At 63.6% G+C, this 53,097-nt stretch carries 44 protein-coding genes, 4 tRNA genes and 1 pseudogene (1 of these 49 only partly in view); 28 read left to right on the forward strand and 21 right to left on the reverse strand.

The window, feature by feature from the left end; all coding sequences use genetic code 11:
• Positions 1 to 218, reverse strand: the 5' portion of a protein-coding gene (locus CAG00_RS22055) for a hypothetical protein (RefSeq protein ID WP_085665338.1). Its footprint begins 160 nt before the window's first position; only the first 218 of its 378 coding nucleotides appear in the window; its start codon is at positions 216 to 218; the stop codon falls past the left edge of the window.
• Positions 219 to 408: 190 nt separating this feature from the next.
• On the opposite strand from CAG00_RS22055, the gene CAG00_RS22060 reads away from it, so the two are divergent.
• Together CAG00_RS22060 and CAG00_RS22065 are read left to right on the forward strand one after the other, a co-directional pair.
• Complete coding sequence (locus CAG00_RS22060; RefSeq protein ID WP_025338072.1) at positions 409 to 1,707, forward strand: serine/threonine protein kinase; 1,299 nt, start codon at positions 409 to 411, stop codon at positions 1,705 to 1,707.
• The gene (locus CAG00_RS22065) at positions 1,700 to 2,524 is read left to right on the forward strand and encodes a VacJ family lipoprotein (protein ID WP_080958529.1); all 825 of its coding nucleotides are present in this window, start codon (positions 1,700 to 1,702) and stop codon (positions 2,522 to 2,524) included. The genes CAG00_RS22060 and CAG00_RS22065 overlap by 8 nt, the downstream gene beginning before the upstream one ends.
• Before the next feature lie 97 nt (positions 2,525 to 2,621).
• On the opposite strand, the gene CAG00_RS22070 is transcribed toward CAG00_RS22065, so the two are convergent.
• Together CAG00_RS22070 and CAG00_RS22075 are read right to left on the reverse strand one after the other, a co-directional pair.
• Positions 2,622 to 3,770, reverse strand: a complete 1,149-nt coding sequence (locus CAG00_RS22070; RefSeq protein WP_085665339.1) for a patatin-like phospholipase family protein — start codon at positions 3,768 to 3,770, stop codon at positions 2,622 to 2,624.
• A gap of 149 nt (positions 3,771 to 3,919) precedes the next feature.
• Positions 3,920 to 4,855 (reverse strand): lipid A biosynthesis lauroyl acyltransferase, encoded by a 936-nt coding sequence (locus CAG00_RS22075; RefSeq protein WP_085665340.1) that lies wholly within the window; start codon positions 4,853 to 4,855, stop codon positions 3,920 to 3,922.
• Between the two features lie 111 nt (positions 4,856 to 4,966).
• Between CAG00_RS22075 and minC the strand changes: the two genes are divergently transcribed.
• The 7 genes from minC (at position 4,967) to CAG00_RS22105 (ending at position 11,682) form a co-directional block, all read left to right on the forward strand.
• Positions 4,967 to 5,725 (forward strand): septum site-determining protein MinC, encoded by a 759-nt coding sequence (gene minC / locus CAG00_RS22080; RefSeq protein ID WP_023660587.1) that lies wholly within the window; start codon positions 4,967 to 4,969, stop codon positions 5,723 to 5,725.
• 101 nt (positions 5,726 to 5,826) lie between these two features.
• On the forward strand, positions 5,827 to 6,639 hold the full coding sequence (gene minD, locus CAG00_RS22085; RefSeq protein ID WP_013971423.1) for a septum site-determining protein MinD: 813 nt from the start codon (positions 5,827 to 5,829) through the stop codon (positions 6,637 to 6,639).
• A 3-nt stretch (positions 6,640 to 6,642) separates the two neighbouring features.
• Positions 6,643 to 6,897: a cell division topological specificity factor MinE gene (minE, locus tag CAG00_RS22090; protein ID WP_025338068.1), complete on the forward strand. Its 255-nt coding sequence runs from the start codon at positions 6,643 to 6,645 to the stop codon at positions 6,895 to 6,897.
• Between the two features lie 160 nt (positions 6,898 to 7,057).
• A complete protein-coding gene (locus CAG00_RS22095) occupies positions 7,058 to 7,693 on the forward strand; it encodes an RluA family pseudouridine synthase (RefSeq protein WP_011532730.1) in 636 nt (211 codons plus the stop codon).
• Positions 7,694 to 7,862: 169 nt separating this feature from the next.
• Positions 7,863 to 9,152, forward strand: coding sequence for a M18 family aminopeptidase (locus tag CAG00_RS22100; protein ID WP_025338066.1), 1,290 nt, complete (start codon positions 7,863 to 7,865; stop codon positions 9,150 to 9,152).
• Positions 9,153 to 9,340: 188 nt separating this feature from the next.
• Positions 9,341 to 9,508 (forward strand): hypothetical protein, encoded by a 168-nt coding sequence (locus tag CAG00_RS28890; protein ID WP_170929313.1) that lies wholly within the window; start codon positions 9,341 to 9,343, stop codon positions 9,506 to 9,508.
• Positions 9,509 to 9,552: 44 nt separating this feature from the next.
• The gene (locus CAG00_RS22105) at positions 9,553 to 11,682 is read left to right on the forward strand and encodes a mechanosensitive ion channel family protein (protein WP_085665341.1); all 2,130 of its coding nucleotides are present in this window, start codon (positions 9,553 to 9,555) and stop codon (positions 11,680 to 11,682) included.
• A gap of 100 nt (positions 11,683 to 11,782) precedes the next feature.
• On the opposite strand, the gene phnR is transcribed toward CAG00_RS22105, so the two are convergent.
• Positions 11,783 to 12,496, reverse strand: a complete 714-nt coding sequence (phnR, locus tag CAG00_RS22110) for a phosphonate utilization transcriptional regulator PhnR (protein WP_085665342.1) — start codon at positions 12,494 to 12,496, stop codon at positions 11,783 to 11,785.
• A 317-nt stretch (positions 12,497 to 12,813) separates the two neighbouring features.
• Between phnR and CAG00_RS22115 the strand changes: the two genes are divergently transcribed.
• The 6 genes from CAG00_RS22115 (at position 12,814) to CAG00_RS22140 (ending at position 18,123) form a co-directional block, all read left to right on the forward strand.
• A complete protein-coding gene (locus CAG00_RS22115) occupies positions 12,814 to 13,878 on the forward strand; it encodes an ABC transporter substrate-binding protein (RefSeq protein ID WP_085665343.1) in 1,065 nt (354 codons plus the stop codon).
• A 147-nt stretch (positions 13,879 to 14,025) separates the two neighbouring features.
• Entirely contained in the window at positions 14,026 to 14,832 is an 807-nt protein-coding gene (locus CAG00_RS22120; protein ID WP_025338062.1) for an alkaline phosphatase family protein, read from the forward strand.
• On the forward strand, positions 14,829 to 15,680 hold the full coding sequence (locus tag CAG00_RS22125) for an ABC transporter permease subunit (RefSeq protein ID WP_085665344.1): 852 nt from the start codon (positions 14,829 to 14,831) through the stop codon (positions 15,678 to 15,680). Before CAG00_RS22120 ends, CAG00_RS22125 begins: the two co-directional genes overlap by 4 nt.
• Entirely contained in the window at positions 15,670 to 16,464 is a 795-nt protein-coding gene (locus CAG00_RS22130) for an ABC transporter permease (protein WP_013971414.1), read from the forward strand. Before CAG00_RS22125 ends, CAG00_RS22130 begins: the two co-directional genes overlap by 11 nt.
• Before the next feature lies 1 nt (position 16,465).
• The gene (locus CAG00_RS22135; protein WP_085665345.1) at positions 16,466 to 17,455 is read left to right on the forward strand and encodes an ABC transporter ATP-binding protein; all 990 of its coding nucleotides are present in this window, start codon (positions 16,466 to 16,468) and stop codon (positions 17,453 to 17,455) included.
• 14 nt (positions 17,456 to 17,469) lie between these two features.
• Positions 17,470 to 18,123 carry an HAD family phosphatase gene (locus CAG00_RS22140; RefSeq protein ID WP_085617654.1) on the forward strand — a complete coding sequence of 218 codons (654 nt, stop codon included), beginning with the start codon at positions 17,470 to 17,472 and terminating at the stop codon, positions 18,121 to 18,123.
• 123 nt (positions 18,124 to 18,246) lie between these two features.
• Here the strand turns inward: CAG00_RS22140 and CAG00_RS22145 are convergent, their stop codons facing one another.
• Positions 18,247 to 19,209, reverse strand: a complete 963-nt coding sequence (locus CAG00_RS22145) for an NAD(P)H-quinone oxidoreductase (RefSeq protein WP_085665346.1) — start codon at positions 19,207 to 19,209, stop codon at positions 18,247 to 18,249.
• 144 nt (positions 19,210 to 19,353) lie between these two features.
• Between CAG00_RS22145 and CAG00_RS22150 the strand changes: the two genes are divergently transcribed.
• Complete coding sequence (locus CAG00_RS22150; RefSeq protein ID WP_162276774.1) at positions 19,354 to 21,435, forward strand: carboxy terminal-processing peptidase; 2,082 nt, start codon at positions 19,354 to 19,356, stop codon at positions 21,433 to 21,435.
• 118 nt (positions 21,436 to 21,553) lie between these two features.
• Positions 21,554 to 22,522 carry an EAL domain-containing protein gene (locus CAG00_RS22155; RefSeq protein ID WP_085665347.1) on the forward strand — a complete coding sequence of 323 codons (969 nt, stop codon included), beginning with the start codon at positions 21,554 to 21,556 and terminating at the stop codon, positions 22,520 to 22,522.
• 60 nt (positions 22,523 to 22,582) lie between these two features.
• Here the strand turns inward: CAG00_RS22155 and CAG00_RS22160 are convergent, their stop codons facing one another.
• The 4 genes from CAG00_RS22160 to CAG00_RS22175 form a co-directional block, all read right to left on the reverse strand.
• Positions 22,583 to 22,951 carry a hypothetical protein gene (locus tag CAG00_RS22160; protein ID WP_013971408.1) on the reverse strand — a complete coding sequence of 123 codons (369 nt, stop codon included), beginning with the start codon at positions 22,949 to 22,951 and terminating at the stop codon, positions 22,583 to 22,585.
• Complete coding sequence (locus CAG00_RS22165) at positions 22,948 to 23,286, reverse strand: helix-turn-helix transcriptional regulator (RefSeq protein ID WP_085665348.1); 339 nt, start codon at positions 23,284 to 23,286, stop codon at positions 22,948 to 22,950. Before CAG00_RS22165 ends, CAG00_RS22160 begins: the two co-directional genes overlap by 4 nt.
• 111 nt (positions 23,287 to 23,397) lie before the next feature.
• Positions 23,398 to 23,838, reverse strand: a complete 441-nt coding sequence (locus CAG00_RS22170; protein ID WP_015269270.1) for a YkvA family protein — start codon at positions 23,836 to 23,838, stop codon at positions 23,398 to 23,400.
• A 293-nt stretch (positions 23,839 to 24,131) separates the two neighbouring features.
• On the reverse strand, positions 24,132 to 24,896 hold the full coding sequence (locus CAG00_RS22175; RefSeq protein WP_003257347.1) for an FKBP-type peptidyl-prolyl cis-trans isomerase: 765 nt from the start codon (positions 24,894 to 24,896) through the stop codon (positions 24,132 to 24,134).
• Positions 24,897 to 25,208: 312 nt separating this feature from the next.
• On the opposite strand from CAG00_RS22175, the gene CAG00_RS22180 reads away from it, so the two are divergent.
• On the forward strand, positions 25,209 to 26,516 hold the full coding sequence (locus CAG00_RS22180; protein ID WP_176240911.1) for a hypothetical protein: 1,308 nt from the start codon (positions 25,209 to 25,211) through the stop codon (positions 26,514 to 26,516).
• Here the strand turns inward: CAG00_RS22180 and pcaQ are convergent.
• The 4 genes from pcaQ to CAG00_RS22200 all read right to left on the reverse strand — a co-directional run bounded on the left by pcaQ (position 26,507) and on the right by CAG00_RS22200 (position 34,836).
• Positions 26,507 to 27,439, reverse strand: coding sequence for a pca operon transcription factor PcaQ (pcaQ, locus tag CAG00_RS22185; RefSeq protein ID WP_085665350.1), 933 nt, complete (start codon positions 27,437 to 27,439; stop codon positions 26,507 to 26,509). The genes CAG00_RS22180 and pcaQ overlap by 10 nt on opposite strands.
• A 151-nt stretch (positions 27,440 to 27,590) precedes the next feature.
• A complete protein-coding gene (nirD, locus tag CAG00_RS22190; protein ID WP_075044032.1) occupies positions 27,591 to 27,953 on the reverse strand; it encodes a nitrite reductase small subunit NirD in 363 nt (120 codons plus the stop codon).
• Positions 27,953 to 30,505 carry a nitrite reductase large subunit NirB gene (gene nirB / locus CAG00_RS22195; RefSeq protein ID WP_025338051.1) on the reverse strand — a complete coding sequence of 851 codons (2,553 nt, stop codon included), beginning with the start codon at positions 30,503 to 30,505 and terminating at the stop codon, positions 27,953 to 27,955. The genes nirD and nirB overlap by 1 nt, the downstream gene beginning before the upstream one ends.
• A 305-nt stretch (positions 30,506 to 30,810) precedes the next feature.
• Positions 30,811 to 34,836 carry a bifunctional nitrate reductase/sulfite reductase flavoprotein subunit alpha gene (locus CAG00_RS22200; protein WP_085665351.1) on the reverse strand — a complete coding sequence of 1,342 codons (4,026 nt, stop codon included), beginning with the start codon at positions 34,834 to 34,836 and terminating at the stop codon, positions 30,811 to 30,813.
• Positions 34,837 to 35,174: 338 nt separating this feature from the next.
• Here CAG00_RS22200 and map point away from each other — a divergent pair, with 338 nt between their 5' ends.
• On the forward strand, positions 35,175 to 35,951 hold the full coding sequence (gene map, locus CAG00_RS22205) for a type I methionyl aminopeptidase (RefSeq protein WP_371915773.1): 777 nt from the start codon (positions 35,175 to 35,177) through the stop codon (positions 35,949 to 35,951).
• A gap of 237 nt (positions 35,952 to 36,188) precedes the next feature.
• Here map and CAG00_RS22210 read toward each other — a convergent pair.
• The 4 genes from CAG00_RS22210 to CAG00_RS22225 form a co-directional block, all read right to left on the reverse strand.
• A tRNA-Asp gene (locus tag CAG00_RS22210) sits at positions 36,189 to 36,265 on the reverse strand.
• Positions 36,266 to 36,278: 13 nt separating this feature from the next.
• Positions 36,279 to 36,354: transfer RNA gene (locus CAG00_RS22215), tRNA-Val, on the reverse strand.
• Between the two features lie 170 nt (positions 36,355 to 36,524).
• Positions 36,525 to 36,601 (reverse strand) — tRNA-Asp (locus CAG00_RS22220).
• Positions 36,602 to 36,614: 13 nt separating this feature from the next.
• Positions 36,615 to 36,690 (reverse strand) — tRNA-Val (locus CAG00_RS22225).
• 217 nt (positions 36,691 to 36,907) lie between these two features.
• Here CAG00_RS22225 and rdgC point away from each other — a divergent pair.
• From rdgC to sugE, 3 genes are all read left to right on the forward strand, one after another.
• On the forward strand, positions 36,908 to 37,828 hold the full coding sequence (gene rdgC, locus CAG00_RS22230; RefSeq protein ID WP_013971401.1) for a recombination-associated protein RdgC: 921 nt from the start codon (positions 36,908 to 36,910) through the stop codon (positions 37,826 to 37,828).
• 199 nt (positions 37,829 to 38,027) lie between these two features.
• Positions 38,028 to 38,993, forward strand: coding sequence for a bile acid:sodium symporter family protein (locus CAG00_RS22235; RefSeq protein WP_013971400.1), 966 nt, complete (start codon positions 38,028 to 38,030; stop codon positions 38,991 to 38,993).
• 230 nt (positions 38,994 to 39,223) lie between these two features.
• Positions 39,224 to 39,541, forward strand: coding sequence for a quaternary ammonium compound efflux SMR transporter SugE (gene sugE, locus CAG00_RS22240; protein WP_009686221.1), 318 nt, complete (start codon positions 39,224 to 39,226; stop codon positions 39,539 to 39,541).
• A 9-nt stretch (positions 39,542 to 39,550) separates the two neighbouring features.
• Here the strand turns inward: sugE and CAG00_RS22245 are convergent, their stop codons facing one another.
• The gene (locus CAG00_RS22245) at positions 39,551 to 41,428 is read right to left on the reverse strand and encodes an MFS transporter (protein WP_015269262.1); all 1,878 of its coding nucleotides are present in this window, start codon (positions 41,426 to 41,428) and stop codon (positions 39,551 to 39,553) included.
• Between the two features lie 207 nt (positions 41,429 to 41,635).
• On the opposite strand from CAG00_RS22245, the gene CAG00_RS22250 reads away from it, so the two are divergent.
• A complete protein-coding gene (locus CAG00_RS22250) occupies positions 41,636 to 42,814 on the forward strand; it encodes an MFS transporter (protein WP_085665353.1) in 1,179 nt (392 codons plus the stop codon).
• A 231-nt stretch (positions 42,815 to 43,045) separates the two neighbouring features.
• Positions 43,046 to 46,522 carry a hybrid sensor histidine kinase/response regulator gene (locus CAG00_RS22255; RefSeq protein WP_085665354.1) on the forward strand — a complete coding sequence of 1,159 codons (3,477 nt, stop codon included), beginning with the start codon at positions 43,046 to 43,048 and terminating at the stop codon, positions 46,520 to 46,522.
• Here the strand turns inward: CAG00_RS22255 and rmuC are convergent.
• Both rmuC and CAG00_RS22265 read right to left on the reverse strand, forming a co-directional pair.
• A complete protein-coding gene (rmuC, locus tag CAG00_RS22260) occupies positions 46,494 to 47,867 on the reverse strand; it encodes a DNA recombination protein RmuC (protein WP_162276782.1) in 1,374 nt (457 codons plus the stop codon). The genes CAG00_RS22255 and rmuC overlap by 29 nt on opposite strands.
• Before the next feature lie 292 nt (positions 47,868 to 48,159).
• The gene (locus tag CAG00_RS22265; protein WP_085665361.1) at positions 48,160 to 48,579 is read right to left on the reverse strand and encodes a tetratricopeptide repeat protein; all 420 of its coding nucleotides are present in this window, start codon (positions 48,577 to 48,579) and stop codon (positions 48,160 to 48,162) included.
• Positions 48,580 to 49,530: 951 nt separating this feature from the next.
• Here CAG00_RS22265 and CAG00_RS22270 point away from each other — a divergent pair.
• The 3 genes from CAG00_RS22270 (at position 49,531) to CAG00_RS22280 (ending at position 51,915) form a co-directional block, all read left to right on the forward strand.
• Positions 49,531 to 49,755, forward strand: a complete 225-nt coding sequence (locus CAG00_RS22270; protein WP_003257337.1) for a hypothetical protein — start codon at positions 49,531 to 49,533, stop codon at positions 49,753 to 49,755.
• A gap of 249 nt (positions 49,756 to 50,004) precedes the next feature.
• A complete protein-coding gene (locus CAG00_RS22275; RefSeq protein WP_025338041.1) occupies positions 50,005 to 50,487 on the forward strand; it encodes a hypothetical protein in 483 nt (160 codons plus the stop codon).
• A gap of 147 nt (positions 50,488 to 50,634) precedes the next feature.
• Entirely contained in the window at positions 50,635 to 51,915 is a 1,281-nt protein-coding gene (locus tag CAG00_RS22280) for an OmpP1/FadL family transporter (RefSeq protein WP_085589888.1), read from the forward strand.
• Positions 51,916 to 52,065: 150 nt separating this feature from the next.
• Here CAG00_RS22280 and CAG00_RS22285 read toward each other — a convergent pair.
• Positions 52,066 to 52,488: pseudogene (locus CAG00_RS22285) on the reverse strand (LysR substrate-binding domain-containing protein); the annotation flags it as partial.
• Between the two features lie 56 nt (positions 52,489 to 52,544).
• Here CAG00_RS22285 and CAG00_RS22290 point away from each other — a divergent pair.
• Complete coding sequence (locus CAG00_RS22290) at positions 52,545 to 52,805, forward strand: DUF2798 domain-containing protein (RefSeq protein ID WP_085665356.1); 261 nt, start codon at positions 52,545 to 52,547, stop codon at positions 52,803 to 52,805.
• Positions 52,806 to 53,097 lie beyond the last annotated feature (292 nt).

Here is a 53,097-nt window from a genome sequence, read left to right on the forward strand (position 1 = left end):
GCCAGCAGCGCCAGCCCCAGCCCACCCCAGGCCATCACCTGATGATGAATGCCCAGCCCCAGCAACGACCGTACCTCACACTGCCAGTACCCCGCCGGCGCCGTGCACAGTCCCACCCACTGCCCGTCCTCCATCAGCCCGTAGCGCACGCCATAACTGGCAGCAAGCCAAAGCCCCAGAAACAGCACAAGCAGCGCAGCCGGCAGCGAACGAGACATCCAGTTCTCCAATAGCGGAAATCGAAAGCATCCATGATCGCTTATGCCCAGTTGTAAGGCAAAATCACATCCCTGCAGCTATGTTGCAGATAACAAGCACACCAAAGACCACCGCGCCTGGCAACTTTGCCCGCCCCGTTGTGGTCCTAGCCTGCACACTGCTCGACCTTGCGTTCTTTTGGGGGATTACATGCTTCGATCTTTGCGCCTCGCTGCCTTGCTCGGCGGCCTGCTCATGGCTGTGGCCGCTTCGGCGCGGGATATCGACGCCGCAAGCTATGGCTACCCCTTGACCAACCCGTTCGAGGCAACCATCGCCACCACGCCGCCGGACCAGCGCCCCACCCTGCCCGGCGACGACGAAATCAGCCAGTCCGACTACAGCCTCAACCTGCGCCCGGACCGTGAGTTCACCCTGCCCGACAACTTCTGGGCAGTGAAGAAGCTCAAGTACCGCCTGGCCCGGCAGGACCACGAGGCGCCGCTGATCTTCATCATCGCCGGCACCGGTGCGCCCTACACCAGCAGCATCAACGAATACCTGAAAAAGCTGTTCTACCAGGCCGGCTTCCACGTGGTGCAGCTGTCCTCGCCCACCAGCTACGACTTCATGAGCGCAGCCTCGCGCTTCGCCACCCCAGGCGTCAGCCAGGATGATGCCGAAGACATGTACCGGGTGATGCAGGCCGTGCGCGCCCAGCACCCGCGCCTGCCGATCAGCGAGTTCTACCTCACCGGCTACAGCCTGGGCGCACTCGACGCTGCCTTTGTCAGCCACCTGGACGAAACCCGCCGCAGCTTCAACTTCAAGCGCGTGCTGCTGCTGAACCCGCCGGTCAACCTGTACACCTCGATCAACAACCTGGACAAGCTGGTGCAGACCCAGGTCAAGGGCATCGACCGCAGCACCACCTTCTACGAGCTGATGCTGGCCAAGCTGACCCGTTACTTCCAGGAAAAGGGCTATATCGACCTCAATGAAGCCCTGCTGTACGACTTCCAGCAGTCGCGCCAGCACCTGTCCAACGAGCAGATGGCCATGCTGATCGGCACCTCGTTCCGCTTCTCGGCAGCCGACATTGCCTTCACCTCCGACCTGATCAACCGCCGCGGCCTGATCATTCCGCCGAAGTTCCCGATCACCGAGGGCAGCAGCCTCACGCCGTTTTTCAAGCGTGCCCTGCAGTGCGACTTCGACTGCTACATGACCGAGCAGGTCATCCCCATGTGGCGGGCCCGCACCGACGGCAACAGCATCCTGCAACTGGTCAACCAGGTCAGCCTGTATGCGCTGGAAGACTACCTGAGCAGCAGCGACAAGATCGCCGTGATGCACAACGCCGACGACGTCATCCTCGGCCCTGGTGACATCGGCTTCCTGCGCAAGGTGTTCGGTGAGCGCCTGACCCTGTACCCCCATGGCGGCCATTGCGGCAACCTCAATTACCGCGTCAACAGTGACGCCATGCTGGAGTTCTTCCGTGGTTAACAAACTCCTCTTCGCCACTGCCCTGTTCGCCGCCGGCCAGGCCCTGGCCGCCGAAACCGCCCCCCGCGCCAGCGTGATCGAGGCCGACCCGCAAGTCACCGAAGCACCACTGGCGCCCGAGGCCGATGGTTTCGTCGACCCGCTGCGCGAGCTGAAATTCAACCCGGGGCTGGACCAGCGCGAGTTCGAGCGCTCCACCCTGCAAGCGCTGAACGTGTACGACCCGCTGGAGTCGATCAACCGGCGCGTCTATCACTTCAACTACCGCCTGGACCAATGGGTGCTGCTGCCGATGGTAAGCGGCTACCAGTACGTCACCCCACGCTTCGTGCGCACCGGGGTGACCAACTTCTTCAACAACCTGGGCGACGTGCCGAACCTGTTCAACAGCGTGTTGCAGTTGAAGGCCAAGCGCTCGGCGGAGATCACCGCGCGGCTGATGTTCAACACCATCATCGGCGTGGGTGGGCTGTGGGACCCGGCGACCAAGATGGGCCTGCCGCGGCAAAGTGAAGACTTTGGCCAGACCTTGGGCTTCTATGGCGTACCGGACGGGCCGTACCTGATGCTGCCGGTGCTGGGGCCGTCGAACCTGCGCGATACCACTGGGCTGGTGGTGGACTATGCAGGCGAACAGGCGATCAACTACCTGAACGTGGCCGAAGCCAGCAGCGACCACCCGGAAATCTCCGTGCTGCGCGTGGTGGACAAGCGCTACAGCACCAAATTCCGCTATGGCCAGCTCAACTCGCCGTTCGAGTACGAGAAGGTGCGGTATGTGTATACCCAGGCGCGCAAGTTGCAGATAGCCGAGTAGGCAGGCCAGGCCTTTTCGCGGGTAAACCCGCTCCCACAGGTATCGTGCGATCCCTGTGGGAGCGGGTTTACCCGCGAAGAGGCCGGCACAGGCAACATCAAATCCCCAGGAACTGGCAAAGCTCCCGCTTCTTGGCCAAGGCATCCTTTCGCCCCAGCTCTATCAGCTCGCTGCAGTAACTGGCCTCGAACAGCAAATAGCTCAACACCCCCGCCCCGCTGGTACGCGTCGCCCCCGGCCCGCGCAGGAACATGCGCAAGGCCGCCGGCAACTCGCGCCGATGCCGCGCGGCAATTTCGTCCAGCGGCTGGCTGGGCGCCACCACCAGCACGTCGATTGGCGCCAGGCCCAGGCGCCGGGCGCCCAGGTGCGCCGGCAACAGGTGGCTCAGGTGGTTGAGGCGCTGCAGCAGCTCGATGTCGTCTTCCAGGCTGTCAATGAACGTGCTGTTGAGCATGTGCCCGCCGATCTGCGCCAGGCTCGGCTGCTGGCCGCTGAACACCCGCTGGGTCGGCAATGGTGGCGCCGGCCGCTGCGGGTTGCCGCTGACCCCGACTACCAGTACCCGGCTGGCGCCCAGGTGCAGGGCCGGGCTGATCGGTGCCGACTGGCGTACCGCGCCATCACCGAAATATTCATCGCCCAACCGCACCGGGGCGAACAGTAGCGGGATGGCCGCGCTGGCCAGCAGGTGGTCGATGGTCAACGGCGTGGGCATGCCGATGCGGCGGTGGCGCAACCAGGCTTCGATGGTGCCGCGGCCCTGGTAGAAGGTCACCGCCTGGCCGGACTCGTAGCCAAAGGCGGTCACCGCGACGGCGCGCAGTTGCTCGGCGGCCAGGGAGTGGGCGATACCGTCCAGGTTCAGGTGCGCCTGCAGCAACCCACGCAATGGGCTGCTGTCCAGTAGTGCCACTGGCGCCGGGCCACCCACGCCCAGCAGGTTGTGGGCGACGAAGCGGCTGGCCTGGCGGACCACACCAGGCCAGTCGCTGCGGATGACCAGGTGGCTGCGGAAGTTCTGCCAGAAGGCGGTGAGCCGTTGTACGGCGTCGCTGAAATGGGTAGCGCCGCTGGCCAGGGTGACGGCGTTGATGGCGCCGGCGGAGGTGCCGACGATGACCGGGAACGGGTTGTGCGCGCCAGCGGGCAGCAGTTCGGCGATGCCGGCCAGCACGCCGACCTGGTAGGCAGCGCGGGCGCCGCCGCCAGAAAGGATAAGACCGGTTACCGGGGGTGGGGCCATAGGAGTCCTTCCTGGGGTTGGTGTGCTGTCAGTGCCGGCCTATTCGCGGGTAAACCCGCTCCCACAGGTATTGCACAGCCTTCAAGGCCTGTGGAGAACCTGTGGGAGCGGGTTCACCCGCGAATAGGCCGGCACAGGCAAAAGAAAATTCAGCGCTTCTTCTTGTCATACAGCCGCGGCTCCCCTTCGGGCCGCGACTTGAACCGGCGGTGCGCCCACAGGTACTGCTCGGGGCATTCGCGCAACACGCTTTCCACCCACTGGTTGATGCGCAGGCAGTCAGCCTCTTCGCTCTCCCCGGGGAAGTCCGCCAGCGGCGGGTGGATCACCAGGCGATAGCCGCTGCCATCCTCCAGGCGCTTCTGGGTGAACGGAATCACCTGTGCCTTGCCCAACCGGGCAAACTTGGTGGTGGCGGTTACCGTCGCCGCCGGGATGCCGAACAGTGGCACGAACAGGCTCTGCTTGGCGCCGTAGTCCTGATCCGGTGCGTACCAGATCGCCCGGCCCGAACGCAGCAGTTTGAGCATGCCGCGCACGTCCTCGCGCTCCACCGCCAGCGAGTCGAGGTTATGCCGCTCGCGGCCGCTGCGCTGGATGAAGTCGAACAGCGGGTTGCCGTGCTCGCGGTACATGCCGTCGATAGTGTGCTGCTGGCCCAGCAGCGCGGCGCCGATTTCCAGGGTGGTGAAGTGCACCGCCATCAGGATGGCCCCCTGCCCCGCCTGCTGGGCGGCCTGCAGGTGCTCCAGCCCCTCGACATGGGCCAGGCGCGCCAGCCGGGCCTTGGGCCACCACCAGCTCATGGCCATTTCGAAGAAGGCGATACCGGTGGAGGCGAAGTTGGCCTTGAGCAGGCGCCGCCGTTCGTCGACCGACAGCTCCGGGAAGCACAGCTCCAGGTTGCGCGCGGCAATGCGCCGCCGCTCACCGGCAAAGCGGTACATCACCGCTCCCAGCACGGCACCGACTTTCAACAGTACCCGGTACGGCAACTGGACCACCAGCCACAGCAGGCCCAGGCCCAGCCACAGACCCCAGAAACGTGGGTGAAGGAAATAGGGACGAAAACGCGGGCGTTCCATTGAAGCTTCCGGAAAGACAAAGGCCGCGCATTCTACAACGGATCAGCGCATGTTGCGGGCAACCGGTCTTATCGTTATAAGTCAGGGCACTTTTTTCGCAACAAGCCGTCTATGCAGACCATGAGCCCAAACCACACACCCGACACCGCCTCCGTGTTCCAGCTCAAGGGCAGCATGCTCGCCATTACAGTGCTGGAGCTGGCGCGCAATGACCTTGAAGCCCTCGACCGCCAACTGGCGGCCAAAGTCGCCCAGGCACCGAACTTCTTCAGCAACACGCCGCTGGTGCTGGCGCTGGACAAGCTGCCGGCCGACGAGGGGGCAATCGACCTGCCCGGCTTGATGCGGATCTGCCGCCACCACGGCCTGCGTACCCTGGCCATCCGTGCCAACCGCATCGAGGACATCGCCGCCGCCATTGCCATCGACCTGCCGGTGCTGCCGCCATCCGGCGCGCGCGAGCGGCCGCTGGAGCCCGAACCCGAGGTGAAGAAGCCAGAGCCAGCCCCTGTCCCGCCACCAATCCTCGAACCCGAGGTGCGCCCGACCCGCATCATCACTGCGCCAGTACGTGGCGGCCAGCAGATCTACGCCCAGGGCGGCGACCTGGTGGTGACCGCTTCGGTCAGCCCGGGGGCGGAACTTCTGGCCGATGGCAACATCCATGTGTACGGCGCCATGCGCGGCCGCGCCCTGGCCGGCATCAAAGGCAATACCAAGGCACGTATCTTCTGTCAGCAGATGACCGCCGAAATGGTCTCCATCGCCGGCCAGTACAAGGTCTGCGAGGACCTGCGCCGCGACCCGCTGTGGGGCACAGGCGTGCAAGTCAGCCTGTCTGGCGACGTGTTGAACATCACCCGTCTTTAACGGATACTTGCCAGCATTTTTAGTGCAACTTTTCTTACCGTTGCCATTTATTTGTATTTTTGCAGGGACGTGTGTCCCGATTATTTTAGGGGTGAAACACCTTGGCCAAGATTATCGTGGTTACTTCCGGCAAGGGGGGTGTGGGCAAGACCACCACCAGCGCCGCCATTGGTACCGGCCTCGCACTGCGTGGCCACAAGACCGTCATCGTCGACTTCGACGTGGGCCTGCGTAACCTCGACCTGATCATGGGCTGCGAACGCCGCGTGGTGTACGACTTCGTCAACGTGGTCAACGGCGAAGCCAACCTGCAACAGGCCCTGATCAAGGACAAGCGCCTCGAGAACCTGTACGTGCTGGCCGCCAGCCAGACCCGTGACAAGGACGCGCTGACCCAGGAAGGCGTGGAAAAGGTCCTGATGGAGCTGAAGAAAGACTTCGACTTCGTCATCTGCGACTCGCCGGCCGGTATCGAGAAAGGCGCACACCTGGCCATGTACTTTGCCGACGAAGCCGTCGTGGTCACCAACCCCGAGGTGTCCTCGGTACGTGACTCCGACCGCATGCTGGGCATCCTGTCGAGCAAGTCGCGCCGCTCCGAGAACGGCGAAGAGCCGATCAAGGAACACCTGCTGATCACCCGCTACCACCCGGAGCGCGTGGAAAAGGGCGAAATGCTGAGCATTGCCGACGTCGAAGAGATCCTGGCGATCAAGCTCAAGGGTGTGATCCCCGAGAGCCAGGCAGTGCTCAAGGCTTCCAACCAGGGTATCCCGGTCATCCTCGACGACCAGAGCGATGCCGGCCAGGCCTATAGCGATACCGTCGACCGTCTGCTGGGCAAAGAAAAGCCCCTGCGGTTCATCGAAGTGCCGAAGCAAGGATTCTTCGCGCGCCTGTTTGGAGGCAAGTAAACCATGAACCTTTTTGACTTCTTTCGTGGCAGACAGAAAACTACCAGCGCGTCGGTAGCGAAAGAGCGTCTACAGATCATCGTGGCGCACGAGCGCGGCCAACGCAGCGAACCGGACTACCTGCCAGCGCTGCAGAAAGAACTGCTGGAAGTGATCCGCAAATATGTGAACATCGGCAACGATGATGTGCATATCGAGCTGGAAAACCAGGGTAGCTGCTCGATTCTGGAACTGAACATCACCTTGCCGGATCGCTGATTTCGCGACCAGGCTTTGAGCATTGGGGCTGCTTTGCAGCCCATCGCGACACAAGGCCGCTCCTACAGGGGAATTGCATAACCCTTGTAGGAGCGGCCTTGTGTCGCGATGGGCCGCAAAGCGGCCCCAGTGTTTTCCCCGATATAACCGAGACCAAGCAATGCCGCTGTCCAACATCCAGATCCTGCACGAAGACGCCGCCATCCTGGTGATCAACAAACCGACCCTGCTGCTGTCGGTACCCGGCCGCGCCGAGGACAACAAGGACTGCCTGATCACTCGCCTGCAGGAAAACGGCTACCCCGACGCGCTGATCGTGCACCGCCTGGACTGGGAAACTTCCGGCATCATCCTGCTGGCCCGGGATGCCGACAGCCACCGTGAGCTGTCGCGCCAGTTCCACGACCGCGAAACCGAAAAGGCCTACACCGCGCTGTGCTGGGGCCAGCCGGCGCTGGACAGCGGCAGCATCGACCTGCCGTTGCGCTATGACCCGCCGACCAAGCCACGGCATGTGGTGGACCACGAACAGGGCAAGCATGCGCTGACCTTCTGGCGCATCGTCGAGCGCTGCGGTGATTACTGCCGGGTAGAGCTGACACCGATTACCGGGCGTTCGCACCAGTTGCGCGTGCACATGCTGTCGATCGGGCACCCGCTGCTGGGCGACCGGCTGTATGCCAACCCCGAGGCACTGGCTGCCCACGAGCGGCTGTGCCTGCATGCCTCGATGCTGAGCTTTACCCACCCGGTGTCCGGGGAGCGGTTGAAGTTCGAGTGCCCTGCGCCCTTCTGATTGTGTACAGCCTGTACTGGCCTCTTCGCGGCTAAAGCCGCTCCCACAGGGACCGCACCACTTTCGACGGTTGTGCAGTACCTGTGGGAGCGGCTTCAGCCGCGAAGAGGCAGACACAATTTGTCGACCTAATACGCTAAACTCGCGCCACTGCTGTCTGGAGTGAGCTATGCGCGACGTACTGAATTCTGGCCTTATCGACTTCCTCAAGGCCTCCCCCACGCCCTTCCACGCCACCGCCAGCCTGGCCCAGCGCCTGGAAGCTGCCGGCTACCAGCGCCTGGACGAGCGCGACAGCTGGGCCACAGTGCCTGGCGGCCGCTACTACGTCACCCGTAACGACTCGTCGATCATCGCCATCAAGCTGGGCAAGCAGGCACCGTTGCTGAACGGTATCCGCATGGTCGGCGCCCACACCGACAGCCCGTGCCTGCGGGTCAAGCCGCAGCCCGAGCTGCAGCGCCAGGGCTTCCTGCAACTGGGCGTCGAAGTGTATGGCGGCGCCCTGCTGGCGCCATGGTTCGACCGCGACCTGTCGCTGGCCGGCCGGGTCACCTACCGCCGTGACGGCAAGGTCGAAAGCCAGCTGATCGACTTCAAGCTGCCGATCGCGGTCATCCCCAACCTGGCAATCCATCTCAACCGCACCGCCAACGAAGGCTGGGCGATCAACCCGCAGAACGAGCTGCCGCCGATCCTGGCCCAGGTGGCGGGTGACGAACGCATCGACTTCCGCGCCCTGCTCACCGAGCAACTGGCTCGCGAGCACGAACTGATCGCCGATGTGGTGCTGGATTACGAGCTGAGCTTCTACGACACCCAGGACGCCGCGCTGGTCGGCCTGAACGGCGACTTCATCGCCGGTGCGCGCCTGGACAACCTGTTGTCGTGCTACGCCGGCCTGCAGGCCCTGCTGGCCGCCGACAGCGACGAAACCTGCGTACTGGTGTGCAACGACCATGAAGAAGTCGGCAGCTGCTCGGCCTGTGGCGCCGACGGGCCGATGCTGGAGCAGACCCTGCAGCGCCTGCTGCCGGATGGCGACGCCTACGTGCGCACCATCCAGCGCTCGCTGATGGTGTCGGCCGACAACGCCCACGGCGTGCACCCCAACTACGCCGACAAGCACGACGGCAACCATGGGCCCAAGCTCAACGCCGGGCCGGTAATCAAGGTGAACAACAACCAGCGCTACGCTACCAACAGCGAAACCGCCGGGTTCTTCCGCCACCTGTGCATGGCCGAGGAAGTGCCGGTGCAGAGCTTCGTGGTACGCAGCGACATGGGCTGTGGTTCGACCATCGGGCCGATTGCCGCCAGCCACCTGGGCGTGCGTACGGTGGATATCGGCTTGCCGACCTTTGCCATGCATTCGATTCGCGAGCTGTGCGGCAGCCATGACCTGGCGCACCTGGTGAAGGTGCTGAGTGCCTTCTACCGTTGCCGCGAGTTGCCCTGATGCCTTGATGCAAGCAGGCCTGGCCTCTTCGCGGGTGAACCCGCTCCCACAGGTACCGCACAGTTCCTGTGGGAGCGGGTTCACCCGCGAAGAGGCCAGGCCTGCTTGCACCTGCTCAAGGTCAATCCCGCTTCGCCCGCTACCCGCTATGCTTGTTACATGGCCCCACTGCAAAAGGATTGCTGTCCATGTCCCCGTTCCTGTCCCTGTTCGTGCCGGTATTTCTGTTCCTGATGCTGCTGACCATCGGTTTCAGCCTGCGCGAGCGCAACATCGGCGTGCTGATGATGTGGATCGGCACCCTGGGCATCTTCGGCCTCACCTGCTGGAAGATCCTCGAGAAACTGCCGTCATAAACCTCTACACTCGGTCAATCGTTTGACCTGAGGTAGTTTTGCCAGTGCCTGCCCTCCTGCGTTGCCTGTTCCTGCTGCTGTTCCTGTTTGTCACCCCGTTACAGGCTGCGGGCCTGCCAGGCCTGCTGGGTGGCAGCGCGCCCGCGCAGCCAGAGGCCAGCGAACCGCTGGGCAAGTCGCTGGACGAGGTGATCAAGAACCTGGAAAACGACCAGCAGCGGGCCAAACTCCTGGCCGACCTGAAAAAGCTGCGCGACGCCACCAGGCAATCGCAACCCACCGTCGAACAAGGCGTGCTCGGCCTGATCGGCGGCGCCCTGCATGACTTCGAAAAGCAGTTCAGCGGCGATGCCAGCCCGTTCCATCGCTGGGCCGCGGAAATCGAACAGGCCCAGGCCGAACTGACCGAGTTGATGGTGCCGGTGCACCAGTGGCCGGCCATCCTGTTCGGCTTTGCCGCCGTCATTGCCGTCTGGAGCGTGCTGGCCTACGCCTTCAACTGGGTCGGGCATCGGGTACGCCTGCGTTTTGGCCTGAGCGAGGAACTGCCGCAGCACCCGCGCACCTGGGACCTGGTGCGCTTTGCCCTGCGCAAGCTGGGCCCATGGCTGGTGGCGCTGGTGTTCACCGTGTACCTGAGCTTCGTGCTGCCGCCGTCGCTGGGCAAGTCGCTGGCCATGGTGCTGGCCTACGCACTGGTGGTCGGCACCTGTTTCTCGGCCATCTGCGTGATTGCCTTCTCGCTGCTCGACGGCCCCCACCGCCACCGCGCCCTTTACATCCTGCGCCACCAGGCCTTCCGCCCGCTGTGGCTGATCGGCAGTTTCGCCGCGTTTGGCGAAGCGATGAGCGACCCGCGCCTGATGGTCGCCCTCGGCACCCACCTGGCCCACGCCCTGGCCACCCTGGCCAACGTGATCGCGGCGCTGTGCACCGGGCTGTTCATTCTGCGCTTCCGCCGCCCGATCGCCCACCTGATCCGCAACCAGCCACTGTCACGGCGCCTGACCCGACGCACCCTCAGCGACACCATCGAGATCCTCGGCAGCTTCTGGTTCGTGCCAGCACTGATCCTGGTGGCGATTTCGCTGTTCGCTACCTTCATCTCGGCCGGCGACACCAGCACCGCCCTGCGCCAGTCGCTGATGTGCACGGTGCTGGTGGTGGTGTGCATGGTGCTCAACGGCCTGGTGCGCCGCCACGCAGCCAACCCCAAGCGCGCCAACAAGCGCCAGGCGGTGTACGCCGAGCGCCTGCGCAACTTCGGTTACCTGCTGGTACACCTGTTCATCTGGCTGGTGTTCATCGAGTTGGGGCTGCGCGTGTGGGGCCTGTCGATGATCAGCTTCGCCGAGGGCGACGGCCACGACATAAGCGTGCGCCTGCTGGGCCTGGCCGGCACGCTGATCGTCGCCTGGCTGGTGTGGATCCTTGCCGACACCGCCGTGCACCACGCCCTGGTGCGCTCGCGCCGAGGCCTGGCCAACGCCCGCGCGCAAACCATGATGCCGTTGATCCGCAACGTGATGTTCGTGGTCATCTTCATCATCGCGGTGATCGTCGCCCTGGCCAACATGGGCATGAACGTCACCCCGCTGCTGGCGGGTGCCGGTGTGATCGGTCTGGCCATCGGCTTTGGTGCGCAGTCGTTGGTCGCCGACCTGATCACCGGGCTGTTCATCATCATCGAGGACTCGCTGGCCATCGACGACTACGTCGATGTGGGTGGCCACCTGGGCACGGTGGAGGGGCTGACCATCCGTACCGTGCGCCTGCGTGACATCGACGGCATCGTGCATACCATCCCGTTCAGCGAGATCAAGAGCATCAAGAACTACTCGCGCGAGTTCGGCTACGCGATCTTCCGCGTGGCGATCCCGCACAGCATGAACATCGACCAGGCGATCACGCTGATTCGCGAAGTGGGGCAGAAGCTGCGCAACGACCCGCTGATGCGCCGCAACATCTGGTCGCCGCTGGAGCTGCAGGGGGTGGAGAGCTTCGAGTCGGGGTCGGCGATCTTGCGGGCGCGGTTCAAGACTGCGCCGATCAAGCAGTGGGAAGTGTCGCGGGCGTTCAACCTGGCGTTGAAGCGGCAGCTGGATGAGGCCGGGCTGGATTTGGCAACGCCAAGGTTGTCAGTGCAGGTAGTGACTGCCGGTTCTTCCAGTTAGGGCCTCTTCGCGGGTGAACCCGCTCCCACAAGTACTGTGCAAAGGCTGAAACCTGTGCGGTCCCTGTGGGAGCGGGTTTACCCGCGAAGAAGCCAACTTTTCATCCAGCCTGGGCGCGGATGCGGATGGCATCATGCCGCCAATACTCCAGGTCACAGTCGATCAGGTGCCCATGCTGGTCACTGTTGACCCGGGTGATATGCAACCCTGGGCTTCCCGCCGACACCTTCAAGGCACTGGCCGCCTCCACCGGCAACGCCGTCGGCAAGATCTCGAAGCACACCTGCCCATACTGGATGCCATACACCCGCCCATAAATCTCGGTCAGCGACTGGGCCAGGTCCTGTTCGAGAATCTCCGGGAAGTACCGGGGGTTGAGGTAGTGCTCGGCATACAGCACCGCCCGCCCATCGATCCGCCGTAACCGGCAGATACGCACCACACTGGACAACGCCGGCAGCTGCAAGCGCGCACAGATGGCCGCCGAGGCCGGCTGCAGCCGCGCCGACAACAGTTTGGTACTGGGCACCCGCCCCTGGTCGCGGACCATGGCATGGAAGTGGCTGCGCTCGATCAGGTCGTAGGTCAGCCGTTCGGGCGCGACGAACCAGCCGCGACGCTCTTCGCGGTAGATCAGCCCCTGGGCTTCGAGCTGCACCAGCGCCTCACGCAGGGTAATGCGCGTGGTATCGAACACCTCGCTGAGCTTGCGCTCGGCCGGCAGCTTGCCGCCCGGCGCCAGCAGGCCGTGCTCGATCTGCTCCTGCAGAGCGTGACAGATGGCTGTTACCGCACGCGGTGGCATCGACTGCATCAAAGGTTACCTATCTGGACTAGTCCAGCCCCAGAACAGGGCACTTGGAGAATAGTGCAAGCCTAGGCAGGGCTGATGAACATCCTGTGACAAAGCCTTTGGCCAGACACTGCCAGAAACGCGCCAACCCAGCAGAACCGGGGCGGCTGCGTGGTCTACGCTGTAGCTTCAGGGCCTTCACCGGCCCTTCCCTACATCAAACTGTCACGCAAGCAGCCTACCTTGGCTCAAGGTTTGCTGACCTAGACCAACGGTCACCAGACAACGGCTTCACTCATAACAACCATCGCTAAAGGCACCCACCCAAGGAGCTTCGGATGAAAAAGTTGTTCATGGCGTCACTGCTCGGTTCGGCCATCGCCCTGTGTACCACGGCCATGGCCGCCGATACCGACCTCAAGGCCCTGGAAGACGCCGCCCGCAAGGAGGGCAACGTCAACAGCGTGGGCATGCCCGATGCCTGGGCCAACTGGAAAGGCACCTGGGAAGATCTGGCCAGCAAGTACGGCCTCAAGCACAGCGACACCGACATGAGCTCGGCCCAGGAAATCGCCAAGTTCGAAGCCGAGAAGGACAACGCCAGCGCCGACATCGGCGACGTGGGTGCCGCCTTCGGCCCGATCGCCGTGAGCAAGGGCGTGAGCCAGGCGTACAAGCCGAGCACCTGGGACCAGGTGCCGACCTGGGCCAAGGACAAGGACGGCCACTGGGCGCTGGCCTATACCGGCACCATCGCCTTCATCATCAACAAGGACCTGGTAAAGGAAGGCGAGCGACCAACCTCTTGGCATGACCTGGAAAAAGGCAAGTACAAGGTCGCCATCGGTGATGTCGGCACCGCTGCCCAGGCCGCCAACGGCGTGCTGGCTGCGGCGATCGCCTACAAGGGTGACGAGACCAACCTGGCACCGGGCCTGCAGCTGTTCACCAAGCTGGCCCAGCAGAAGCGCCTGTCGCTGGCCAACCCGACCATCCAGACCCTGGAGAAGGGCGAGGTGGAAGTGGGCGTGGTGTGGGACTTCAACGGCCTGAGCTACCGTGAACAGATCGACCCCAAGCGTTTCGAAGTGCTGATCCCGTCGGATGGCTCGGTGATCTCCGGCTATACCACCATCATCAACAAGTACGCCAAGCACCCGAATGCGGCCAAGCTGACACGTGAATACATCTTCAGCGATGCCGGGCAGATCAACCTGGCCAAAGGGCATGCGCGGCCGATCCGTGCCGAGCACCTGAAGCTGCCGGACGATGTGCAGGCCAAGTTGCTGCCCAACGAACAGTACAAGGCCGCGCAGCCGATCAAGAATGCCGAGGCCTGGGAAGCGAGCTCGAAGAAACTGCCGCAGATGTGGCAGGAGCAGGTGATCATCGAGATGGAGTAAGGGGCTAGTTTCTCTAGCGCCTGGACGGGCCCTTTCGCGGGTAAACCCGCTCCCACAGGTACAGCGCACACCTCAAGGCCGGCGCATGACCCTGTAGGAGCGGGTTTACCCGCGAAGAAGCCAACGCGGTTTATGACTGGAGCCACCATGCAACACAACGTCATCCTGGTCCTGCTCGACGGCCTCAACTACCAGGTCGCGCATCACGCCATGGGCCACCTGCACGCCTACGTCGAGGCCGACCGTGCCGCGCTGTACCGCGTGGAATGCGAACTGCCGTCGCTGTCGCGGCCGCTGTACGAGTGCATCCTCACCGGTGTACCGCCGATCGACAGCGGCATCGTGCACAACAACGTCAACCGTCTGTCCAACCAGCGCAGCGTGTTCCACTACGCCCGCGAGGCCAACCTGGGTACTGCGGCTGCGGCCTATCACTGGATGAGCGAGCTGTACAACCGCTCGCCCTTCGACCCGCAGCGCGACCGCCATACCCACGCACCGAAACTGCCGATCCAGCACGGGCTGTTCTACTGGGACGACCGTTACCCCGATTCGCACCTGCTGGCCGATGGCGAATACCTGCGCCGCCGCCACGCCCCCAACTTCCTGCTGGTGCACCCGATGAGCATCGACGATGTCGGCCATCATCACGGCCTGGACAGCAGCCAGTACCGCAACGCCGCGCGCAGCGCCGACATCCTGCTGGCCGACTACCTGCCAGGCTGGCTCGAAGAGGGCTACCAGGTACTGGTCACCGCCGACCACGGCATGAACAACGACCGCTCGCACAATGGCCTGCTGACCGAGGAGCGCGAAGTGCCACTGTTCGTCTTCGGCGATGCCTTCAGCCTCGACCCTGCGGCCAAACCGCTGCAGACCGAACTGTGCGGGACCATCTGCGAGCTGCTCGGCGCACCGCATGACAAGAGCGTCTGCCGGGAGCTGCTGAAGTGACCACACCCAAGAGCAGCAGCGCCCGTGGCCGCTACCTGGCCCTGCTCTGCCTGCTACCGTTCGCCGTGTTCTTCGTCATCTTCCAGATCGCCCCGCTGGCCTGGGTGGCGATCAACAGCCTGCAATCGGAAGCAGGTTGGGGCGTGGACAACTTCAGCAAGGTATTCGCCTCGAAGTTCTACCTGCAGGCCCTGCAACGCAGCCTGGAGATCAGCTTCTGGTCGAGCCTTTTCGGCATCGTCATCGCCACTCTCGGCGCCTATTCGCTGCGCCAGGTGGACTCGAAGCTGCGCGACTTCGTCAGCGCCTTCGCCAACATGACCAGCAACTTCGCCGGGGTGCCGCTGGCCTTCGCCTTCATCATCCTGCTCGGTTTTAACGGCGCGCTGACCCTGCTACTGAAGCAGGTCGGCCTGCTGGAGGACTTCAGCATCTATTCCAAGAGCGGGCTGATCCTGGTGTACACCTACTTCCAGATCCCGCTTGGCGTGTTGTTGCTGTCCCCCGCGTTCGACGCCCTGCGTGAAGACTGGCGCGAGTCGGCCGCGCTGCTGGGCGCCAACCACTGGCAATTCTGGCGGCACATCGGCCTGCCGGTGCTGACCCCGGCACTGTTGGGCACCTTCGTCATCCTGTTGGCCAACGCGCTCGGTGCCTATGCCACCGTGTACGCGCTGACCACCGGCAACTTCAACGTACTGCCGATCCGCATCGCCGGCCTGGTGGCCGGTGACATCAGCCTCGATCCCAACCTGGCCAGCGCCCTGGCGATGGTTTTGGTGGGGCTGATGACGCTGGTCACGGTGGTGCATCAATGGCTGCTGAAAAGGAGCTACCATGCGCGCTGACGCCCGTTCCGGCGGCTGGTACCACCGCGCCGTGGTCTACCTGCTGTTCCTCATCCTGCTGCTGCCGCTGGCCGGCACCCTGCTCTACTCGCTGGCCACCAGTTGGTCGGCCAGCCTGCTGCCCAGCGGCCTGACCTTCAAGTGGTACATCGCGCTGTGGAGCGAGCCGCGATTCCTGGCTGCCTTCGGCCAGTCGCTGCTGGTGTGCGTGGGCGCGCTGCTGCTGTCGGTGGTGCTGATCCTGCCGCTGCTGTTCGTGGTGCACTACCACTTCCCCAGGCTCGACGCACTGATGAACATCCTCATCCTGCTGCCGTTCGCGGTGCCGCCGGTGGTGTCGTCGGTGGGGCTGCTGCAGCTGTATGGCAGCGGGCCCATGGCCATGGTCGGCACGCCGTGGATCCTGATCGGCTGCTACTTCACCATTGCCCTGCCGTTCATGTACCGGGCCATCACCAACAACCTGCAGGCGATCAACCTGCGCGACCTGATGGACGCCGCCCAGCTGCTGGGCGCCAGCACCTGGCAGGCGGCGCTGCTGGTAGTGCTGCCGAACCTGCGCAAGGGCCTGATGGTGGCTCTGCTGCTGTCGTTCTCGTTCCTGTTTGGCGAGTTCGTGTTCGCCAACCTGCTGGTCGGCACCCGCTACGAGACCCTCCAGGTGTACCTGAACAACATGCGCAACAGCAGCGGCCACTTCAACAGCGCGCTGGTGATCTCGTACTTCGCCTTCGTGCTGGTACTGACCTGGGTCGCCAACCGCCTGAACAAGGACAAGACCTGACATGAGCTTCGTCAGCGTACAGAAACTGCAAAAAAGCTACGCCGGCAGCCCGGTGTTCGAGAACATCGACTGCCGTATCGAACGCGGCGAGTTCGTTACCCTGCTTGGCCCGTCCGGTTGCGGCAAGTCCACGCTGCTGCGCTGCATCGCCGGGCTGACCCCGGTGGACAGCGGGCAGATCCTGCTCGACGGCCAGGACATCGTGCCGCTGAGCCCGCAAAAGCGTGGTATCGGCATGGTGTTCCAGAGCTATGCGCTGTTCCCCAACATGACCGTGGAGCAGAACGTCGCCTTCGGCCTGCGCATGCAGAAGGTCAAGGCCGACGAAAGCCAGGCCCGGGTACGCGAGGCGCTGGAGCTGGTGGAGCTGGGCAACTTCGCCGGGCGCTACCCGCACCAGTTGTCCGGCGGCCAGTGCCAGCGCGTGGCCCTGGCCCGTTCGCTGGTCACCCGCCCGCGCCTGCTGCTGCTCGACGAGCCGCTGTCGGCGCTGGATGCGCGCATCCGCAAGCACCTGCGCGAGCAGATCCGCGCCATCCAGCGCGAGCTGGGGCTGACCACCATCTTCGTCACCCACGACCAGGAAGAAGCGCTGACCATGTCCGACCGCATCTTCCTGATGAACCAGGGCCGCATCGTCCAGAGCGGCGATGCCGAAACCCTCTACACCGCGCCGGTGGACCTGTTTGCCGCCGGCTTCATCGGCAACTACAACCTGCTCGACGCCGACAGCGCCAGCCGCCTGCTGCAGCGCCCGGTGGCCAACCGCCTGGCGATCCGCCCCGAGTCGATCACCCTGGGCATCAACGGCGAACTGGACGCCGAAGTGCGCAGCCACAGCCTGCTGGGCAACGTGATCCGCTACCGGGTGCGGGTACGCGAGGTGGAACTGGTGGTCGACGTGCTCAACCGCTCACCGTCCGACCTGCACGCGGACGGGCAACGGGTAAGCTTGTCGATCGACCCCACGGCGCTACGAGAAGTGGCCTAAGGAGAATCAACACCATGGCACTGGCAATTTTCGATCTGGACGAAACCCTGATCCACGGCGACTGCGCGTCGCTGTGGAGCGAGCAGATGGCCCGGCTGGGCTGGGTCGACGGCAAGGACTTCCTGCGCCGCGACCATGAGTTGATGGAGGCCTATGGCAAGGGCCACCTGCAGATGGAGGACTACATGGCCTTCAGCCTGGAGCCGATTGCCGGGCGCACCCTGGAAGAGGTCGAGCACCTGGTGGCGCCGTGGGTCGAAGAGGTGATCGAGCCGATTATCTACGGCGACGCCTGCCGCTGCATTGCCGAGCACCGCAAGCGCGGGGATCGCATCCTGATCATTTCGGCGTCGGGTACGCACCTGGTCGGGCCGATTGCGGCGCGGCTGGGGGTGGACGAATACCTGGCGATCGAACTGGAGGCGGTGAACGGGGTTTATACCGGCAAGACCCATGGGGTGCTGACCTACCGCGAAGGGAAGATCACGCGGTTGCTGGAGTGGCTGGACCAGGAGCAGGAGAACCTGGAGGGGGCGAGTTTCTATTCCGACTCGCGGAACGATTTGCCGTTGTTGTTGAAGGTGGATCATCCGCATGTGGTGAACCCGGATGCGGTGTTGCGGGAGCATGCCGAGATCAACAAGTGGCCGATCCTGAGCTGGGCCTGAGGTAATCACATCGCCTGCACCGGCCCTTTCGCGGGTAAACCCGCTCCCACAGGGACCACACAGTTTTCAAGCCTGTGGTAATCCCTGTGGGAGCGGGTTCACCCGCGAAGGGGCCAGGCCTGCTTACACCAGGCTAGGGTCGATCACCATCACCAGCTTGCCCGACACCTGGTTGGTCTCAAGCTCGGCATACGCCGCCTGGGCAAACTCCACCGGGTAGGTATCCACCAGCTGCGGCGACAGGCGCCCTTCGGCAAACAGCGGCCAAACCTGCTGCTGCAAATCGCGCAGCAACTCGGCCTTGAAGCCGTCATCGCGGTTGCGCAGCGTGGAGCCGGTAATCTCCAGGCGCTTGCCCAGTACCTGTGCCAGGTCCAGTTCGAACTTGCGCCCGCCCATCAGGCCGATGATCACCCAGCGCCCGTCACGCGCCAGCAGCTTGAGGTTGAGGTCGCCGTAGCTGGCGCCCACCGGGTCGAGAATCACATCGAACGGGCCGAAACCTTCCAGCGCCTCCAGGTTCTCGTTGCGTACCACACCGCCGGCGGCGCCCAGCGCCTCGCAGTAGGCCAGGCGGTCCTGCGAACCGACGCTGACCCACACCGGGCTGCCGAATGCCTTGCACAGCTGGATGGCGGCCGAGCCAACGCCGCTGGCGCCAGCGTGCACCAGCACTTTCTCGCCAGCTTTCACGCCACCCAGCTGGAAGATGTTCAGCCAGGCAGTGGCATACACCTCCGGCAACGCCGCCGCCTCGTGCAGGCTCAGGCCTTCGGGCACAGGCAGCACGTGGCGGGCATCCACCACCACTTCCTCGGCCATGGCGCCGCTGGCCAGCAGCGCGCACACCCGGTCACCCACCCGCCAGTCGGCACCGGCACCCACTTCCTCGATCACCCCGGCGCACTCCAGGCCCATGTAGGGGCTGGCGCCTGGTGGTGGTGGATACAAACCTTTCATCTGCAGCAGATCGGCGCGGTTCAGCCCCGCTGCGGCCACGCGAATGCGCACTTGACCCGCGTCGCAGGCCGGGCGCTCAGCCTCGACCCAAGCCACATGTCCGTCAACGCCTTGCAATGCCTTCACAGTGCCTCCATAGTTGAATCATATGACCGAGCCTGGGAACGCCAAGTCCCCAGGCTTTTTGCAGTATGCATCCGGTTTTTTGCAACCGGTGAACAGAAAAGACGGCCTACTATGCGTGATCAATTGTCTCCACGTCGAATCAGCATGAAGCATTTCCTCCCAAGCACCGCCCTGGCGCTGATGATCGGCCTGGGCAGCCTCACGCTCGGCGGCAATGCGGCGGCCGCCAACAAATGGGACAGCCTGCAGCCGGACCGCGACGAGATCGTCGCCAGCCTCAACGTGGTGGAATTGCTCAAGCGCCACCACTACAGCAAGCCGCCGCTGGACGACGCCCGTTCGGTCATCATCTATGACAGCTACATCAAGCTGCTGGACCCGGCGCGCAGCTACTTCACCGCTGCCGACATCGCCGAATTCGACAAATGGAAAACGCAATTCGACGATTTCCTCAAGAGCGGTAACCTGGACCCGGGCTTCACCATCTACAAACGCTACCTGGACCGCGTCAAGCAACGCCTGGACTTCGCCCTGGCCGAGCTGAACAAGGGCGTGGACAAGATCGACTTCAACGCCAAGGAAACCTTGCTGATCGACCGCAAGGACGCCCCATGGATGAAGGACCAGGCCGAGCTCGACGATTTGTGGCGCAAACGCGTCAAGGACGAAGTGCTGCGCCAGAAGATCGCCGGCAAGGAACCCAAGCAAATCCAGGAAACCCTGACCAAGCGCTACAAGAACCAGCTGTCGCGCCTGGACCAGACCCGTGCCGAGGACATCTTCCAGGCCTACATCAATACCTTCGCCCAGTCCTACGACCCGCACACCAACTACCTGTCGCCGGACAACGCGGAAAACTTCGACATCAACATGAGCCTGTCGCTGGAAGGTATCGGCGCAGTGCTGCAAAGCGACAACGACCAGGTCAAGATCGTGCGCCTGGTGCCGGCTGGCCCGGCGGCCAAGACCAAGCAGGTGGCACCGGCCGACAAGATCATCGGCGTGGCCCAGGGCAACAAGGAAATGGTCGACGTGGTCGGCTGGCGCCTGGACGAAGTGGTCAAGCTGATCCGCGGCCCGAAAGGCTCGGTGGTGCGCCTGGAGATCATCCCGGCGAGCAACGCGCCTAGCGACCAGACCAGCAAGATCGTGTCGATCACCCGCGAGGCGGTGAAGCTCGAAGAGCAGGCAGCGAAGAAGTCGGTGCTCAAGCTCAAGCAGGACGGGCGTGACTACAAGCTGGGCATCATCGAGATCCCGGCCTTCTACCTCGACTTCAAGGCCTACCGCGCCGGTGACCCGGAGTACAAGAGCACCACGCGGGACGTGAAGAAGCTGCTCACCGAACTGCAGAAAGAAAAAGTCGACGGCGTGGTCATCGACCTGCGCAACAACGGCGGCGGCTCGCTGCAGGAAGCCACCGAGCTGACCAGCCTGTTCATCGAGAAAGGCCCGACCGTGCTGGTGCGCAACAGCGACGGCCGTGTCGACGTGCTGGAAGACGAAAACCCCGGTGCCTTCTACAAGGGCCCGCTGGCGTTGCTGGTCAACCGCCTGTCGGCCTCGGCTTCGGAGATTTTCGCCGGTGCCATGCAGGACTACCACCGTGCGCTGATCATCGGTGGCCAGACCTTCGGCAAGGGCACCGTGCAGACCATCCAGCCACTCAACCATGGCGAGCTGAAGCTGACCCTGGCCAAGTTCTACCGGGTTTCCGGGCAGAGCACCCAGCACCAGGGCGTGCTGCCGGACATCGACTACCCGTCGATCATCGACACCAAGGAAATCGGCGAGAGCGCCCTGCCCGAGGCCATGCCGTGGGACACCATTCGCCCGGTAGTCAAGCCGGCTGCCGACCCGTTCAAGCCGTTCCTGGCCCAGCTCAAGGCGCAGCATGAAGCGCGCAGCGACAAGGACGCGGAGTTCACCTACATCCGCGACCGCCTGGCCCTGACCCAGAAGCTGATGAACGAGAAGACCGTCAGCCTCAACGAGCAGGACCGCCGTGCACGCCACGACGAAATCGAGGCCAAGCAGCTGGCGCTGGAGAACATCCGCCGCAAGGCCAAGGGTGAAGAGCCGCTGAAGGAGCTGAAGAAAGAGGACGAGGACGCGCTGCCGACCGAGGATGAAAACACCAAGCCGGAAGACGATGCCTACCTGTCGGAAACCGGTCGCATCCTGATCGACTACCTGAGTGCGAGCACCAAGGTGGCCAAGAAGTAAGGCACTGCGGCAATGATGGCAAATTAGCTTCACTTGTCATCAAACAGTCATCGCGCTGTCGTGAAATAGAGAGGCCGGGCGTGGAAACGCCCGGCCCTTTCATTTTCAGGAATACGTCATGACCGTCGCCGAACAGCTCAGTGCCTTGAGTGCCATCCTGGCTCAACGCAGCATCCACAGTCTGTTCCAGCCGATCATGTGCCTGAGCGAGCAACGGGTTTTCGGCCATGAAGCATTGAGCCGAGGGCCGTCCAACAGCCCGCTGCACGCGCCGCTGAACCTGTTTACCATCGCCCGCCAGGCCGGCCGCCTGACCGAGCTGGAGGCTGCCTGCCGGGAAAGCGCCTGCCGGCGTTTCAGCGAACAGCAGCTGCAGGGCAAGCTGTTTCTCAACATCTCGCCGGAATCGCTGCTGGAGCCGCACTACCCCTCCGGGCAGACCCTGAAACTGCTCGAACAGGTTGGCCTGCCGCCCAGCCGGGTGGTGATCGAGCTGACCGAACATACCCCGACCGACGACTTCCAGCTGCTGTCCAATGCCCTGCACCACTACCGGGACATGGGCTTCTCGATTGCCATCGACGATCTGGGGGCGGGTTATTCGAGCCTGCGCCTGTGGTCGGAGCTGCGCCCCGAATACGTGAAGATCGACCGACATTTCATCGACGGCATCCACCGCGACCCGCTCAAGCGTGAATTCGTCGGTTCGATATTGCAGATTGCCCGGGCGTCGAAGGCGCAGGTAATTGCCGAAGGCATCGAGCTGGCGGAAGAGCTGGCGGTGCTGGTGGAGATGGGCGTGGACCTGGTGCAGGGCTACCTGCTGGGGCGGCCGCAGGAGCTGGGGGTGCGCGAAAGCCGGCCGCTACCAGCGCTGATGAACGTTCCGCAGGCCGGACAGCCGACGGTGCGGCTCAATGCGACGATTGGGCAGTTGCTGGAGTTGTTTGGCCGGCACCGGCACCTGGAGTCATTGGCGGTGGTAGATGCCGATGGCAGGGCTTGTGGGCTGATCCACAGAGATGCTTTGCCTGTTCCGGCCTCTTCGCGGGTAAACCCGCTCCCACAGGTTCACCACAGGTCTTGAGCCTTGTGTTGTACCTGTGGGAGCAGGTTTACCCGCGAAGAGGCCGGAACAGGCAACGAATCAGGCTGTTTCGGGGTAGCTGTACTCGAACACCCGAACGACCTCGGAGGCATGCCACGACGCCGCCTCCATGCCATCCACCGGCCCGGAGAAACGCCCCAGGCGCTCCACGCACTCAAAAAAACCGGTACGCGGCAAACGGCTGGCACCCTGGCTGATCACCAGCGAGCTGCGCAATGGCTGCTCGGCGCGGGCATCCAGCACCGCCAGGTACTCCAGCGCGGCTGTCAGCGTCTGCATGGCCGGGCTGGGCAACTGCAAGCGCTCGATGAGCGCTCGATACGTCAGCAAGTGACGTTGACGACGGGCCAGGTCAAGCTCGCCCAGCAGGTTATCCCAGTGCTGACGGCTGATCCTGACCTGGCTCATGATGGCTCGCTCCAGCCAGCCACCCCCAGATGCCAGGCCAGGGCTCGGCGGATGGCAGCATCCGGCTGGCGTTCGCCCGATTCGATCATGGCCAGGTAAGCCGGGCTTACCCCGACATTGCGCGCCAGTTGCTCAGGGGCAATGCCCTTGGCCTGGCGAATCTGTGCCACTTCGCTGAAGGCCGGCAATGGCGCACTGGCTGCATCGCCCTGCGCTTCACTGGCAAGCACCTCGGCAGGTGCCTGCCCTGCGGCCTTGAGCAGTGCCTGGTACTGTTCCCAGGGAACGACGGCGTACTCGGGTTGACCGTCCCGGCTGATGACCTGAATACCCATTACAAACCCCTTTAAAAAGGATTACAGCATGTAATCCGTAGGCATAACCCTTATGCCAATTATATTACCAACTCTGGGGTCTGTGCAGTTGCGCTGCGGTTGCGGCCAGTTTCACTGCGTGTTGCGTTCCAACCGCAGCGCTTCGGGGGTGGCCGGCAGGCGCTCGACCACGCGCAGCCGCTCGGGCGCCTGGCTGTCGCGCCAGGCCTTGAAGCGCGCCAGTTCGTCGGCCACGGTCTTCAGCACCCAACCCAGTACCGCGATGTCGTCTAGAAAACCCACGCCCAGCAGCCAGTCGGGGATTGCGTCGATGGGGCTGACGAAATACAGCAGCCCGGCGACGATGGTGACCAGCGCCTTGGGGCTGATGGCGCGGTACTCGCCGCGCCACCAGGCCAGGCACAGCGACTGCAGCAGCTTCACGTCTTCACGCAACTGGCCGATGCGCGGGCCTTTGCGGGCTACCGCAAACAGCAAGGCCGGCAACCGGCCACGGCTGAGCAGGCGCTCGGCCAAGGGCAGGAAACGGGCGAAATTCCAGGGTGCGCTCATGGAGCCTCCAAGAGGAAAAGGTTATCCACATTTATTGTGGATAACCTTGTGAACAGGGCGACGTTTCCGACCCCAGGTGCCTGCCAGGCAAGGGCCCCGGTCAGATCGGGCGTTTTTTACACAGTCGTTTCACACCTTGGGTGCGTACGCCGCAAACGGTTTGCGTCAGAAGCATTCTGCTTCTTCACGCTGCATTTCCTCGGACAGTATCAGCAGTTGCAGGTTCGTCCAACTACCCGGCACAAACGAAAACGCCCCGTCGGGACGGGGCGTTTTGCGTGGGCCAGCCAATGTTACTTGGCAGGCGCTTCGGCCGGGGCCTCGGCAGGAGCTTCCGCTTCCGGCTCGGCACCTTGCAGCTGGGCCGGATCCTTGATGGCGATCAGTTCCAGGTCGAATACCAGTACCGAGTTGGCCGGGATCAGCGGGCTTGGGCTCTGCGCACCGTAGGCCAGTTCAGCCGGGATGAACAGCTTGTACTTCTCGCCGACGTGCATCAGCTGCAGGCCTTCGACCCAACCCGGGATCACGCCGCTGACCGGCAGGTCGATCGGGCTGCCGCGCTCGACGGAGCTGTCGAACACCTTGCCATCGATCAGCTTGCCTTCGTAGTGGACGGTGACCACGTCGGTCGCCTTGGGCTGCGGGCCGTCGGCCTTCTTGACCACTTCGTACTGCAGGCCCGAGGCAGTGGTGACCACGCCTGGTTTCTTGGCGTTTTCCTCGAGGAACTTCTTGCCGGCGGAGGCGGCTTCTTCGCTGGCCTTGGCCAGGCGCTCTTCGGCACGCTTCTGCAGCGCGGTGAAGGCCTCTACCAGCTCTTCGTCCTTGATGCGCTGTTCCTTCTTGCCAACGGCGTCTTCGATGCCGAGGGCGACTGCTTTCGAATCAAGGTCTTCCATGCCTTCCTGAGCCAGGCTCTTGCCCATGTTCAGGCCGATACCGTAGGAGGCTTTCTGTGCCGGAGTCTTCAGCTCGGGGCTGCTGGTCTGTTGATCACAGCCAGCCAGTACCAGGCCTACCAGGGCAACCGCAGCCGCCAAACGATGCTGTTTCATGCTATTTCCTTGTTCATGCGCCAAAAGGGCAATCAGGGTAAAGCCGCGAGCTTAGCAGGCGGCCATGACCAATGGCTACCGGCATAGGAGCGGGTTTTGGTAAGGAAGTTCAGTAGTTAAACGCTTATTCATCAAAGGATGTGCAGCCACTGGCCAGTATTGACCTGAAAGCAGGTTTTTTCCTCCGCCACGTGCACGAGCCGCTTGAAGGACCTGTCATTTCTGCCAGTGGTGCCTCTCCACTGCACGGAGGCCTAATCGAACCCCGGGCGAGATATGCCCATACGTCAAAACCAGTGAGGTTCGATGGACATGAACAGTGAACTTAAAACCAGAATGCCAATGCCACGTTCAGCAGCACGTATCACCGATGCATTGCAGCCGGCGCCTGTGGATGTGAGTTATGGGGAAGGCGGCTACAGCCATGTAGAGAGCCATGAACCCCTGCACGGTTCGATTTGCTCCGACATTTGCGCAAGCCAGGTAAATTCGCGGCTTTACTATGCTGCCACTTATAGGTACCGGGCAGCTGACGATAACAATGGAAGCTTTATCCGCCGGCTGGACGAAAAAGGGATAGTCGAGCCCCCCTTGGTCAGCTTCGCGGACTACCTCTCCAATCAGACTTTCACGCCACTGCAATTGGTCGAGGACCCAGACAACAATAAGCTTCTTTGCCTTGGCAGGCTGTCCACCGGTAATAGCGTCACCATGCGCCTGTGGCGATTCGATGCTGATGGTAGCCTGGATCAGGGCTTTGCGAGCAAAGGCTACATTGACAGCGAAGAGTTGATGCTCGGTGCTGGCGCTATCTTGCAGTTGATCTCGCATGCGCGTGGATACAAGTTGATTGCCACGAAGGACGGCAGGCCTTTCCTCATCGCGCTCGATGATAAGGGGGAGTTGAAACGTGGTTTTGGTAGCGACGGCTTTGTCGATCTTGACGTAGCGTTGAAGTATCCGCTTTCAACGGGAGCCGGATTCGCACTGGCCGCATTTGGCCAAAACGTCCTTGTAACCATAGTCGCGGTCGATTCTGAACACGACTTTTCCCTGCTGGCCAGCTTCAACGATGTCGGGGCACTCGACACCGGGTTCGCAGATCAAGGCGTCTTCAAAGCCCAGGACGGGACGTATCACTACGGTCTGTCCATCCATGAGCCGGCGATGGTAATCACCCTGCCCGGTGGCCATACCGATGATTACGTAACCATGTACCCCGAGCTTCTGCGCCTGAGTGCCGATGGCAAGCCACTGGCCGAATTCAACGGCGGCAAACCTGTACGGTTCGACACGCCGGGTGGCTGGCATTACATGCACGAGGTCAACGGTCGTCTCATGGGGTACGGTAGTTTCTACAGCCACAACCGAGCGGTGTGCTACACCGTTGAAGGTAATCTGGATACCCGATTCGTCTCCCCGGATGGCTATGGAGAGCTGGGTGTAAACCCCTACATGGATGGTTTCCACCCGACTTACGAAGCCTCGGTTGCCTTCGTGCCCGATAGCCAACGGTTGTTGGTGGCCGGACAAATATCTCGAGACAACCAGAAACGTGCCAACGCTGTGATTGCAGCTATTTCCTACCAAGCCGGCATTGGTGAACGCCCTCAGGGATAACTCCCCTGCCGATACTGCTCCGCCACCTCACGCAACACCTCGCATACCCACTGACCGGGCAGGCTCTGCGGCAAGGCAGCATTGCGACAGATGCCGACCGAGCCGCCCGGCTCGCGCACACCCAGGTCGAGCTCGACCAGCTCGCCCCGGCGCAGGTCGAGCAGCACCGCATCGCGCGGCGCCACCCACACTGCATCGCTGCCCAGAAGGTAGCGCCGGCTCAGCGCCAGCGACAGGGTTTCCAGGCGCTGGGCGGGCATCTGGATGCCGCATTGCACGAACAGGCTATCGGCATGCTGGCGGATGGTGGTGCCGGCTGGCGGCAGCACCAGCGGGTAATGCCCAACCTCCCCCCGCTCTACTGGCTTGCTGGCCAGCAGCGGGTGGCCGGGCCGCACCACCAGGCTCATCGACTCGCTGTACAGGTGCTCGAACGACAAGCCCTGGATCTGCGGGCTGTCGGTCATGCGCCCGACCACCAGTTCCAGTTCGCCCAGGCGCAACTGGCCGAGCAGCTGCGCGCTGACCCCTGTGACCACACTGATCACCAGCGCCTCATGGCGCTGGTGCAGGCGGCACAGCACTTCGGGCATGAGCAGGCCTTCGACCGTGGACAACACACCGATGCGCACTTGCGACGGCGCCCGCGCTTCGCCACGCAGGCTGCTGACGCCATCGCGCAGGGCCTGCACGCTGGGCCCGGCATAGCGCATGAAACGCGTACCGGCCGGGGTCAGCTCGACGCCCTGGCGGCTGCGCGCGAACAGGCGCGTTTCCAGCAGGTCTTCGAGTTCCTTGAGGGTCTTGGAGATGGCTGGCTGGCTGATTGCCAGGATGTCGGCAGCCCTGGCCAGGCTGCCCTGCCGGGCAATCTCCAGGAAGCACAGCAGGTGTCGGTACTTGATGCGGGTGTCGAGGTTCATGGGCTCAAGCTTACCGCATGCAAATAACCTGTACCGGCCCTTTCGCGGGTGAACCCGCTCCCACAGGGATCTCCACAGTTCTCCAGACCTGTGCAGTACCTGTGGGAGCGGGTTCACCCGCGAAAGGGCCGGTGCAGGCAACTGATGAGCATCAGGCCACAGCCAACTCCACCGCCTCCCCGTTCAACCGCACCGGCCACACCCGCAGGCGCTGCCCGCCATCTTCCAGGCACTCTCCGCTCTCCAGGCTGAAGTGCTGCTTGTACAACGGCGCGGCCACCACCAGCTCGCCCTGCACACTGCCAACCAGCCCGCGGCCGATGATGTTGGCGCCGGACCGCGGGTCGCGGTTGTCCACCGCGTACAGCGGCTGCGCCTGCCCCGGCAGGTAGAACAGCGCGACCTGGGCCCCGTCGAGCCAGACCACCACCCCGGAATCGGCCACCAGGTCATCCGCCTGGCACACCGCCTGCCAGTTCTCGTGGGTTTTCACAGCAGCATTGGACAGGTTCATCAGACAGCCTCCTCGACGGTTGGGATCAGGTGCAGTGGCGCAGCAGGCCGGCGCTGTTCGCGTTCGCGCACGAAGTGCACGTCCGGGTCGGCGCGGCGGTCGTTGACGAAAGTACGGAAGCGCTTGAGCTTCTCGGGGTCGTTGAGGGCGTTGGCCCATTCGCATTCATACTGGTCGACCACATGCTGCATCTGCGCCTCCAGCTCGCTGGCCAGGCCCAGGCTGTCGTCGATGATCACCTGCTTCAGGTAGTCCAGCCCACCTTCCAGGTTCTCGCGCCACACCGAGGTGCGCTGCAGTTTGTCGGCGGTGCGGATGTAGAACATCAGCACGCGGTCGATCAGGCGCACCAGGGTTTCGTCGTCGAGGTCGGTGGCAAACAGTTCGGCATGCCGCGGGCGCATGCCGCCATTGCCGCACACGTACAGGTTCCAGCCCTTGTCGGTGGCGATCACGCCGATGTCCTTGCTCTGTGCCTCGGCGCATTCGCGAGTGCAGCCGGAAACCGCGAACTTGAGCTTGTGCGGGCTGCGCAGGCCTTTGTAGCGGTCTTCCAGGCGCAGGGCCATGCCGACGCTGTCCTGCACGCCGTAACGGCACCAGGTGCTGCCGACGCACGATTTCACCGTGCGGGTCGACTTGCCGTAGGCATGGCCGGTTTCGAAGCCGGCCTCGATCAGCTCGCCCCAGATCAGCGGCAGCTCGTGCAACTGGGCGCCGAACAGGTCGATGCGCTGGCCGCCGGTGATCTTGGTGTACAGGTCGTACTTTTTCGCCACCTGGCCGATCACGATGAGCTTGTCGGGGGTGATCTCACCACCGGGGATGCGCGGCACCACCGAGTACGTGCCGTTCTTCTGCATGTTGGCCATGAAGGTGTCGTTGGTGTCCTGCAGCGGCACCAGCGCCGGGTCCATGATCGGCTGGTTCCAGCACGAGGCGAGGATACTGCCCACCGCCGGCTTGCAGATGTCGCAGCCAACGTGGCCCTTGCCGTGGCGTTCGAGCAGTTCGTTGAAGGTGCGGATACCCTCTACCCGCACCAGCCCGTACAGCTCCTGACGGGTGTAGGCGAAGTGCTCGCACAGGCTCTTGTCCACCGCCACGCCACGGGCGGTCAGCTCGTGCTCGAACACCTGCTTGAGCAGTGCCGCGCAACCACCACAACCGGTGGCGGCCTTGGTGCAGCCCTTGACTGCGGCAAGGTCGCCGCAGCCACTGTCGATGGCGGCGCAGACCGCGCCCTTGCTGACGTTGTGGCACGAGCAGATGGTCGCGCTGTCGGGCAGCGCATCAGCACCCAGGGCCGGTGCGCCGCCGCCTTGCGGCAGGATCAGTGCCGCGGGGTCGGCTGGCAGGGCGATGCCGTTCTGGGCGTACTGCAGCAGGGTGTCGTAGTAGCTGTTGTCGCCCACCAGCACCGCACCGAGCACATGCTTGCCGCTGGCATCCACCACCAGCCGGCGGTAGGCGCTGTTGGCTTCGTCGATGAAGCGGTAGCTGCGTGCGCCCGGGGTGGCGCCATGGGCATCGCCGATGGAGCCGACATCCACGCCCAGCAACTTGAGCTTGGTCGACATGTCGGCACCGGTGAATTCGCCAGCGGCTTCACCCATCAGCAATGCCGCCAGGTTGCGCGCCATGCTGTAGCCCGGGGCGACCAGGCCGAACACGCTGCCGTTCCACGAGGCGCACTCGCCGATGGCAAAGATGCGTGGGTCGCTGCTGCGGCAGTGGTTGTCGATGACCACGCCGCCACGCGCGGCGATGTCCAGGCCACAGGCACGGCCCAGGGCATCCTGCGGGCGGATACCCGCGGAGAACACGATCAGGTCGGTTTCCAGGTGCTCGCCGCCATCGAAGTTCATGCGGTAGCGGTAGTCTTCACCCGCACTGATCGATTGGGTGGCGCGCGACAGATGCACGCCAACGCCCAGCGCTTCGATCTGTGCCTTGAGCGCGGCACCGCCCTCGCCGTCCAGCTGCACCGGCATCAGCCGTGGGGCGAATTCCACCACGTGGGCTTCCAGACCCAGCGACTTGAGGGCGTTGGCTGCTTCCAGGCCAAGCAGGCCACCGCCCACTACCACGCCACGGCGGGCACTGGCTGCGGCAGCGCGGATGCCGTCGAGGTCGTCGAGGGTGCGGTAGACCAGGCGGGCATTGCCGCTGGAACCTTCGATCGGCGGCACGAACGGGTAGGAACCTGTGGCCAGCACCAGCTGGTCGTAGCCATAGCGGCCCTCGGCGGTGACCACTTCGCCGCGCTCACGGTCGATTTCCAGCACCGCTTCGCCGAGGTGCAGGTGCACACCGTTGGTACCGTAGAAGTCCTGCTCGCACAGGGCCAGGGTTTCGGCACAGCTGCCGCCGAAGTACTCGGACAGGTGCACGCGGTCGTAGGCGCGTTGGCGCTCTTCGCCGAACACATGCACTTCGAAGCGCTGCAGGGCGCCGCGGCTGACCAGTTGTTCGACGCAATGGTGGCCGACCATGCCGTTGCCGACGATGACCAGTCGCTCTCGTTGCCCGCTGCTCGCTGTTGCCTTCATAAGCCGATCCTCGATCAAAAAAAAAAGCGCCTGGAGCCGAAGCTCCAGGCGCCTTTGCCTGTATTCATCACGGTAGGGGGCCCGGGTTGATCGCCGTTGATCATTGGGCTTTGTTGTAACCAGGGTAAAGCAGGGAGTGTGCCAACTGGGTTGCCTGTGTCGGCCTCTTCGCGGGTGAACCCGCTCCCACAGGGATCTCCACAATTTTCAGACCTGTGCTGTACCTGTGGGAGCGGGTTTACCCGCGAAGAGGCCGGTACAGGTCATGCACATTCACAGTGCACAACACCCCATCCCGGTGCACATCAATACACATCCCGCCGATACCGCTTGGCCCTGCCCAGCGCTTCGACATAAGCCGCAGCCGCCGCTGCATCCATGCCGCCATGCTCGGCGACGATCGCCCGCAACGCCGCATCCACATCCTTGGCCATGCGCTGTGCATCGCCACACACATAGAAGTACGCCCCCGCCTCCAGCCACTGCCACAACTGCGCGCCCTGTTCGAGCATGCGCTGCTGCACGTAGACCTTCTCGGCCTGGTCGCGCGAGAACGCTGTGTCCAGGCGCAAGTGCCCTGCATCCTGCCAGGCCTGCAGCTGCTCTTGGTAATAGAAATCGGTGGCCGCGTACTGCTCGCCGAAGAACAGCCAGTTGGCCCCTTCCGCCCCACGTGCCTCTCGCTCTTCGAGGAAGGCCCTGAACGGCGCAATGCCGGTGCCGGGGCCGACCATGATCACCGGCACGCTGTCGTCCTCGGGCAGGCGAAAGTGCTTCGACACTTGCGGGAAGATGGCCACCTTCAGCGCCTGCGCACGGTCGGCAAGGAAGCTTGAACACACCCCTTTGCGCGTGCCATAGCGCACCGTGGAAACGGTCAGGTGCACCTGCTGCGGGTGCGCCAGCGGGCTGGAGCTGATCGAATACAGGCGCGGCTGCAACGGCTTGAGCAGCTCCAGCCAGCTGGCCAGCGGCAGCTGCTGGGGGAAGGCGCGCAGCACATCGACCAGTTGCCGCCCCCACAACCAGTCCTGCAGCTCGGCCTTGCACTCGGGCTGCAGCAGGCGCTGCAGGTCCGGGGCATTGCCGGCGAAGGCCTGCAGCTGCTGCGTGGTGACCTTGGCGATCTCCAGGTGCGCTTGCAAGGCTTCGGCCAGCGGCATGGCGGGCTGGCCTTTCAGCTGAACCATGGTCTGGCCATCGAGCCGCATCAGCACCAGCAGCTCGTCGACCAGGGCCGGACAGTTGAGCGGCCACACGCCCAAGGCATCACCGGCGGCATAGGTGAAACCGCTGCCGCTCAGGTCGAACACCAGTTGACGGGTTTCCTTGCTGGCACCCGGGCCGTTGAGCAGGCGGTTTTCCAGCAAGGTGGCAGCCCAGGGTTGCTGCTTGCCATAGGCCGCCACGGGCGCAGGCTCGGTGACCGGTTGCGGTGCAGCGGCGTTGCCTAACGTGGGCAGCAGCGCATCCAGCCAGGCGGCGAAGGCGTCGTCGAAGTCCGGCTCGCAGTCCACCCGCTGCAGCAGGCGCCGCCCACCCAGCTCGGCCAGGCGTTGGTCGAGCTTGCGGCCAAAGCCACAGAACTGGTCGTAACTGGAGTCGCCCAGGGCCAGCACGGCAAAAGGCAGTTCGGCGCAGTGGGCGCCCTCCTCGCCTTGCAAGGCTTGCCAGAATGCCGCTGCGCTGTCGGGCGCGTCGCCATCCCCAAAGGTGCTGGCGATCAGCACCACGCTGGCGGCGCCCTGCAGCTGGCGCGGGCTGACCGCTTCCATGCAACTGAGCTGCACGTCGAGGCCGGCACCGCGCAGGCGCTCGGCACAGCGTTCGGCCAACAGCTCGCCGTTGCCGGTTTGCGAAGCCCACAGCACCTGGTGCCGTGGTGCTATCAACGCCGCATCGGGCAGCACCGCCGGCTGGGCGAACAGCCCGGCCAGCAGGCCATCGACGAACAACCGGCGGTTGGCGGCCAGCGGCGCACTGGCCGGCAGGCAGGGCACGCCCTCGGCGCGGGCCTGGTCCAGGCCCAGCAGGAAGCCTTGCAGGTAATGGCGCTCTTCCTCGGCCAGCACCGGGGCTGGCAGGGTGTCCAGGCCAAGCAGACGGGACAGGGTGGCGGTCGGCATGCGGGCAGGCTCCGGATTGGCAGTGTTCAGATCAAGGGCTTCGATGCGCTCACCGGCAACCCGCTCCAGGGTCACGGCACAATGCTTGAACGCCGGCTGCAGCGACAGCGGGTCGACCGCATCGCAGGTCACGGCGTTGATCGCCAGTTGCTCGCCGATCAGGTCATTCCAGTGGAACGGGGCAAAGCAGTTGCCAGGCATGACCCGGTCGCTGATTCGCGCGGGTAGCACGGCCTGCCCGCGGCGCGAGCGAATGGCCACCTGGTCCTTTTCGGCGATGCCCAGCCGGGCAGCATCGTCGCGGTGGATTTCCACGAAGGGGCCGGGCTCCAGCTTGTTCAGCGCCGGTACCTTGCCGGTCTTGGTCAGGGTGTGCCACTGGTGCTGCACGCGGCCGGTATTCAGCACCATGGGGTAATCGGCATCCGGCAGCTCCGCCGCCGGCAACCAAGGCCGGGCGAAGAAGCGGGCCTTGCCGCTGGCGGTCGGGAAGGCCAACACCGGGCACTCGCCCTGGGCATCGTGCAACAGCGTCTGGCTGCTACCGTCGTTGCGATAGCGCAGCGGGCTGCGCGGGTTGTCGCGGCCTGGGGCGCAGGGCCACTGGTGCGGCTGCTCGCGCAGTTCGGCATAGCCGATGCCCCGCAGGTCGTAGCCGGTGCTTGGGTTGTGAAAGCGGCGGATCTCCTCGTACACCGCCTCGGCATCGGGGTAGTCGAAGGCGTCGGCATAGCCCATGGCGCAGGCGACCCGGGCGATGATCTGCCAGTCTGACAGGCTCTGCCCGGGCGGTTCGACGGCACGTGGCATGAGGGTGAGGTTGCGCTCGCTGTTGATCATCACGCCCTCGCCTTCGGCCCACAGCGCAGCCGGTAGCAGGATGTCGGCGTAGCGGTTGGTCTCGGTGTCGAGGAAGGCATCCTGGGTAATCACCAGTTCGGCCTGGCGCAGGCCGTCGATCACCTGCTGGCGGTTGGCGACACTGGCCACCGGGTTGCTGCAGATGATCCAGCAGGCCTTTACCACGCCGCTTTTCATCTGCTCGAACAGCGCCACCGTGCCCTCGCCGCCTTCGCTGCGCAGGCTGCCCGGGGCCAGTTGCCACTGCTGCTCGACGAAGGCGCGGTCTTGCTCTACCAGCGCCGAGCGCTGGCCTGGCAGGCCGGGGCCCATGTAGCCCATCTCGCGGCCGCCCATGGCATTGGGTTGGCCGGTCAGCGAGAACGGCCCACTGCCGGGGCGGCAGATGGCGCCCGTGGCCAGGTGCAGGTTGCAGATCGCATTGGTGTGCCAGGTGCCATGGATGCTCTGGTTCAGGCCCATGGTCCAGCAGCTCATCCAGTTGCTGGCGCTGCCGATCCATTCGGCGGCCTTGATGATGTCGGCCTCGGCCAGCCCGGTGATGGCGGCCACCCGGTCAGGGGTGTAGTCATCGAGAAAGGCCGGCAGGTCGTCCCAGCCTTCGGTGTGGCGGGCGATGAAGCCAGGGTCGGTGTGGCCGTTACGCAGCAGCAGGTGCAGCAGGCCATTGAGCAAGGCCATGTCGCTGCCGGGGCGCACCTGCAGGAACAGGTCGGCCTTGTCGGCGGTGGCGCTGCGCCGTGGGTCGACGACGATCAGCTTGGCCCCCGCCTTGACCCGGTCGAGCAGGCGCAGGAACAGGATCGGGTGACAGTCGGCCATGTTGGCGCCGATCACCAGGAATACGTCGGCGTGCTCGAAGTCCTGGTAGCTGCCGGGCGGGCCATCGGCACCGAGCGACAGCTTGTAGCCGCTGCCGGCGCTGGCCATGCACAGGCGCGAGTTGGACTCGATGTGGCGGGTGCGGATAAAGCCCTTGGCCAGCTTGTTGGCCAGGTACTGGGCCTCCAGCGACATCTGCCCGGACACGTACAGCGCCACGGCGTCGGGGCCGTGCTGGTCGATGATGCCGCGCAAACGCCCGGCGGCGGCGGCGATGGCCTGGTCGATGCCGGTACGCGCTGGCTGCTGGCTGCGCTGCTGGCGCACATAGGCATCCTCCATGCGCCCGGCGGCGGTCAGCGGCAGGTGTGCGGTGAGGCCTTTGGTGCACAGGCGGCCGAAGTTGCTGGGGTGCTGCTTGTCGCCGCTGATCTTGCCGACCTTGCCATCGGCGACGCTCATGACGATGCCGCAACCGACGCCGCAGTAGGGGCAGACGCTGCGCACTTCGCTGTTGGCCATGGGCGGGCTCCTGTAGGTAACGCAAAAAGGCGCCGGCTGCCCCTGCTTGCTGGGCAAGCGGGGCAACACGGCGCCTTTGTCGTGAAGTTTTGTGGGCTGTCGACGTTGATAGCCCTGGATGGAGGTGAAACAGCAATTTATGGGCCAGCTGTGCCGACCCTTTCGCGGGCATGCCCGCTCCCACAGGGATATCGCAAGGCCTGAGGGCGGTGCTGCACCTGTGGGAACGGGCGTGCCCGCGAAGAGGCCGGTACAGGCTGTGCACCATGCGATGGCACCCCCACACCCCATGGCGCTATGCTGGGGCACATTCCAGCACGAGCCACTGCACTCCCCCCATGTCCCAGGTGATTATCAAGACCCCCGCCCAACTCGACCTGATGCGCCGCGCCGGCCAGCTGCTTGCCCAGGTGTTCGCCGACCTCGACAGCTTCATCCGCCCCGGCGTGACCACCATGCAGATCAACGACCGCGCCGAGGCGTTCATCGTCGGCACGCTCAAGGCCCGCCCGGCGAGCAAGGGCCAGTATGGCTTCCCCTATTCGCTCAACACCTCGGTGGACCATGTGGTGTGCCATGGCATGCCCAAGGTCGATGAAGTGCTGAAGGAAGGCTCGATCATCAACGTCGACATCACTCTGGAACAAGGCGGCTATATCGCCGACTCGTCAAAGATGTACAGCATCGGGCCGATCAGCGATGAGGCGCAGCGCCTGGTCGACACCACCTATGACGCGCTATGGAAAGGCATCGAACAGGTACGCCCCGGGGCTACGTTGGGTGATATTGGCCATGCCATCCAGACCCATGCCGAAGCGGCGGGCTACAGCGTCGTACGTGAGTATTGCGGGCATGGCATTGGCCAGCAGATGCATGAAGGGCCCGAGGTGCTGCACATTGGCCAGCGCGGGATGGGCCTGAAGTTGAAGCCGGGAATGGTGTTTACCATCGAACCGATGATCAACCAGGGCGGACGCGGGACGCGCACGCTGAAGGATGGCTGGACGGTGATTACCCGCGACCACAGCCTGTCGGCGCAGTGGGAGCATACCGTGGCGGTGACCGAGGATGGGTTTGAAGTGCTGACTTTGCGGGAAGAAGAGCGTCGTAGCTGAAATTGCCGGGGGCACTTTGCGCCCCTTTCGCGACACAAGGCCGCTCCTACAGGAGATCGCGTCACTCGCTGACTGCGCATACCCCTGTAGGAGCGGCCTTGTGTCGCGATGGGCCGCAAAGCTGCCCCAGGATTTCATGAACGATGAAATCGCTCAGGATGCAGAAACAAAAAAAGCGACCCTAAGGTCGCTTTCTCTGTTACTTCCGGGTGTTCAGTAGGCCCTGGAAGTGGAATATGGCGCAGCGGACGGGACTCGAACCCGCGACCCCCGGCGTGACAGGCCGGTATTCTAACCGACTGAACTACCGCTGCGCTAAACATCGAGTGGTGGGTGATGACGGGATCGAACCGCCGACCCTCTGCTTGTAAGGCAGATGCTCTCCCGGCTGAGCTAATCACCCATGTCTCTCGGTGTGGCGCGCATTCTACGGGCGACTTGGCGCTCTGGCAAGCACTTATCGAACTTTTTGCAAAATTCGCGAAAACACCAAATCGCAGGCACAAAAAAAGCGACCCTGAGGTCGCTTTCCTTGTTACTTCCGGGTGTTCAGTAGGCCCTGGAAGTGAAATATGGCGCAGCGGACGGGACTCGAACCCGCGACCCCCGGCGTGACAGGCCGGTATTCTAACCGACTGAACTACCGCTGCGCTAAACATCGAGTGGTGGGTGATGACGGGATCGAACCGCCGACCCTCTGCTTGTAAGGCAGATGCTCTCCCGGCTGAGCTAATCACCCTTCGTCTCGGTGTGGCGCGCATTCTACGGACGGCCCCGTACCCTGGCAAGCACTTTTTTAACTTTTTTCAAAAAAAACCTCAGGCCTTTCAAAGACCTAGCGTTGCCACGTGCATCTTTACATTCAGCTACAGCTACTGGCACTCCGACAGGGTTGGCCTGAGAGCACCGCTCGGAGAATAATGCCCGCCTTATGCATTAAGGAGAGATTGCCCCTCATGTGGTTCAAGAACCTGCTGACCTACCGCCTGACCCAGGAAGTCCCGTTCGAGCCTGAAGCGCTGGAAGCGGCCCTGGCCAGCAAGCCGGCCCGCCCCTGCGCCAGCCAGGAGCTGACCACCTATGGTTTCGTCGCGCCATTCGGCAAGGGCGAAGACGCTCCCCTGGTGCATGTCAGCGGCGAGTACCTGCTGATTGCCGCGCGCAAGGAAGAACGCATCCTGCCCAGCAGCGTGGTCAACGATGCGGTGAAGGAAAAGGTCGAAGAGATCGAGACCGAGCAGATGCGCAAGGTCTATAAAAAGGAACGCGACCAGATCAAGGACGAGATCATCCAGGCCTTCCTGCCGCGCGCGTTCATCCGCCGCTCGATGATCTTCGCGGCCATTGCCCCGCGCCTGGGCGTGATCCTGGTCAACTCGGCCAGCGCCAAGCGTGCCGAAGACCTGCTGTCGACCCTGCGTGAAGTGATGGGCTCGCTGCCGGTACGCCCGGCCACCGTGAAAATCGCACCGGTTGCCACCATGACCGAGTGGGTCAAGTCGCAGGAAGCTGCCGAAGGCTTCTATGTGCTGGACGAGTGCGAACTGCGCGACACCGCCGAAGATGGCGGTATCGTGCGCTGCAAGCGCCAGGACCTGACCGGCGAGGAAATCCAGCTGCACCTGAGCACTGGCAAGGTGGTTACCCAGCTGGCCCTGGCCTGGCAGGACAAGCTGTCGTTCATTCTGGATGACAAGATGGTGATCAAGCGCCTGAAGTTCGAAGAGCTTCTGCAGGAGCAGGCCGAACAGGATGGTGGCGATGAGGCTGCGCAGCAGTTCGATGCCAGCTTCCAGCTGATGATGATGACCTTTGCCGAATTCCTGCCGGTGCTGTTCGAGGCGCTGGGTGGGGAAGAGATTCCGCAAGGGGTCTGACTGGTTTTGAAATGCCGGTGCTGGCCTTGAAGTGATTTTTGGCAGTGCCGGCCCTTTCGCGGCGGTTCGACGCCTCGATGAACCCGCTCCCACAGGAACCGCACAGGCTTCGAATCTTGTGCAGTACCTGTGGGAGCGGGTTCACCCGCGAAAGGGCCAGTGAAATCAATAACGCTATAAGCAGAAAAGGACTTGCCCCATGCGTGCCCTCGCCACTCTCAGCCGCTTCGTCGGCAATACCTTCGCCCTGTGGGTGCTGGTGTTCGCCGTACTGGCCTTCCTGCAACCGCAATGGTTCATCGCCCTGAAGGTGGCCATCGTGCCGCTGCTGGGCCTGGTGATGTTCGGCATGGGCCTCACCCTCAAGCTCGATGACTTCGCCGCCCTCGCCCGCCAGCCCTGGCGGGTGATGCTGGGTGTGGTCGCGCACTTCGTGATCATGCCGGGCATGGCCTGGCTGCTGTGCCAGCTGTTCCACCTGCCGCCGGAAATCGCCGTGGGCGTGATCCTGGTTGGCTGCTGCCCGAGCGGCACGGCGTCGAACGTGATGGTCTGGCTGTCCCGTGGCGACCTGGCGCTGGCGGTGGCGATCGCTGCGGTGACCACCCTGCTCGCCCCGCTGCTGACCCCGGCGCTGATCTGGTTCCTGGCCTCGGCCTGGCTGCCGGTGTCCTTCATGGACATGTTCTGGTCGATCCTGCAGCTGGTGATGCTGCCGATCGTGCTCGGCGTACTGGCTCAGCGGCTGCTTGGCGCGCGGGTGCAGGCGGCGGTGCAGGTGCTGCCGCTGGTGTCGGTGGTGAGTATCGTGATGATCGTGTGCGCGGTGGTGGCGGCCAGCCAGGCGAAGATCGCCGAGTCGGGGCTGCTGATCATGGCGGTGGTGATATTGCACAACAGCTTCGGCTACTTGCTGGGGTACCTGACCGGCAGGCTGTGCAAGCTGCCACTGGCACAGCGCAAGTCGCTGGCGCTGGAGGTGGGCATGCAGAACTCCGGGCTGGGCGCGGCACTGGCAGCGGCGCATTTTTCGCCGCTGGCTGCGGTGCCGAGTGCGTTGTTCAGCGTTTGGCACAATATTTCCGGGGCGCTGCTGTCGACCTGGTTCCGGCGCATGGGGGAACCTGTGGCAGAAGCAGAAGGTGGGGAGCCGGCCAGGCATTGATGTTGCCTGCACTGGCCCTTTCGCGGGTAAACCCGCTCCCACAGGTACTGCACAGGTCTGAAAGTTGTGGAGATCCCTGTGGGAGCGGGTTTACCCGCGAAGAGGCCCGCTCAGGCTTGCCCAGAGGGCTGCATATGTGCACCATGGCACCCACTGTGAGGACGACCTCACGACGCACCGCGTGACCATTCCGGGGACGGCCCCATCATTCACAACGATGGAGACGCACCATGTCCTGGATCATCCTGTTCTTCGCCGGCCTGTTCGAGGTCGGCTGGGCCGTCGGCCTGAAATACACCGACGGCTTCAGCAAGCCTCTGCCCACCGTCCTCACCGTCGCCGCCATGGCCATCAGCCTGGGCCTGCTGGGCCTGGCCATGAAAGAGCTGCCGCTGGGTACCGCCTATGCCATCTGGACTGGCGTCGGCGCCGTCGGCACGGTGATCGCCGGCATCATCCTGTTCGGCGAGTCCATGGCCCTGGTACGCCTGGTCAGCGTGGCGCTGATCATTACCGGCCTGGTCGGCCTGAAAGTCAGCGCCAGCTGACGCCCTCCCCTAGCGCAGGTTGCCGCGCAGGCGGCTGACCTGCTCACGCAAGGCTTCTGGCTGCGCCGCCTCCACCGGGATGGCGGCGCCTGCCACGATGGTCACCCGCGACCACAGGCGCTTGAAAAAGCCCTTGGCCGGGTCACGGCTGAAGAAGCTGCCCCACAGCCCCTGCAAGGCCAACGGAATGACCGGCACCGGGGTTTCTTCGAGGATGCGGTTGACGCCACCCTTGAACACATCGATTTCGCCATCCCCGGTCAGCTTGCCTTCAGGGAAGATGCATACCAGCTCGCCATCGGCCAGGTACTCGGCAATGCGCGCGAAAGCACGTTCGTAGATAGCCAGGTCTTCGTTGCGCCCGGCAATCGGGATGGCGCCTGCGGTGCGGAACACGAAGTTGAGTACCGGCAGGTTGTAGATCTTGTAGTACATGACGAAGCGGATCGGCCGGCGGATTGCCCCGCCCAGCAGCAGCGCATCGACGAACGACACGTGGTTGCACACCAGCAGCGCTGCGCCTTCGTCGGGGATGCGCTCGAGGTCGCGGTGCTGCACGCGGTACATCGAATGGCTGAGCAGCCAGATCAGGAAGCGCATGGTGAACTCGGGCACGATCCTGAAGATATAGGCGTTGACCGCGATGTTGAGCAGCGACACCACCAGGAACAGCTGCGGGATGGTCAGCTCGGCCAGGCCCAGCAGGATGATGGTGAGCACTGCCGACACCACCATGAACAGGGCATTGAGGATGTTGTTGGCAGCGATCACCCGGGCGCGCTGGTCTTCGGCGGTGCGGGCCTGGATCAGCGCATACAGCGGTACGATGTAGAAGCCGCCGAACACCCCAAGGCCGACGATCGACAGCAGGATCCACCAGGCCTGGCCCATGCCCAACAGCGCCAGCCAGTCGTGCGGTGCCGCCGCAGCCGGTACATCGCCGGAGTGCCACCACCAAAGCAGGCCGAACAGGCTCAGGCCGAACGAGCCGAACGGCACCAGGCCGATTTCCACCTTGCGCCCGCTCAGCCGCTCGCACAGCAGCGAACCCAGGGCGATCCCCACCGAGAACAGGGTCAGCACCAGTGTCACCACCGTGCCATCACCGTGCAGCCAGTCCTTGGCGTAGGCCGGGATCTGCGTGAGGTATATGGCACCGACGAACCAGAACCACGAGTTGCCGACGATCGAGCGCGACACCGCCGGCGGCTGCCCCAGGCCCATGCGCAGGATCGCCCACGACTGCCTGAAGATGTTCCAGTCCAGCGGCATTTGCGGTGAAGCGGCAGCGGCCCGCGGGATCCAGCGGCTGGCCAGGTAACCGAGCACGGCGGTGCCGACCACGCCACCAGCCACCACGGTGGCATAGCTGTCGGCCGACATCATCACCCCGGCGCCGATCGTGCCGGCGAGGATGGCCAGGAAGGTACCGGTTTCCACCAGCCCGTTGCCGCCGACCAGTTCTTCCTCGCGCAGGGCCTGCGGCAGGATCGAGTACTTCACCGGGCCGAACAGCGCCGAGTGGGTTCCCATGCCGAACAGCGCCACCAGCATCAGCGCCAGGTGGTTGGTGATGAAACCGAGCGCGCCTACCGCCATGATCGCGATCTCGGCCAGCTTGATGGCCCGGATCAGCGCATCCTTGGCGAACTTCTCGCCAAACTGCCCGCCCAGCGCAGAGAACAGGAAGAACGGCAGGATGAACAGCAGGGCGCACAGGTTGACCCAGATCGAACGGTCACCGTCGCCCAGGCTGAGCTTGAACAGGATCGCCAGGATCAGCGACTGCTTGAACAGGTTGTCGTTGAAGGCACCCAGCGACTGGGTGATGAAAAACGGCAGGAAACGCCGCTTGCCGAGCAAGGTGAATTGCGAGGAGTGACTCATCGTCCTTGGTCCTGAGGGCTTTTCAATTGGAGGCGCGCCGGGCGCGACAAGCCACAAATCTGCATGGGAAATGCACTGACTGGCAAGCGCGGTGATTCTATAGCAAGCCTGTCCCGGCCTCATCGCCGGCTTGCCGGCGATGGGCTGCAGAGCAGCCCCCATTTGTCATATGCTCCGATTCGGCTATTCCACAACAAGGACGTGGCAATGCTCGCCGCCATCAAACGCTACCCGCACACTGTGCGCCTGCTGCTCACCACCACCTTCACCCTCACCGTCGCCCGTGCCCTTACCCTGCCCTACCTGGTGGTGTACCTGGCCGACAACTTCCACCTGCCGATCAGCCAGATCGGCCTGCTGATCGGTGGCGCGCTGATCATCGCCTCGCTGCTGAGCCTGTATGGCGGCCACCTGGTGGATACCTTGCGCAACCACACACTGGTCAGCGCCAGCACCCTGCTGTTTGCCCTGGCCTTCGTCGGCGCGGTCGCCAGCAACTCGGCGCTGCTGTTCTTTCTCTGCCTGGTAATGATCAACCTGGCCCTGGCAGTGGTCGACATCGCCGCCAAGGCGGGCTTCTGCGCGTTGCTGCCGGTGGAGGAACGGGCCGAAGTGTTCGCCATCAAGTACACCCTCAGCAACGTCGGCTACGCCGCCGGCCCGCTGCTGGGCGTGGCCATGCTGGAGCTGAACGACCATATGCCGTTCATCGCCTCTGCCCTGCTCGGCCTGGCCATGTGCCTGGCCTACTGGCGCCTGGGTGACCGCAGCCTGCAGGCCAGTGCGCCGGACAAGCCCGGGGCCGGCTTTGGCCAGGTGGCGCTGGGGCTGGCCCGTGACCGGCGGCTGGTATGCTTCACCTTGGGCGGGGTGCTGAGCGCGGTGGTGTTCGGCCAGTTCACCGCCTACCTGTCACAGTACCTGGTGGTGACCAGCAGCCCGGCCGAGGCGGCGCGCCTGATCGGTTACCTGGTGACCACCAACGCGGTGACGGTGATTGCCCTGCAGTACCTGATCGGCCGCCGCATCAGCCGCCAGCGCCTGATGCCCTGGCTGCTGGCCGGCATGGGCCTGTTCATCGCCGGGCTGCTGGGCTTTGCCCTGGCCGGTTCGGCGCTGGCGTGGTGCCTGGCGATGCTGGTGTTCACCCTGGGCGAGATCATCGTGATCCCGGCCGAGTACATGTTCATCGACCTGATCGCGCCGGAGCACTTGCGTGGGGTGTATTACGGTGCGCAGAACCTGTCCAACCTCGGAGCGGCGCTGGGGCCGGTGATGGTGGGGTTTGCCCTGGTGCATCTGTGGCCGGGGGCGATCTTCTATCTGCTGGTGTTGTCGGTGATACTGGCGGGGGTGTTTTATTGGCTGGGTACCCGCAAAGGATGATGTCTGCTCTGCTGGCCTCTTCGCGGGTGAACCCGCTCCCACAGGGGCAGCGCCGCTTTCGAAGCCTGTTCAGTACCTGTGGGAGCGGGTTCACCCGCGAAAGGGCCGGCACAGGTTAAAGAGAACCCTGCGACCACCTGCCACTGCGACCATCGTCTGCGCTGACGAAGCGGCACCTGCGTGCCAGACTGATTGATCGGGACCGCGTTATCTTTTTGCTTCGGAGTCTTCATGTCGTTGTCCAGCGGGCTGATCGCCGTGGTCGCCCTGGCCTATATGGCCATCATGTTCGCCATCGCCTTCTACGGCGACCGCCGCAGCACGCCATTGCCGCCGAAGCTGCGTGCCTGGGTGTACAGCCTGTCGCTGGCCGTGTACTGCACCAGCTGGACCTTCTTCGGCGCGGTCGGCCAGGCCGCCGAACAGCTCTGGGCATTCCTGCCGATCTACCTGGGCCCGGTGCTGCTGCTGATCTTCGCGCCCTGGGTGCTGCAGAAGATGGTGCTGATCAGCAAGCAACAGAACATCACCTCGATCGCCGACTTCATCGCCGCGCGCTACGGCAAGTCGCAGTCCCTGGCGGTGGTCGTGGCGCTGATCTGCCTGGTCGGCGTGCTGCCGTACATCGCCTTGCAGCTCAAGGGCATCGTGCTGGGCGTGAACCTTCTGATCGGCGCCAATGCCGACGCCACCGGCACCCGCGTGCAGGACACCGCGCTGGTGGTGTCGCTGGTACTGGCGCTGTTCGCCATCGTCTTCGGTACCCGCAGCCTGGACGTGACCGAACACCACCGTGGCATGGTCCTGGCGATTGCCTTCGAATCGCTGATCAAGCTGCTGGCCTTCCTCGCCGTGGGCATCTTCATCGTCTTCAACCTGTATGACGGCTTCGACGACCTGTTCAGCCAGGCCCGCCAGTCGATCCACCTGCAGGACTATTGGCAGGAAACCATCAACTGGCCGTCGATGGTGGTGCAGACCGCCGTGGCGATGATGGCGATCATCTGCCTGCCACGGCAGTTCCACGTCACCGTGGTGGAGAACATCGAACCCCAGGACATGCGCCTGGCGCGCTGGGTATTCCCGATGTACCTGGCGCTGGCCGCGCTGTTCGTGGTGCCGATCGCTTTGGCCGGGCAGATGCTGCTGCCGGGCACGGTGATCTCCGATTCGTTCGTCATCAGCCTGCCGCTGGCCGAGGCACACCCGAGCCTGGCCCTGCTGGCATTCATCGGTGGTGCCTCGGCGGCCACCGGCATGGTCATCGTCGAGGCCGTGGCGCTGTCGACCATGGTCTCCAACGACATGCTGCTGCCCTGGCTGCTGCGCCGTACCAACGCCGAGCGGCCGTTCGAGGCGTTCCGCCACTGGATGCTCTCGGTACGCCGGGTGACCATCGTGGTGATCCTGCTGCTGGCGTATGTCAGCTACCGCCTGCTGGGCTCCACCGCCAGCCTGGCGACCATCGGCCAGATCGCCTTCGCCGCCGTGACCCAGCTGACCCCTGCCATGCTCGGTGCGCTGTACTGGAAGCAGGCCAACCGCCGCGGCGTGTTCGCTGGCCTGGCCGCAGGTATTTTCCTGTGGTTCTACACCCTGGTGCTGCCGATTGCCGCGCACAGCGTGGGCTGGTCGCTGCAGCTGTTCCCAGGATTGGCGTGGCTGCACGGCAACCCGCTTAACCTGCCGATCAGCCCGCTGACCCAGGGCGTGGTGCTGTCGCTGGCGGGCAACTTCACCCTGTTCGCCTGGGTCTCGGTGCTGTCGCGCACGCGGGTTTCCGAGCATTGGCAAGCCGGCCGCTTCATCGGCCAGCAGACCAGCGCCAGGCCCAGCAGCAAGCCGCTGCTAGCGGTGCAGATCGACGACCTGCTGACCCTGGCCTCGCGCTTTGTCGGCGAAGAACGCGCCCGGCAGAGCTTCATCCGCTTCGCCTACCGCCAGGGCAAGGGCTTCAACCCCAACCAGAACGCCGACGGCGACTGGATCGAACACACCGAACGCCTGCTGGCCGGCGTGCTCGGCACCTCGTCGACCCGCGCCGTGGTCAAGGCCGCCATCGAAGGCCGCGACATGCAGCTGGAAGACGTGGTGCGTATCGCCGACGAAGCCAGCGAGGTGCTGCAGTTCAACCGCGCCCTGCTGCAAGGGGCCATCGAGAACATCAACCAGGGCATCAGCGTGGTCGACCAGAACCTGCACCTGGTGGCCTGGAACCGCCGTTACCTGGAACTGTTCAACTACCCCGACGGGCTGATCAGCGTGGGCCGGCCGATCGCCGACATCATCCGCTACAACGCCGAGCGTGGCCTGTGCGGCCCGGGCGAGGCGCAGGTGCACGTGGCGCGGCGCCTGCACTGGATGCGCCAGGGCCGTGCGCACTCCTCCGAGCGCTTGTTCCCCAATGGCCGGGTGATCGAACTGATCGGCAACCCGATGCCGGGCGGCGGTTTCGTCATGAGCTTCACCGACATCACCCCGTTCCGCGAGGCCGAGCAGGCCCTGCGCGATGCCAACGAAGGCTTGGAACAACGGGTGGCGGAACGCACCCAAGAGCTGTCGCAACTGAACCAGGCGTTGTCCGAAGCCAAGAGCCGTGCCGAAGCGGTGAGCCAGTCCAAGACCCGCTTCCTGGCTGCGGTCAGCCATGACCTGATGCAGCCGCTGAACGCCGCCCGGCTGTTCTCCGCCGCCTTGTCGCAGCAGGCCGAGGGCATGAATGAAGAGGCCCGGCAACTGGTGCAGCACATGGACAGCTCGCTGCGCTCGGCCGAAGAGCTGATCAGCGACCTGCTGGACATCTCGCGCCTGGAAAACGGCAAGATCACCCCGGATGCCAAGCCCTTTGCCCTCAACGAGCTGTTCGACACCTTGGGCGCCGAATTCAAGGTACTGGCCGCCGAGAAGGGCCTGGAGTTCCGCCTGCGCGGCAGCCGCCTGCGGGTGGACAGCGACATGAAGCTGCTGCGCCGGGTGCTGCAGAACTTCCTGACCAATGCCCTGCGCTATGGCAAGAGCCCGATCCTGCTGGGCGCACGGCGCCAGGGTGAACAGTTGTGGCTTGAGGTGTGGGACCGCGGCCCGGGCATCGCCGACGACAAGCTGCAGGTGATCTTCCAGGAGTTCAAGCGCCTGGACAGCCACCAGACCCGCGCCGAGAAGGGCCTGGGCTTGGGCCTGGCGATCGCCGACGGCCTGTGCCGGGTGCTGGGGCACAAGCTGGAAGTGCGCTCATGGCCGGGCAAGGGCACGGTGTTCCGCGTCAGCGTACCGATTGCCCGCCAGGCCGCCCCGGCGCCCACCGCCCCGGTGGAACAGGGTGGCCAGCCACTGGCCGGGCTGCAGGTACTGTGCGTGGACAACGAAGACAGCATCCTGATCGGCATGAACAGCCTGCTCAGCCGCTGGGGTTGCCAGGTGTGGACCGCGCGCAACCGCGCCGAATGCGAAGCCCTGCTGGCCAGGGGCATGCGCCCGCACCTGGCGCTGGTGGACTACCACCTGGACGACGGCGAGACTGGTACCGGGCTGATGGGCTGGCTACGCGCGCGCCTGGGCGAGCCGGTGCCGGGCGTGGTGATCAGCGCCGACGGCAGCAAGGAAACCATCGCCATGGTGCATGCCTCTGGCCTGGACTACCTGGCCAAGCCGGTCAAGCCGGCGGCCCTGCGCGCCATGCTCAATCGCCATCTGAGCCTGGTTCAGTAAGCGCTTCGTCCGGCAACGCCTCGTCGGACAGCGCCCGCTCCAGCAGGTCGGCCGGCAGACTCTTGCTGGCGCGGGCGCCCAGCAGCTTCAGCTGTTCGCTGCGGCTGACCAGGTTGCCGCGCCCTTCGCACAGCTTGTTGCGCGCGGCGGCATAGGCCTTGTCCACCTGCTGCAGGCGGCTGCCCAGCTCGTCCAGGTCCTGGATGAACAGCACGAACTTGTCGTACAGCCAGCCGGCGCGCTCGGCGATCTCGCGGGCGTTCTGGCCCTGGCGTTCCTGCTTCCACAGGCTGTCGATCACCCGCAAGGTGGCCAGCAAGGTGGTCGGGCTGACGATCACGATCTGCCGATCGAAGGCCTCCTGGAACAGGTTCGGCTCCGCCTGCAGGGCTGCCGAAAAGGCGGCCTCGATCGGCACGAACAGCAGCACGAAATCCAGGCTGTGCAGGCCTTCGAGGCGGTTGTAGTCCTTGCTCGACAGGCCTTTGACATGGCTGCGCAGCGACTGCACATGCTGCTTGAGCGCGGCCTCGTCGTTGCCGGCGACGAACTGCTGGTAGGCGGTGAGGCTGACCTTGGCATCCACCACTACCTGCTTGTCGCCGGGCAGCATGATCAGCACATCAGGCTGGAAGCGCTCGCCATCGGCGCTCTTGAGGCTGACCTGGGTCTGGTATTCGCGACCCTTTTCCAGGCCGGCATGCTCCAGTACCCGTTCGAGGATCAGCTCACCCCAGTTGCCCTGGGTTTTCTGGCCCTTCAGCGCCTGGGTCAGGTTGGTGGCTTCGTCGGACAGGCGCAGGTTCAGTTGCTGCAGGCGCTCCAGCTCCTTGCCCAGCGAGAAGCGCTCGCGGGCTTCCTGCTGGTAGCTTTCCTCCACACGTTTTTCGAAGGCCTGGATGCGCTCCTTGAGCGGGTCGAGCAACTGGCCGAGATGCTGCTGGCTGGTCTGGGCGAAGCGCTGCTCGCGCTCGTCGAAGATCTTGGTAGCCATGTCGGCGAACTGGGCGCGCAGGGTGTCGCGGGCTTCCTGCAGGTCTTCCAGGCGCTGCTGGTGGCTTTCCTGCTGCTCGCGCAGTTCGGCGTCCAGGCGTGCGGTCTGGGCCTCCAGGCGGCGCAGTTCGGCTTCGCGGTTGGCACGCTCGAGGTTCCAGGCGTGGGCGGCGTCACGGGCGTTGTCGCGGTCGATCTGCAGCAGTTCCAGCTCACGGCCCTGGGCGGCCAGCTGGGTCTGCTTGACGGTGTTGGCTTCGCTGAGGTCGCTGACCTCGTCGCGGCTGGCGTCCAGTTGCGCCTGCAGGCCGGCCAGGGCCAGCTGGGCAGCATTGAGGCGCTCTTCGAGCAAGGCCTGCTCGCCTTGCCGCGCGCCCTGGCGGCGCTGCACCTGCATGAGCCAACCCAGGCAAGGTAATGCACCTGCCACCAAGCCCAGCAGAATGCTGGCCAGATCCACTGTCATGCTTACCCCGAATGATCCTGGATGAATGCATCGCAGCTTATCAGCCTGAGCGGTGTGTTGCCTGTTCCGGCCTCTTCGCGGGTAAACCCGCTCCCACAGGGATTGCACAGTATCCGAGGTATAGCTATTCCTGTGGGAGCGGGTTTACCCGCGAAGAGGCCAGTGCTGGCAACACACCTCAGGCACGGAACCACTGCCTCAAAAGCCGCAGCGCTTCCTGCGACCCCTGCCCCGCCGCCAGCTCCAGCCAGTACCGCGCCTGCTCCGGCTCGCTGTGCTGGCACAGCCGCGCATACTCCAGCTGCGCCCGCCGATCACCGGCGCGGGCTGCCTGGCGCAGCAGTTCATGGCCAATACGACGGTCACGGGCATTGCCGCAATCGCGGCACAACATCTGCCCCAGGCGGCTTTGCGCCACGACCACGCCCTGGCGCGCCGGCTGTTTCAACAGGCGCCCGGCCAGGTGCTTGACCTGCGGCTTGTCACCCAGGCGCGGGTTGTCGAGCAGCCACAAGGCCACTTTGAGAGAGAAACGTTTGGGGGGAGGCGCAGGCGTCGATGCAGCGGGGCTGGCAAGGGGTTTACCGCGAAACTTCATGAGCAACAGGTTTGGCAACTCGAAAGGCGCGCCACTCTACCCTTTTTCTTGCGCCTTGGCCTTTCGATTTCCGGAGGATTGAAAAAAATTTTCAATGATCTTTTCTTGACGTTTTCAAGTGGATGACCAACAGGTCTCCCGGAGCATGTCGATTGTCGGACAGTTCAATGTATTGCTGGCACGCCCGTCCTAGAGCAAGCGCTCGGGACAATCCACAGTTCCTGTGGATAACTCGGTGGACAACCCCCTCCCATCCCCCGCAAACCCCCATGAATTGGGGCTTTCGCTCAAACTGACGATTTTTTCACCAGCTAAAAATAGTGTTTTTTTTCATTGACTTAACCGCCCAGTCAAGGCATTGGCGAGGCTGTCGTGGCGTGTTGCCAGGCAGTTGCAAGCGATGCTCCGAATGTGAACAAGTGCACCATAAACCTTCATTTGAGTGCACGAAATCGGTACATCAGCCCGGATGCGGGCCTTTTGCCCCCTCTTCCCAGCAGGGCAAATACGCGCCATACTGCTCGGCTCACCTGAACAAACATGAAATGCTTGCCAAGCGCCTGTATTTCCGCTAAGGTGCGCCTCGTTAGTACCAAGCTGAAAGTCAATTCTGGCCTCAAGCGTCCTTGCAGACCCGCTCCTCCCAAGGGTGGCGCTGCTGAAACCAGGACCGGCCCATTCGATGATTCACTCGCCAGCCACGCGCTGTTCAAGCACGAATCACGTGACAGATTGATCAGGATCCACACCGACGGCCTAGAACCTTGGCCCCGGCGTGCTGCCTGCCTTCTGAAGTACCTACCAGTCAGCCCATGCGCCCACATTTGATTGCGCTCCCTCTGGCTGCCCTGTTCCAGTCAGGTTCGTTCGTCCCTTAATAAAGGCGTCACTGGAACGTTTCTATCATGCACGGATCATAACCCCGTGTTTAAAGCAGGAACCTCCAACAATATGCAAACTCATCATCAGATTCAGGCTGCCATTGGCACCCTCTCCCAGGCCTTCTCGCCGTTGAAGTGCCTTATCGTTGCCCCTCGCAAGGGCAGCTTCAGCTTCACCCTGGTAGACGAACACGGCGTCGCCTGCCACACCGAGCGCCTGTACCCCGAACAGTACAGCCGCAGTGAACCGCTGCAGGCGGTCATCGCCCGAACCCGCCAGTCGCTCACCGCGTGAGCGGCGAATACTGCGGTATTCAAGCGCTGAATCATCCCATCGCAAGCCTGCCTGAACGTTCGCGGCGTAATTGCCTTAAGGCATATAGCCCGTTACGTCAGGCAGCAATCGATTTAAAAACAGCCCTTTACACCACGATTATCACACTACACTTCAACTCGAGCGGTGCTTGCCGCTTCCGGCGGGCCTGATCACTCACCAGCTGCCAAGCTCCAGCGCCCGTCCGGCCCTTAACTGCTCGAGGGCATCATGGGTATCGCGGCGAATGAATTGTGTCAGTATGTGATCCGACCCACCCTGGTCTACCTGAACCGTCACTGCGCCAGCGCCGAAGCCTTGTTGCTGGGCATCGCCGCCAGCCAGTCGGCCCTGGGGTCGGCCTTGCACGACCGTCGTGGGCATGGCCTTTACCGTATCGGCGAACACCGTCACCAGGCGATCTGGGACGACTACCTTGCCCGTGACCCCGACCTGGCCAGCCTGGTCCGCGGCCTGGCCAGCCAGCACGCCTTCCTCGGTGGCCCGCACCTGGAACTCACCGTCAACCTGCGCTATTCCACCGCCATTGCCTGGATGCTCGTCGAAGAGCAGGCCACGCCACTGCCTGCCGCCGATGACCTTCTCGCACTGGCGCGGATCTGGCGACAGATTTTCAACCCACAAGGTCGCCTGCGCGACTTCACCCACGCCTGGCATACCTGCATAGATCAGAGATTGCCGCAGGCATCTTAAGACGCGTCCTACAACGCACCCGGAAAAAAGGGAATTTTGGTCGGATTGTCCTACAAAACCGCTCTATCTCCTGCGATTGAGGCTATAGCGCGGCGCGTGATTTGTTGGTAGCTTTTCGCCCCGGAGATCCCAAGGAGTTTTCTAATAATGAAAAAAGTAATGCTCAAAACCTCCCTCGGCATTGCCGTTGCTCTTGCTTCCAGCCAACTGCTTGCTGCAGGTTTCGCGCTGAACGAGCAAAGCATCAGCGGCATGGGAACCGGTTTTGCGGGACGTTCGTCTTCTGCCGAAGATGCCAGCACTGTGTATGGCAACCCTGCAGGCATGTCGCGCCTGAAGCGCGAACAGGTCACCGTGGGTGGCGCAGCCGTCATTGCCAAGTCTGATATTTCGGGTCGTGGTAGCAATTTCGGGGGGGAAACCGATGGCGACATGGTCCCGGTCGTAGGCGTGCCCATGGGTTACTACGTCAAGCCGATCGATGATCATTGGAGCGTCGGTTTCGGTGTTTACGTGCCATACGGCCTGATCACCGACTACGGTAGCGATGACGCGGCACGCTACTGGGGCAAGAAGAGCAAGGTCGAGGTTGTCACCTTCCAGCCAACCATCAGCTATGCCTTCAACGACAAGGTGTCGATCGGTTTTGGCCCGACCATCAACCGTATCAAGGGTGAGCTGGGCTCGAACCTGGGCAGCAAGGCCCTGCTGGGCCCCAACGGCCCGGATGGCGAAGTCAAGATCAAGGGCGACGACACCGCGATCGGTTACAACATCGGCGTTCTCGTACAAGCCACAGACCGTACCCGTCTGGGCCTGACCTATCACTCGATGGTCGACTACAAGCTTGAAGGCGATACCCGTGTTTCCTACCCGATTGCGGCCCTCGGCCTGAACGGCAAGTTCGACGCCAGCCTGAAAATCAAGACGCCAGAGTCGGTGGACTTCTCGGTCACCCATGAACTGGATGACCACTGGACCCTGTATGCGGGCAGCACGTGGACTCGCTGGAGCCGCCTGGAGAGCATCGTTGTCAAGAACGAAGCACCGGCGGGCTACCCACTGCAGACCATCACCGAAGAGCAGAACTGGCATGACACCTGGGCACACGCCATTGGTGCTGCCTACAAGGTCAACAAGGAGTGGACCCTGCGTGCAGGCTTCTCCGTTGACCAGTCGCCCACCAACAACCACGATCGCTCGCCGCGCATTCCTACCGGCGACCGTAAAGCGGTCAGCTTTGGTGCCGGCTGGAGCCCGAACGATGACATGACCATCGATGTTGCCTACTCCTACCTGTGGGAAGAGGACACCAAGGTCAACAATCTGCCGAGCTCGCAGACAGAAGGCTTGTTGAAAGGCAGCTACCAGGCCAAGTACGAGAACAGCGCTCACGGTATCGGTGCGTCCCTTACCTACCGCTTCTGATAGCTTCAAGTAAGTCGGGGCCGCTTTGCGGCCCATCGCGACACAAGGCCGCTCCTGCAACGACCGCACAAAACCGATTCTACGGGTTCATGCGGACGCTGCAGGAGCGACCTTGTGTCGCGATGAGCTGCAAGCAGCCCCAATATCTTTTCAGGCCTGCACCTGCCAGCTGTCACCCAGGCATTCGCGCAAGTAGTCCATGAACACACGCACTTTTGCGGTCATGGCGAAGCGGTCGGCCAGGCACAGGTAGATATCCATCGGTTCGGTCTGGGCATAGGCCTGACCGCTATCGCTGTATTCGAACAACGATACCAGCGCCCCGGCGGCCAGATGCGGCCGGACGATGAACTCGGCCAGGCGGGTGATGCCGCCATCGTGCAGTGCCATCTGGGTCAGGGCATCGATGTCGTCGCTGATCAGGACACTGCCGAACTCTGGCTCGAACCGCAGCCCGTCGCGCATGAACCCCCAACGCAGGAAGCGCCCATCCACCGGGTAGCGGAACACCAGGCAGCGGTGGTCACGCAAGGCCTCTGGCGTGGCCGGCACGCCGGCGCTTTGCAGGTCTACAGCTGCTGCCGGATGCGTTGCTAACCTGCGCCTCTACTTACTTTTCAGGAGTTCGCATGAGCAACCTGTCCCAGGCACGCAGCCGACGCAAATTGCACCCGGGCGCCACGCCCTACGTTTTTGCCTTCTACATGTCGTCGATCATGGCGCTATTGATGTGTTTCGTGATCACGGCAGCGAATGGGGGGATTAACCCTGAATACCTTGGCAACGTGCTGAAGGCTTACCAGTTGGCGATGCCTGTGGCGTTCGTTTGTGTATTGATGGTCAGGCCGGTGGTTATGCGGTTGGTGGCGATTACTGTGCATGCAAAGTGAAGTAACCTGAAACCCAGCCAAGTCCCCGGCTCTTGCTCTTGCTCTTGCTCTTGCTCTTGCTCTTGCTCTTGCCCTGCTCTTGATCTTGATCTTGATCTTGATCTTGATCTTGATCTTGATCTTGATCTTGATCTTGATCTTGATCTTGATCTTGATCTTGATCTTCGCGACTTCAGGAGGCCGAGCAGAGGTCTTGCGGAGGGAGGTGACGGGCATGGATGCCCGTCAAGCGCTGAGGCCCCATGGATGGGGCCTGCAGCGCGTCCTCCCGGGAGCAAGACCGGCGCGAGGG

The sequence above is a fragment of the Pseudomonas sp. B5(2017) genome, from assembly GCF_002112825.1.
Lineage (GTDB): Bacteria > Pseudomonadota > Gammaproteobacteria > Pseudomonadales > Pseudomonadaceae > Aquipseudomonas > Aquipseudomonas putida_Z.

Excerpts from the sequence above, each read along its gene's own strand:
- CAG00_RS22165 (WP_085665348.1), bottom strand. The coding sequence starts at position 23,286 with ATGGGTATTCAGGTCATCAGCCGGGACGGTCAACCCGAGTACGCCGTC.
- nirD (WP_075044032.1), bottom strand. The coding sequence starts at position 27,953 with ATGAACCTGTCCAATGCTGCTGTGAAAACCCACGAGAACTGGCAGGCG.
- CAG00_RS22270 (WP_003257337.1), top strand. The coding sequence starts at position 49,531 with ATGCAAACTCATCATCAGATTCAGGCTGCCATTGGCACCCTCTCCCAG.
- CAG00_RS22175 (WP_003257347.1), bottom strand. The coding sequence starts at position 24,896 with ATGAAACAGCATCGTTTGGCGGCTGCGGTTGCCCTGGTAGGCCTGGTA.
- CAG00_RS22160 (WP_013971408.1), bottom strand. The coding sequence starts at position 22,951 with ATGAGCCAGGTCAGGATCAGCCGTCAGCACTGGGATAACCTGCTGGGC.
- CAG00_RS22245 (WP_015269262.1), bottom strand. The coding sequence starts at position 41,428 with ATGAGTCACTCCTCGCAATTCACCTTGCTCGGCAAGCGGCGTTTCCTG.
- CAG00_RS22170 (WP_015269270.1), bottom strand. The coding sequence starts at position 23,838 with ATGAGCGCACCCTGGAATTTCGCCCGTTTCCTGCCCTTGGCCGAGCGC.
- sugE (WP_009686221.1), top strand. The coding sequence starts at position 39,224 with ATGTCCTGGATCATCCTGTTCTTCGCCGGCCTGTTCGAGGTCGGCTGG.
- pcaQ (WP_085665350.1), bottom strand. The coding sequence starts at position 27,439 with ATGAACCTCGACACCCGCATCAAGTACCGACACCTGCTGTGCTTCCTG.
- CAG00_RS22265 (WP_085665361.1), bottom strand. The coding sequence starts at position 48,579 with ATGAAGTTTCGCGGTAAACCCCTTGCCAGCCCCGCTGCATCGACGCCT.
- minE (WP_025338068.1), top strand. The coding sequence starts at position 6,643 with ATGAACCTTTTTGACTTCTTTCGTGGCAGACAGAAAACTACCAGCGCG.
- CAG00_RS28890 (WP_170929313.1), top strand. The coding sequence starts at position 9,341 with ATGTCCCCGTTCCTGTCCCTGTTCGTGCCGGTATTTCTGTTCCTGATG.
- CAG00_RS22060 (WP_025338072.1), top strand. The coding sequence starts at position 409 with ATGCTTCGATCTTTGCGCCTCGCTGCCTTGCTCGGCGGCCTGCTCATG.
- CAG00_RS22200 (WP_085665351.1), bottom strand. The coding sequence starts at position 34,836 with ATGGCCAACAGCGAAGTGCGCAGCGTCTGCCCCTACTGCGGCGTCGGT.
- CAG00_RS22120 (WP_025338062.1), top strand. The coding sequence starts at position 14,026 with ATGCAACACAACGTCATCCTGGTCCTGCTCGACGGCCTCAACTACCAG.
- CAG00_RS22250 (WP_085665353.1), top strand. The coding sequence starts at position 41,636 with ATGCTCGCCGCCATCAAACGCTACCCGCACACTGTGCGCCTGCTGCTC.
- map (WP_371915773.1), top strand. The coding sequence starts at position 35,175 with ATGTCCCAGGTGATTATCAAGACCCCCGCCCAACTCGACCTGATGCGC.
- CAG00_RS22070 (WP_085665339.1), bottom strand. The coding sequence starts at position 3,770 with ATGGCCCCACCCCCGGTAACCGGTCTTATCCTTTCTGGCGGCGGCGCC.
- phnR (WP_085665342.1), bottom strand. The coding sequence starts at position 12,496 with ATGCAGTCGATGCCACCGCGTGCGGTAACAGCCATCTGTCACGCTCTG.
- CAG00_RS22150 (WP_162276774.1), top strand. The coding sequence starts at position 19,354 with ATGAAGCATTTCCTCCCAAGCACCGCCCTGGCGCTGATGATCGGCCTG.
- CAG00_RS22075 (WP_085665340.1), bottom strand. The coding sequence starts at position 4,855 with ATGGAACGCCCGCGTTTTCGTCCCTATTTCCTTCACCCACGTTTCTGG.
- minC (WP_023660587.1), top strand. The coding sequence starts at position 4,967 with ATGCAGACCATGAGCCCAAACCACACACCCGACACCGCCTCCGTGTTC.
- CAG00_RS22140 (WP_085617654.1), top strand. The coding sequence starts at position 17,470 with ATGGCACTGGCAATTTTCGATCTGGACGAAACCCTGATCCACGGCGAC.
- CAG00_RS22290 (WP_085665356.1), top strand. The coding sequence starts at position 52,545 with ATGAGCAACCTGTCCCAGGCACGCAGCCGACGCAAATTGCACCCGGGC.
- CAG00_RS22135 (WP_085665345.1), top strand. The coding sequence starts at position 16,466 with ATGAGCTTCGTCAGCGTACAGAAACTGCAAAAAAGCTACGCCGGCAGC.
- CAG00_RS22095 (WP_011532730.1), top strand. The coding sequence starts at position 7,058 with ATGCCGCTGTCCAACATCCAGATCCTGCACGAAGACGCCGCCATCCTG.
- CAG00_RS22100 (WP_025338066.1), top strand. The coding sequence starts at position 7,863 with ATGCGCGACGTACTGAATTCTGGCCTTATCGACTTCCTCAAGGCCTCC.
- nirB (WP_025338051.1), bottom strand. The coding sequence starts at position 30,505 with ATGAAGGCAACAGCGAGCAGCGGGCAACGAGAGCGACTGGTCATCGTC.
- CAG00_RS22255 (WP_085665354.1), top strand. The coding sequence starts at position 43,046 with ATGTCGTTGTCCAGCGGGCTGATCGCCGTGGTCGCCCTGGCCTATATG.
- rdgC (WP_013971401.1), top strand. The coding sequence starts at position 36,908 with ATGTGGTTCAAGAACCTGCTGACCTACCGCCTGACCCAGGAAGTCCCG.
- CAG00_RS22115 (WP_085665343.1), top strand. The coding sequence starts at position 12,814 with ATGAAAAAGTTGTTCATGGCGTCACTGCTCGGTTCGGCCATCGCCCTG.
- CAG00_RS22155 (WP_085665347.1), top strand. The coding sequence starts at position 21,554 with ATGACCGTCGCCGAACAGCTCAGTGCCTTGAGTGCCATCCTGGCTCAA.
- CAG00_RS22235 (WP_013971400.1), top strand. The coding sequence starts at position 38,028 with ATGCGTGCCCTCGCCACTCTCAGCCGCTTCGTCGGCAATACCTTCGCC.
- CAG00_RS22130 (WP_013971414.1), top strand. The coding sequence starts at position 15,670 with ATGCGCGCTGACGCCCGTTCCGGCGGCTGGTACCACCGCGCCGTGGTC.
- CAG00_RS22180 (WP_176240911.1), top strand. The coding sequence starts at position 25,209 with ATGAACAGTGAACTTAAAACCAGAATGCCAATGCCACGTTCAGCAGCA.
- CAG00_RS22275 (WP_025338041.1), top strand. The coding sequence starts at position 50,005 with ATGGGTATCGCGGCGAATGAATTGTGTCAGTATGTGATCCGACCCACC.
- CAG00_RS22280 (WP_085589888.1), top strand. The coding sequence starts at position 50,635 with ATGAAAAAAGTAATGCTCAAAACCTCCCTCGGCATTGCCGTTGCTCTT.